The 57,671-nt window shown below is 40.4% G+C and carries 47 protein-coding genes, 1 rRNA gene and 2 pseudogenes (1 of these 50 cut by a window edge); 35 read left to right on the top strand and 15 right to left on the bottom strand.

Going from position 1 to position 57,671, the window contains the following annotated elements:
* Positions 1-284 precede the first annotated feature (284 nt).
* On the bottom strand, positions 285-2,171 hold the full coding sequence (locus tag COCH_RS03165; RefSeq protein ID WP_015781898.1) for an amidophosphoribosyltransferase: 1,887 nt from the start codon (positions 2,169-2,171) through the stop codon (positions 285-287).
* 46 nt (positions 2,172-2,217) lie between these two features.
* Positions 2,218-3,213, bottom strand: a complete 996-nt coding sequence (locus tag COCH_RS03160; protein ID WP_015781897.1) for a mevalonate kinase family protein — start codon at positions 3,211-3,213, stop codon at positions 2,218-2,220.
* Between the two features lie 1,142 nt (positions 3,214-4,355).
* Here COCH_RS03160 and COCH_RS03155 point away from each other — a divergent pair.
* Both COCH_RS03155 and COCH_RS03150 read left to right on the top strand, forming a co-directional pair.
* Entirely contained in the window at positions 4,356-6,497 is a 2,142-nt protein-coding gene (locus tag COCH_RS03155) for a TonB-dependent receptor (protein ID WP_015781896.1), read from the top strand.
* Positions 6,498-6,542: 45 nt separating this feature from the next.
* A complete protein-coding gene (locus COCH_RS03150; protein WP_015781895.1) occupies positions 6,543-7,883 on the top strand; it encodes a DUF4374 domain-containing protein in 1,341 nt (446 codons plus the stop codon).
* Between the two features lie 51 nt (positions 7,884-7,934).
* Here COCH_RS03150 and COCH_RS03145 read toward each other — a convergent pair whose 3' ends face one another.
* Positions 7,935-8,858 carry an alpha/beta hydrolase gene (locus tag COCH_RS03145; protein WP_015781894.1) on the bottom strand — a complete coding sequence of 308 codons (924 nt, stop codon included), beginning with the start codon at positions 8,856-8,858 and terminating at the stop codon, positions 7,935-7,937.
* Between the two features lie 265 nt (positions 8,859-9,123).
* On the opposite strand from COCH_RS03145, the gene COCH_RS03140 reads away from it, so the two are divergent.
* The 5 genes and pseudogenes from COCH_RS03140 to COCH_RS03120 all read left to right on the top strand — a co-directional run bounded on the left by COCH_RS03140 (position 9,124) and on the right by COCH_RS03120 (position 12,459).
* Complete coding sequence (locus COCH_RS03140; RefSeq protein ID WP_015781893.1) at positions 9,124-10,257, top strand: hypothetical protein; 1,134 nt, start codon at positions 9,124-9,126, stop codon at positions 10,255-10,257.
* A gap of 12 nt (positions 10,258-10,269) precedes the next feature.
* Entirely contained in the window at positions 10,270-10,713 is a 444-nt protein-coding gene (locus COCH_RS03135; protein WP_015781892.1) for a 6-pyruvoyl trahydropterin synthase family protein, read from the top strand.
* 161 nt (positions 10,714-10,874) lie between these two features.
* Positions 10,875-11,384, top strand: a complete 510-nt coding sequence (locus tag COCH_RS03130; protein WP_015781891.1) for a hypothetical protein — start codon at positions 10,875-10,877, stop codon at positions 11,382-11,384.
* A gap of 2 nt (positions 11,385-11,386) precedes the next feature.
* A pseudogene (locus COCH_RS03125) lies at positions 11,387-11,563 on the top strand (Fic/DOC family N-terminal domain-containing protein); the annotation flags it as partial.
* Between the two features lie 131 nt (positions 11,564-11,694).
* Positions 11,695-12,459, top strand: a complete 765-nt coding sequence (locus COCH_RS03120; protein ID WP_015781889.1) for a UDP-2,3-diacylglucosamine diphosphatase — start codon at positions 11,695-11,697, stop codon at positions 12,457-12,459.
* On the opposite strand, the gene COCH_RS03115 is transcribed toward COCH_RS03120, so the two are convergent.
* Positions 12,436-13,227 carry a porin family protein gene (locus tag COCH_RS03115; protein ID WP_009410949.1) on the bottom strand — a complete coding sequence of 264 codons (792 nt, stop codon included), beginning with the start codon at positions 13,225-13,227 and terminating at the stop codon, positions 12,436-12,438. The two genes, COCH_RS03120 and COCH_RS03115, sit on opposite strands and share 24 nt — an antisense overlap.
* 263 nt (positions 13,228-13,490) lie before the next feature.
* Here COCH_RS03115 and COCH_RS03110 point away from each other — a divergent pair, with 263 nt between their 5' ends.
* The 6 genes from COCH_RS03110 to COCH_RS03085 are packed head-to-tail and all read left to right on the top strand — an operon-like array spanning position 13,491 to position 17,552.
* Positions 13,491-13,781, top strand: coding sequence for a DUF721 domain-containing protein (locus tag COCH_RS03110; protein ID WP_015781888.1), 291 nt, complete (start codon positions 13,491-13,493; stop codon positions 13,779-13,781).
* Positions 13,781-14,323, top strand: a complete 543-nt coding sequence (locus COCH_RS03105) for a GNAT family N-acetyltransferase (protein ID WP_015781887.1) — start codon at positions 13,781-13,783, stop codon at positions 14,321-14,323. Before COCH_RS03110 ends, COCH_RS03105 begins: the two co-directional genes overlap by 1 nt.
* 5 nt (positions 14,324-14,328) lie before the next feature.
* Positions 14,329-15,666, top strand: coding sequence for a dihydroorotase (locus COCH_RS03100; protein ID WP_015781886.1), 1,338 nt, complete (start codon positions 14,329-14,331; stop codon positions 15,664-15,666).
* A gap of 4 nt (positions 15,667-15,670) precedes the next feature.
* Complete coding sequence (locus COCH_RS03095) at positions 15,671-16,051, top strand: DUF4296 domain-containing protein (protein WP_015781885.1); 381 nt, start codon at positions 15,671-15,673, stop codon at positions 16,049-16,051.
* Between the two features lie 13 nt (positions 16,052-16,064).
* Positions 16,065-16,769 (top strand): DUF4271 domain-containing protein, encoded by a 705-nt coding sequence (locus tag COCH_RS03090; RefSeq protein WP_015781884.1) that lies wholly within the window; start codon positions 16,065-16,067, stop codon positions 16,767-16,769.
* Between the two features lie 33 nt (positions 16,770-16,802).
* Positions 16,803-17,552: a uroporphyrinogen-III synthase gene (locus tag COCH_RS03085; RefSeq protein ID WP_009410955.1), complete on the top strand. Its 750-nt coding sequence runs from the start codon at positions 16,803-16,805 to the stop codon at positions 17,550-17,552.
* Between the two features lie 112 nt (positions 17,553-17,664).
* Here the strand turns inward: COCH_RS03085 and COCH_RS12160 are convergent, their stop codons facing one another.
* Complete coding sequence (locus COCH_RS12160) at positions 17,665-17,841, bottom strand: hypothetical protein (protein WP_167524721.1); 177 nt, start codon at positions 17,839-17,841, stop codon at positions 17,665-17,667.
* A gap of 1,040 nt (positions 17,842-18,881) precedes the next feature.
* On the opposite strand from COCH_RS12160, the gene COCH_RS03075 reads away from it, so the two are divergent.
* From COCH_RS03075 to COCH_RS03025, 11 genes are all read left to right on the top strand, one after another.
* Positions 18,882-20,999, top strand: coding sequence for a heparinase II/III domain-containing protein (locus tag COCH_RS03075; protein WP_015781883.1), 2,118 nt, complete (start codon positions 18,882-18,884; stop codon positions 20,997-20,999).
* 110 nt (positions 21,000-21,109) lie between these two features.
* Entirely contained in the window at positions 21,110-22,522 is a 1,413-nt protein-coding gene (locus tag COCH_RS03070) for a TolC family protein (RefSeq protein WP_015781882.1), read from the top strand.
* A gap of 241 nt (positions 22,523-22,763) precedes the next feature.
* Positions 22,764-23,744, top strand: a complete 981-nt coding sequence (locus COCH_RS03065; protein ID WP_002674037.1) for an HlyD family secretion protein — start codon at positions 22,764-22,766, stop codon at positions 23,742-23,744.
* Entirely contained in the window at positions 23,741-24,202 is a 462-nt protein-coding gene (locus COCH_RS03060; protein WP_015781881.1) for a GNAT family N-acetyltransferase, read from the top strand. The genes COCH_RS03065 and COCH_RS03060 overlap by 4 nt, the downstream gene beginning before the upstream one ends.
* A gap of 254 nt (positions 24,203-24,456) precedes the next feature.
* Positions 24,457-25,374, top strand: coding sequence for a hypothetical protein (locus tag COCH_RS03055; protein WP_015781880.1), 918 nt, complete (start codon positions 24,457-24,459; stop codon positions 25,372-25,374).
* A complete protein-coding gene (locus COCH_RS03050) occupies positions 25,371-25,724 on the top strand; it encodes an MmcQ/YjbR family DNA-binding protein (RefSeq protein ID WP_015781879.1) in 354 nt (117 codons plus the stop codon). The genes COCH_RS03055 and COCH_RS03050 overlap by 4 nt, the downstream gene beginning before the upstream one ends.
* Before the next feature lie 69 nt (positions 25,725-25,793).
* On the top strand, positions 25,794-26,303 hold the full coding sequence (locus COCH_RS03045) for a hypothetical protein (protein WP_015781878.1): 510 nt from the start codon (positions 25,794-25,796) through the stop codon (positions 26,301-26,303).
* Between the two features lie 61 nt (positions 26,304-26,364).
* Entirely contained in the window at positions 26,365-26,790 is a 426-nt protein-coding gene (locus COCH_RS03040) for a hypothetical protein (RefSeq protein WP_015781877.1), read from the top strand.
* Positions 26,787-27,269: a hypothetical protein gene (locus COCH_RS03035; protein ID WP_015781876.1), complete on the top strand. Its 483-nt coding sequence runs from the start codon at positions 26,787-26,789 to the stop codon at positions 27,267-27,269. Before COCH_RS03040 ends, COCH_RS03035 begins: the two co-directional genes overlap by 4 nt.
* Positions 27,270-27,295: 26 nt before the next feature.
* Positions 27,296-28,447, top strand: a complete 1,152-nt coding sequence (locus COCH_RS03030; RefSeq protein ID WP_015781875.1) for an ABC transporter permease — start codon at positions 27,296-27,298, stop codon at positions 28,445-28,447.
* A complete protein-coding gene (locus COCH_RS03025) occupies positions 28,434-29,621 on the top strand; it encodes an ABC transporter permease (RefSeq protein ID WP_015781874.1) in 1,188 nt (395 codons plus the stop codon). The genes COCH_RS03030 and COCH_RS03025 overlap by 14 nt, the downstream gene beginning before the upstream one ends.
* Before the next feature lie 171 nt (positions 29,622-29,792).
* Here the strand turns inward: COCH_RS03025 and nrdG are convergent, their stop codons facing one another.
* From nrdG to COCH_RS12690, 10 genes and pseudogenes are all read right to left on the bottom strand, one after another.
* The gene (gene nrdG, locus COCH_RS03020; protein WP_009418616.1) at positions 29,793-30,278 is read right to left on the bottom strand and encodes an anaerobic ribonucleoside-triphosphate reductase activating protein; all 486 of its coding nucleotides are present in this window, start codon (positions 30,276-30,278) and stop codon (positions 29,793-29,795) included.
* Positions 30,259-32,049 (bottom strand): anaerobic ribonucleoside-triphosphate reductase, encoded by a 1,791-nt coding sequence (nrdD, locus tag COCH_RS03015; RefSeq protein WP_015781873.1) that lies wholly within the window; start codon positions 32,047-32,049, stop codon positions 30,259-30,261. The genes nrdG and nrdD overlap by 20 nt, the downstream gene beginning before the upstream one ends.
* A 1,024-nt stretch (positions 32,050-33,073) precedes the next feature.
* The gene (gene ileS / locus COCH_RS03010) at positions 33,074-36,481 is read right to left on the bottom strand and encodes an isoleucine--tRNA ligase (protein ID WP_015781871.1); all 3,408 of its coding nucleotides are present in this window, start codon (positions 36,479-36,481) and stop codon (positions 33,074-33,076) included.
* 85 nt (positions 36,482-36,566) lie between these two features.
* Complete coding sequence (locus tag COCH_RS03005) at positions 36,567-37,214, bottom strand: GNAT family N-acetyltransferase (protein WP_015781870.1); 648 nt, start codon at positions 37,212-37,214, stop codon at positions 36,567-36,569.
* 152 nt (positions 37,215-37,366) lie between these two features.
* A complete protein-coding gene (locus COCH_RS03000) occupies positions 37,367-39,841 on the bottom strand; it encodes a DUF4982 domain-containing protein (RefSeq protein WP_015781869.1) in 2,475 nt (824 codons plus the stop codon).
* Complete coding sequence (locus COCH_RS02995; protein ID WP_015781868.1) at positions 39,834-40,604, bottom strand: HincII family type II restriction endonuclease; 771 nt, start codon at positions 40,602-40,604, stop codon at positions 39,834-39,836. Before COCH_RS02995 ends, COCH_RS03000 begins: the two co-directional genes overlap by 8 nt.
* 2 nt (positions 40,605-40,606) lie before the next feature.
* Positions 40,607-42,190 carry an Eco57I restriction-modification methylase domain-containing protein gene (locus COCH_RS02990; RefSeq protein ID WP_015781867.1) on the bottom strand — a complete coding sequence of 528 codons (1,584 nt, stop codon included), beginning with the start codon at positions 42,188-42,190 and terminating at the stop codon, positions 40,607-40,609.
* A 13-nt stretch (positions 42,191-42,203) separates the two neighbouring features.
* The gene (locus COCH_RS02985) at positions 42,204-42,656 is read right to left on the bottom strand and encodes a hypothetical protein (RefSeq protein ID WP_009421240.1); all 453 of its coding nucleotides are present in this window, start codon (positions 42,654-42,656) and stop codon (positions 42,204-42,206) included.
* Positions 42,657-42,697: 41 nt separating this feature from the next.
* Positions 42,698-43,699 (bottom strand): BtrH N-terminal domain-containing protein, encoded by a 1,002-nt coding sequence (locus tag COCH_RS02980; protein WP_015781866.1) that lies wholly within the window; start codon positions 43,697-43,699, stop codon positions 42,698-42,700.
* A gap of 194 nt (positions 43,700-43,893) precedes the next feature.
* A pseudogene (locus COCH_RS12690) lies at positions 43,894-43,980 on the bottom strand (phosphinothricin acetyltransferase); the annotation flags it as partial.
* A 589-nt stretch (positions 43,981-44,569) separates the two neighbouring features.
* On the opposite strand from COCH_RS12690, the gene COCH_RS02975 reads away from it, so the two are divergent.
* The 11 genes from COCH_RS02975 to COCH_RS02925 form a co-directional block, all read left to right on the top strand.
* The gene (locus COCH_RS02975) at positions 44,570-45,403 is read left to right on the top strand and encodes a glycoside hydrolase family 16 protein (protein ID WP_015781864.1); all 834 of its coding nucleotides are present in this window, start codon (positions 44,570-44,572) and stop codon (positions 45,401-45,403) included.
* Positions 45,404-45,496: 93 nt separating this feature from the next.
* Positions 45,497-45,880, top strand: coding sequence for a TraR/DksA family transcriptional regulator (locus tag COCH_RS02970; protein ID WP_002673934.1), 384 nt, complete (start codon positions 45,497-45,499; stop codon positions 45,878-45,880).
* 13 nt (positions 45,881-45,893) lie between these two features.
* Positions 45,894-46,478, top strand: coding sequence for a Crp/Fnr family transcriptional regulator (locus COCH_RS02965; protein WP_009421406.1), 585 nt, complete (start codon positions 45,894-45,896; stop codon positions 46,476-46,478).
* Between the two features lie 66 nt (positions 46,479-46,544).
* Positions 46,545-46,931: an START-like domain-containing protein gene (locus COCH_RS02960; protein WP_009410275.1), complete on the top strand. Its 387-nt coding sequence runs from the start codon at positions 46,545-46,547 to the stop codon at positions 46,929-46,931.
* A gap of 2 nt (positions 46,932-46,933) precedes the next feature.
* On the top strand, positions 46,934-47,788 hold the full coding sequence (locus tag COCH_RS02955) for an aminotransferase class IV (RefSeq protein WP_015781863.1): 855 nt from the start codon (positions 46,934-46,936) through the stop codon (positions 47,786-47,788).
* 40 nt (positions 47,789-47,828) lie between these two features.
* Complete coding sequence (gene tilS, locus COCH_RS02950) at positions 47,829-49,124, top strand: tRNA lysidine(34) synthetase TilS (RefSeq protein WP_015781862.1); 1,296 nt, start codon at positions 47,829-47,831, stop codon at positions 49,122-49,124.
* Positions 49,125-49,332: 208 nt separating this feature from the next.
* A complete protein-coding gene (locus tag COCH_RS02945) occupies positions 49,333-52,044 on the top strand; it encodes a TonB-dependent receptor (protein ID WP_015781861.1) in 2,712 nt (903 codons plus the stop codon).
* Positions 52,045-52,154: 110 nt separating this feature from the next.
* Positions 52,155-52,844 (top strand): hypothetical protein, encoded by a 690-nt coding sequence (locus COCH_RS02940; protein ID WP_015781860.1) that lies wholly within the window; start codon positions 52,155-52,157, stop codon positions 52,842-52,844.
* A 50-nt stretch (positions 52,845-52,894) separates the two neighbouring features.
* Positions 52,895-54,724 carry a DUF5689 domain-containing protein gene (locus COCH_RS02935; protein WP_015781859.1) on the top strand — a complete coding sequence of 610 codons (1,830 nt, stop codon included), beginning with the start codon at positions 52,895-52,897 and terminating at the stop codon, positions 54,722-54,724.
* Between the two features lie 162 nt (positions 54,725-54,886).
* The gene (locus COCH_RS02930) at positions 54,887-56,491 is read left to right on the top strand and encodes an L-lactate permease (RefSeq protein WP_015781858.1); all 1,605 of its coding nucleotides are present in this window, start codon (positions 54,887-54,889) and stop codon (positions 56,489-56,491) included.
* 440 nt (positions 56,492-56,931) lie between these two features.
* Positions 56,932-57,671: ribosomal RNA gene (locus COCH_RS02925) — 16S ribosomal RNA — on the top strand (it continues 776 nt past the right edge of the window).

Genomic DNA, 57,671 nt, shown 5'->3' with positions numbered 1-57,671 from the left:
CCACTGTAGAGCCACTGTAGAGCCACTGTAGACCCACTGTAGAGCCACTGTAGAGCCACTGTAGACCCACTCATCGTTCGCCCTACCTTTATCTTACCTCCGCTCCACCTCCGAGCAACCCTTGTCTTTCACCCTAATACCCGCCACTACTTTTTACTCACACCTAATTTATTTAATTTCTCAATCGATTTTTCTCTAATTCTCTAATTTCCTCATTTTCTAATTTTCTCATTTCCTCATTACCCTCATATCTTTTACCTTTTACCTTTTATCTTTTACCTAAATCAGTACGCCCTCTCTTTATTCCCTTCATAAAAGTTAATAAACGCCCTATTCACTACCCTATTGCCACCATTGGTAGGGTAATCACCCGTGAAATACCAATCGCCCAAATTCTTAGGGCAAGCCTTATGCAGGTTGTCTACCGTTTGGAAGATTACTGCTACTTCTGAGCCGAAGTTCTTTGGCAAAAGCAAATCTCTTATCTTGTCCGAAATCTCTTCATCGCTGAAAGGAGCATACACTTCTTTTACGTAATTCACTACCTTGTCATCACTTAGCGCTACTTGGGTAAGACATTTTTCGTACACTTCTTTTATGATGTGGTAAGTCCCTCTTTCGTGGTGTAAAGCCAAAGCAGCTTGAAACGCAACAAGGTCTTCTAAACGCGCCATATCTATCCCATAACAATCGGGATAGCGTATTTGAGGTGCCGAAGAGACGATCACTATCTTTTTGGGCTCTAACCTTCCTAATATGCTCAAAATACTTTTTTTAAGGGTCGTACCCCGCACAATACTATCGTCTATAATTACCAAAGTGTCGCCTTTTTGTACCGAACCATAGGTAATGTCGTACACGTGCGCCACAAGGTCGTCTCTGCTACTGTCTTCGGTGATAAAGGTGCGTAACTTCACATCTTTAATCGCTACCTTTTCAGTGCGTACTTTTTCAGAGAGAATCCTAAGAATTTCACTTTGAGTCGCGGTTGCTAATTGTTTTGCTTTCTGTTCGTTGAGGTATTGTTCGGCTGCTTCTATAAGTCCCAAATACGATGTTTCAGCCGTGTTAGGAATATAAGCAAAAACCGTATCTTTCAAGTTGTGGTCTATCGCTTGGGCAATGCGAGGAAAGAGCAACTTGCCCAACATCTTGCGTTCGCGGTAAATATCTTGGTCGCTACCACGAGAGAAGTAAATGCGCTCAAACGAACAGGCTTTGCGTACCCTTGGGGTAAGTATCTCTTTTACTGCTACCTCTCCACTCTTCTTGATGATAATCGCATTCCCAGGCGGTAACTCGTGTACATTCTCGTATTTTACATTGAAGACCGTTTGTATAGCCGGACGTTCCGACGCTACCACTACCACTTCTTCATCTCGATAGTAAAACGCCGGACGAATACCCGCAGGGTCGCGGAGTACAAAAGCATCGCCGTTACCTATCATTCCTTCCATTGCATAACCACCGTCCCAATACTTAGCTGCGCGCTTCAAAATACGCTCTATATTCAGCCGTTCGGCAATAAAAGGCGACGCTTCCTGTTTGGTATAGCCCTCTTCTTTCAGTTGGAGATAGAGTTTTTCTACCTCATCGTCTAAGAAATGACCGATACCTTCCATTACAATCACAGTGTCGGTTTTGTCTTTGGGGTGTTGTCCAAGGTGTACGAGGTTTTCGAAGAGCTCGTTTACATTGGTCATATTGAAGTTTCCCGCCATAATGAGGTTGCGGTATATCCAGTTGTTTTCGCGCAAGAAAGGGTGCACATTCTCGATGCTGTTCTTGCCAAAGGTACCGTAGCGTACGTGCCCCATTATCACTTCGCCTATGTAGGGGAGTTCTCTTTTCTGCAAAGCCACATTGTCTTTCAGTGCACGATTCGCCTTAAACCCCTCGTTGATACGCTGGTTGATGCGTGTAAAGATATCCTGCACCGGTTGCGCTTCGTTGGAACGAATCCTACTGATATAGCGTTCTCCGGGTTGCATATTCAGCTTGATGCTCGCCACTCCTGCACCATCTTGCCCACGGTTGTGTTGCTTTTCCAGCATCAAGTACATTTTATTGATGCCATAGAAGGCAGAGCCGTATTTTTCTTTGTAATATTCCAAAGGTTTGAGCAAGCGGATAAGAGCAATCCCGCACTCGTGTTTGATAGTGTCACTCATTTACAAATAAGAAAAGGCGTTGCATAGGCACGCCTTTATATAGGTTTTAAAATTGATATACTACTTCTAATTTATGGTTGCTAAGAGCTCGCTTGGCTTTCTCTAAGTCCTCAGTAAAGCCCAAAATATAGCCTCCTCCCCCCGAACCACATAGTTTTAAGAAATAATCGCCCGAGTCGATTCCCTGCTTCCAGAGCGTGTGAAACTCCTTCGGAATCATCGGTTTGAAGTGGTTCAGCACAATACCCGATAGACTCTTGATATTCCCAAACAGCGATTTAAATCGCCCCTTCAAAAAGTCATCTATACAAGCATCGGTATATTTGATAAACTCATCTTTGAGCATCTTCTGGAAAGCCTCGTTCTTCATATTCTCCATAAAGATACGTACCATAGGAGCAGTTTCGCCTATCACACCACTGTCGAGCAAAAACACCGCGCCTTTTCCGTTAGGCGTTTGCGAGGGAATGCCCGTAGGTTCTATATGGTCCTGTGAATTGATAAGTATCGGCAAACTCAGGTAACTGTTCAGTGGGTCTAAGCCCGAAGAAGTGCCGTGGAAGAACGATTCCATCTTGCCAAAAATCGCTTTGAGTTGCAATAGCTTTTCGCGGGTAAGGTTTTCCATTGCACTGATAGGCTCAATAGCATATTCGCTGTAAATAGCAGCTACCAAGGCGCCACTACTGCCCACGCCATAGCCTTGTGGAATACTGCTATCGAAGTACATACCCTCTGCTATATCAGCATTGAGCTTTTCAAGATTGAAGCGCACAATCGGGTTTTCTTCCTCCATAAGGTTTTGTAAGTAAGTAGCGAACTCCCGCAAAGCCTCATTCGATTTGCGAGCCTCTTCTTCTTTTTGCAGGTGTGACTCACACTGTCCGTGCGACTCGCACTGCGGGTGTGGCTTACACTGTTTGTGCGACTCGCACTTCTTCAGTGTCCCCTTATAAAAGTTATAGGGGATTGCCAAGCCTTTGGAGTTCTTGATAATGCCATACTCGCCAAAGAGGAGTATTTTAGAATAGAAAAGTTTCATTTTTTAGGTAAAGTCTGCGTTAGCAGGGTAGTATATGAGTAATAACAGATTGCAAAGGTACACATTTTTCGAATATCTCAAATATTTTTCTGAGAGAAATATTTTGTTAATTAGCGTCAGTTCTATATATATCAATACTGATTCACACTTGTGTTTACATTGTAATCTGTGAAATCCAGCAACGCAGTTGCCAATTTGTACCCATCACATTTATCAATTGAAAGACTATCCGTTTAATCTGTGCCAGACATTTAGGCAACTTGTTGCCTATTTGTTTGATTTGTAAATATTTGTAAGATTTCTGTAGCGTAAGCTACACTTCCTTTACGTCCAACTCAATTCGTCCCTCGTCATTCGTCATTTGTTCCCTTTTCCGTCATACTTCCCCCTATTGCCTATTCCCTAAGACCCCACACCACCCCATTTTCTCATTTCCAAAATTCCTAATTTAACTGCCCGTGCGACTCGCACCACCCCATTTTCTCATTTCCAAAATTCCTAATTTAACTGTCCGTGCGGCTCGCACCACTCCATTTTCTCATTTCCAAATTTGCTAATTCCCTAATTATCCCATCTCCTTTCCGTCCCTACATTCCCCCTTTGAAGGGGGGTAGGGGGGATGTTATCCCCTAGTGCCTATGGCCTAAGGCCTAGTACCTCTTCCTCTTTCTTTCGCCTCGAAACCCCATTTTTGGCATTTTTGGCATTGTTGTATTAAGCTATTAATCAATTATTTATATACCCTTTCTATACCAATCGTCCAAGATTCGTATAAGCTTCCTATAAGCTCTCTATAAGCTCTCTATAAGCTAACCCCACCCTCCTTACACCCTTTTTTCACCAAAAATCACTTTAACCTTATTTCGAACTTCTCCGTTTTCTTCCGAACCTCCTTAGCTCTCTGCTCTCTTCCAAACTTTCCTCCGAAAACCCCTAGTCCCTGCGAGATTTTCCTAAAAATCTGAAAACTCCTAATGTATTACTTTTAACAATACACACTTTGCCAAAGTTTGAAACTTTGTAAAGGTTGATTATTAGCACTTCTGAGATTATTAACATTAAATATTTTCTATTTTTTTAGAATCATTCCATTTTATTTACTATCTTTGCACCCTCTTTTTTTCTCATCAGAAATAATATTAATGCCTTTATCACCTAAAAATATAATCCTTTTACTCACTTCTTTTTGTGCAACTCAACTCTTCTCTCAACCTGTAGATGAAGAAGTTACGCAACTCAGTGAGGTTGTGCTCACAGGGCAATCACCTATCAAGCAAGTCCAAAAAGCAGCTTACAACGTGGTTGCTATCGAAGCTCAACAGCTCCGCAATCTCAACAGCAATGCTGCCGATATGCTTGCTCGTGTATCGGGGGTGAAGATGCGCGAAACTGGTGGAGTTGGGGCAGAGACAGCAATCAATCTTAATGGCTTTACCGGTCGTCACGTGCGTATCTTTATCGATGGGGTACCTATGAACGAAGCTAATGCCTCTTTTCGCATTAATAATATTCCCGCTGAACTTATCGAACGTATTGAAATTTACAAAGGTGTGGTGCCTGTTACTTTTGGTGCCGATGCTCTTGGGGGCGCTATCAATGTAGTAACGCGCAAAAGCCGATACAACTACGGCAATCTATCCTATACTTTTGGTTCTTTCAATACCCATAAAAGTACCTTAAACCTCGGGCAATTCCTCACCGATAACATCAGTGTAGAACTCAATGCTTACCAAAATTACTCCGATAACAGCTATAAAGTATTTACCGAATATCTCGACCTCCAAACAGGCTCTTACTCTAAAGAAAAACGTTGGTTCAAACGCTTTCACGACCGTTATCACAACGAGGCTATCATAGGTCGTGTGAATATCTTCGATGAAAAATGGGCTGATAAACTTTCTTTTGCGCTCAATTATAGTCAAGAGGATAAACAACTCCAAAACGCCAACCTAATGCAAAAAGTCTTCGGAGGTAAGTACCGCAAATCTCATAACTATTCATCTTCAGTAGAATATGAGAAAAAGAATATCCTCAACGGTCTCTCTTTCTTCCTTACAGGGCGTTATGATTTTACCACCACTCAGAATGTAGATGAAGAAGCCCGCCGTTATAGCTGGACGGGTGAGTATGAACCAATGGTTACTCGTGGTGAATCGCAACTTCAGAATACCATTTTTGAAGGTAAAACGGGCTATATTACTTCACACTTAGACTATCAACTCAATGAAAAACACTCCTTTCAACTCACACACACCTTCAGTAATTACACTCGGCGTAACAAAAATATGCTCATTACCAACTATACCCTCGATTCCGATTTTATGAGGCGTGTCAATGAGAAAAATATTTCTGGATTATCATATAAGTTCACCCCCTCCGAGCGTTGGAATATATTAGCTTTCGGTAAATATTACAATACAGCTGTAACAGGTCCAGTGATTGTTAGTGGATATGGAAGTCGCGCGGTATATGAAGAAGAAACTCATCACACTCAGGCTTGGGGGTATGGTGGGGCGACTACTTATCAGCTCTTAAAGCCTCTACAAGCTAAACTTTCTTACGAAAAAAGCTTCCGCCTACCTACTGATACCGAACTTTTTGGCGATGGCGATTTAGAGATTGGCAACTATAAGCTCAAACCCGAAAATAGCGATAACCTGAATGTAAATCTCTCTTATCAACCTGCGTTCAAAGTGCATTCATTCTTAGTAGAAGTGGGTTTTGCCTATCGTTATATCAAAGATTATATCATCAGAAGTATTATCAGTGCAGGAGCTAATGAAGGCTCTGCAGGAAGCCGAAATCACGGTAAGGTACTCAATATGGGAGTCGATGCTACCCTGCGCTATTTCTTCTATAAAGATGCATTTTCAGTAGGTGGCAACTTGTCTTATATGAACTTGCGCAACAAAGAAGAATTTACTGAAACAGGTCGCCCTTCTGCTATCTATAACGACCGTTTGCCCAATATGCCTTATCTATTTGGCAACGCCGATGCTACTTGTAATATAGAAAGCCTCATTGCTAAACGCGACAGACTATCACTAAACTATAATCTCTTTTTCACCGAAGAGTTTTTTACCTCGTGGCAAAGCGAAGGAACAAAAATTAAAGTCCCTCGCCAACTTTCTCACGACGTGAGTCTTACCTACTACACCCCTAACAAACGGTTAAGTCTTTCCGTAGAAGCCAAAAATATCACCGATGAATTGTTGTACGATAACTACAGCCTCCAAAAAGCTGGTCGCGCTTTCTATGCCAAACTCTCCTACCGATTCTACTAACCCCTAAAACCTAATCCCTGACCCCTGAAACCTAAAAATAAATATATGTATATCAATTTTCAAACATTCAAAAAAACGCTACTTGTAGGCTCATTAGTTAGCTTCGTAGCCCTTACGTCTTGCAAAAAAGACGATAATACTCCAGTTCCTCCTCCTTCTGCAGAGGGAGCTAACTTCTTCATCGATGCTGGAGGTGATCAAAATAAAACTCGTTATCTATTGGTCGCTAAAAACGTAGAAAATGGGGAACTCCCTCTTTCTGCTAACCAAGAACAATTCAAAGAAGCTAATGGCTATTTCTGGCAGTTCAACAAGAACACAGCAGTAGGTCTATCCTATGGCTTTAAAGGAGCTGGTATCGGTATTTCTTACGAAAAAACAGCTCAAGGTGTAAAACACCTTACTGATTTTGACGTAGCCGAACGTGCCACCACTTTCGGTTTCTTCAGTGATTATTGGATAACTGTAGTAGGCGGACAAGAATACGAAGGCAAAAAGGACGGTGCAACCTTCAACTTCCGCAATGCCAACAATTATACCAAAGCTTTTACCAAAACTATCCATACAGCAAATCTCCTTCCTGAGATGAACACCTCCTCTTCTACTCAAGAAATCGTGTCGTTTGCTGGTATCTTAGACAATGGTAACGGTGAGTTCTTCAGCGGTATGATAGTTTCTGATTACAAAGATGTGCAAGTAGCTCAAGGTTCAAGTACCGGTAAAATCCACAATCCCGATGTAGTATATGTAGGGGTACTCGATAAAGATTTGAACCTCAAACGTAGCTATAAAAGCGATAAGCTCAGCTATAGCGCAGGTCGTTTCAAATCTCAATATTTGTTAGAAATGGGTAAAGCCGATAATGGCGATGTATATGTGTTCTCAGGAGCAATTGCTAAGAATCCTCCTAAAGTAAAAGCTCCTCAAACCTCCGATGTTGCTTCAACAAAACCTGCAGGTGCTTTGCGTATCAAACAAGGAGCTACCGACTTTGATAGCTCTTACTTCTTTGATATCTCAACAGTATCCGGTAACGGAATCTTCCGTCGTGTATGGCATATCACTGGTAATAAGTTCTTGCTTGAGTTCTTTAATGATGCTTCAAAAGCTGCCCTCAATGGAGTAGATGTAAACCGCTTTGCTATTGTAGATATGGAAGCTAAATCTTTCAACTGGGTAACCGGACTGCCAGCTCTCTCTGATTTTGCCAATATGACGTCAAACCCCGTAGAGCTTGCTGTCTACAATGGTAAAATCTATCTACCAGTAAATGTAAAAAACAGTGATCCTGCTATCTATGTAATTGATCCTGCTACCAATCTAGCCACCAAAGGTCTCACTGTAAAAGGCGCTTCTTTCATCAACGCTATCGGTCACTTCAAATAATAAAACAAAAAGGTGCTTAGAAGACAATCTCTCTAAGCACCTTTCCTATTTTTACTTTTCATATTTTACTTTCTTCAGCCATTTCTCGGTATTTCTCAAATACTTCTCACTCGGCACAAACTTATAATGTAACCTTTTAGAAAGCGCCTCATACCGCTGTTGGATAACTGCTGGATTCTCCTCAATATCGTTGCGGTCGATGAACATCTCTGCAAAAAGCCTCCGCATCAAATCCATATTTCCTACCACTTGTATTGTGCCGTGATTCTCGTTAGGGTATTCAACAAAATAAGTCTCCAAATTCTTAAAAGCTCCCTTTGCAGCCATTGTCTGCACCGCCTCTATCGCCTCCCGATGCCTACTGCGTCCATTGTTGCGCACCTTCTTCCCCGAATACGATAAATAAAAAATCCGATGTTTAAAATCCTTTCCTTTATTCGCTTCGAACAACCGCTCTCCATCGTTTTCTCCCCACCACAAACTCGGGTCGTGTGCAATATAAGCATTAAATAGCTCTGTATGTTTGTTAAGAGCTGAAACCACCGCCAATCCACTCAATGAGTGACCTACTAAAATGCGAAAATCACTACATCTGTATTGCTTTTTAACCAAAGGAATAAGCTCATCAGCCATAAACTGCCAAAAACGGTCACTATCGCTCCCAAAATCCCTTTCGCGCTGTGTGTTTTCAATTCCAATGACAATCATTTCAGGTACATTAGGGATTCCCTGAGCCAATTTCTCCATCAAAGTAGTAAAATAGTTGAAGTTTGTTTCTGCATCAAGCAGATACATCACAGGATAGTTTGTCTTTTTTAAAGTAGAGTCGTAATACGAATCAGGCAAATACACACTTATAGTACGCGTTTCACCTAACACTTTAGAAGAAACCGATAATTGTTCACCTATACAAATGGAAGTCTGCCCTTGAACAAAAGAGGAAGCTAATAGCCAAAACAAAAATACCCTTCTCATTACTTATTGACATTTAATAAATGTGATTTTAATAGGTGCAAAAATACTGATAATTTCTCAAATTACCAATTTCTCAAAGCCTTTATTCCCTATTTTACCAAAGTTGTTAACCACATATCTCACCATTATCTCTTTTATTTTTCCTCTCTTCAGAACTCCCTCCGTTGGTGCTTTTCTTGTAGCCAGTACCCCATTCTCTCATTTCCAAATTTTCTAATTTCCTAATTATTTCATACCTTTGCACTTTAATACAAAAAACTATACAATGAAAAACATTTTTAAAACAATTTTATTATTTGCTTCACTCGCTCTGATAAGCTGTGGAAATAAAGATGATGAACCTAAAAAGGATAAACCCAAAGAAGAAATACAAGTGCCAAAACCTTCTGAGGTCCGTTTTTCCTATGTCGATTTTGACCTTAGCAATAACTATAATGACTATAGTGAAGGTGAAGATTTTTTGAACGATACTCAGTTAGGTACATATTTCTTTACAGCGAAAGAAATTGTGGTATCTTATCAGTATGATACCCAAGGAAGGCTTATAACACTAAAAACAAATGATATTACCGAAGGAACAGCTACTACTGTTACAGCAGCATATAGTGCAAACAAAATTACTTTATCGAATTTTGATGACGAACAAGGAGTAAAAGAACTATCACTAAACAATGACGGAAATATCACAGACTTCGATATTCGTTATAATGAAAAGCAACAATTGCTTCAAGCAGGTAAAAATCAATACTCTTGGAAAGATGATAACTGTACCAAAATAAACCTTAAAATTTATGACGCTCTTACAGAATGTACCCTATCTTATACGCAAAATCTTAATAAAAACAATTTTTTCTTAGGTCTTTTGGAAATACACGATGTAACCGGATATAAAGATTATTTTCTTAAACAAATATTCATTCCGAGGGGAAAAGGTACTAAAAATCTCCTTCAACAAACTACTTATCAGCAAAATGGGTTGCCTTCAGATTTTATAAGTAAATATAGCTATGAGTTTAATGCTGATAGTACAGTCAAAACTATAAAAGAAGAAGCTATTACAAACGGACGTATTGAAGGTGAATCAAGAATATCTGGAGAATATGCTACTCAGAAATGGAACTCTTTACAAGCGCTTATCAGTCGTATACAAAACGGGACAGAAAAGAGATATACCTTTCGAGAACTCCTAAAAAACAACGAAAAATATGTAGTGAGAATTAGTAGCCAAACAATCGTACAAAAAGATAAAAACAACAAACCTATTCATCTACCAGTAGACAAAGTGATTGATTATTATATTAATTATAAACAGCAAGGTGGTGAAAAGAAAATCTCAGAGATTAAAATAATACGAACCTATAACATACATCAAAACACTACTTATCAACTGAAATATTAATTATTCATTGTTATGATTCGCATTACTAAAAAATTCGATTTTGAAGCAGGACACGCGCTCTACGGCTACGATGGCAAATGCAAAAACCTACACGGACACAGCTATAAGCTCTACGTAACTGTCATAGGCGAACCTATTACCGACCCCCATAACGTGAAAAACGGTATGGTAATAGACTTCGGCGACCTCAAACGCATCGTGCAGGAGCAAATCATCGAAGCGTTCGACCACGCTATGGTCTTCAACGAACATTCACCTCACAAGGCATTAGCCGAAGAATTGCGCACCAAAGGTCATCGCATCATCACCGTGCCCTATCAGCCCACCAGCGAGAACCTCGTAACCGACTTTGCTCGACGCATCGCCTACCAACTACCCGCCGGAGTCGAGCTCTTTTCAGTACGCCTATGCGAAACTGAAAGCTCCTATGCCGAATGGTTCGCCTCAGATAATTAAGAGGAATGTAAGGCGTTATACATTTTGCCAAAGTTTTTGCCTGTGCGGCTCGCACCTTTGGATAATTTGATTATATCGACAATCAGTTGCTTTTACGTTCTGTTGTAGGGGCTAATGGCAATTAACCCTTTAAAAAAATTCATAACACAAATATGTAAACTATGGCACTTGTACTAATAATTATATTAAGCATTATCTTTTGGTTTTACAAAACAAACGTCAAGAAACGTTTGCGCAATTCGTTTACTCAAAAGACCTTAAACAGGAATACACCAAACTATATTCGTAAACACTGGCGAGAAAAGCGTATTGATGCTGACCATTGCGATGTGATGAATGAAAATACTACCTTCGATTTGCAAGCCGTAGAAGACAATCGTATGAAAAGTGATTTCGAGGAAACAATGCTTCTCACTGAGACAATGTTATTCAGTAAATTGCGATTAGGAGAAGAAAAATTGAAGCTTAGTTATATAAGGTGTTACGACAAAACTACTACTCCTGTAAAAGTATATCAAACTACTGTTGCCGATATAGACGCCAGTGTAGCGCAAGTAAAACTCAATGTACAAGGCTATATCAATGTGTATTACAACCCTCAAGACCCTAAAGAAGTGTATATCGATACCGAGTTTTTACAAAAAGACCTCACTGAACTGATGAATGTTTGATAATGAAAACAGATTTTACATTACCCTTATTACCACCTCCACCAGAGATTGAGACCCGTGAGATACTCAAACAGCTCACGCTATCACATAGGCATTTAGCTGAACTGAAAGGGGTAGTAAAAACGATACCCAATGAGCAAATTCTCATCAATACCCTTTCCTTACAAGAAGCGAAAAGTATAACGTAGCAAAAAAACGTCTTTTTTTGCCACGTATGGTATAACGTGGAAAAAAAACGCCATTTTTTTCCATATCATATTGCTCATTGATATGAAAAGACATTTTTGTGTAAATGATAACTTAAAAAATAATGTTATCCATAGAATTAGCTGAAAATAAAAAGATATACTTTGCTTCCGATAATCATCTCGGAGCACCCACTGCTGTCGAAAGCAAACCTCGCGAAGCAAAGTTTGTGCAATGGCTTGATACTATCAAAGCTGATGCAGGGGCAATATTCCTTTTAGGCGACCTTTTCGACTTTTGGTTTGAGTACAAAATGGTCGTCCCCAAAGGCTTTGTACGCACTCTTGGAAAGCTCGCTGAACTGCGAGATAGTGGTATCCCTATCTACTTTTTCGTAGGCAACCACGATTTGTGGATGGACGATTATTTCCAGACCGAATTGAACATTCCCGTATACCGTCGCCCGCTGGAAGTAGAATGTAATGGTAAACGCTTCTTGATAGGACACGGCGACGGTTTAGGTCCCGGTGATAAAGGCTACAAGCGGATGAAGAAAGTCTTTACTAATCCGTTTTGTAAGTGGCTCTTCCGATGGTTACACCCCGATATAGGTGTGCGATTGGCGCAATACCTCTCAGTGAAAAACAAACTCATCTCAGGGGCTGAAGATGTGCGTTTCTTAGGCGAAGATAACGAATGGTTGGTACAGTATTGCAAACGCAAACTTGAGACGCAACATTACGACTATTTCCTTTTTGGTCACCGCCACCTGCCAATGACTATCAAAGTAGGGGAGGGAAGCACTTATATCAACACCGGCGACTGGATACACTACTTTACCTATGCCGTTTTCGATGGTGAGGAATTAAAACTTATATCCTACACCTAATTGTAAGACGCGGTTTTTAAACTTAACTTGCGTAACGCTATCAGCATCGCTCAAGTTTGAAAGTCCTATAATATAGTTTATATCAAAGAAGAAACCAGAAGGCACATTATATTCCATTCCAAAGCCCATTCCAAAGTCAAAACTGTTATCTAAATCCTCTGACATTGCCATAGAGAGATTGTTTTGTGAAATTTTGCTTGCGATACTTGCAACATAACCAAAATTTAAACCTACTTTAGGGCGAAAATATGAAATATCATATTTTAACCATAAAGGAATATTTATTTGATGAAGAATAAAAGAAGCTTCTTTAACGTCTCCAGATATGCTATAAGGCAATTGTATTCCATTAATAGTTGGAGGTGTCCCAATAAAAGTCATAGTTATTTTCTTCCACTTGGCTCCTTGTTTAGAGTAAGCAATTCCTCCTTCTAAAAATAGTTTATCACTTACTTTATATTCTGCCAAAACTCCTATATGAAACCCTGCTTTGCTACCCATTCCTAGATCCGCATTATAGCGAGAAAAAGTATTTTGATCATTCTTTATAGCGCCATACACTTCTGAAAAAGAAAGGGTCGATACATTTAAGCCTCCTCTAAAACCAAAAAAGAGGCGTTTAGAGAGAGGATTTTTTTCTTGTACTACAATAGGTTCTTGTGTACTGCTGGCGGTCATCTCTTCTGTTGTTTCTGTCACTACTTCTTGTGCGTAAGTAGTAGATATCACTGCTAAAGTGATAGCAAAAATTATTATTATTTTTTTCATTTTTGTTGGTGTTTTTATAATTTCAATGCATAATTACAAAGAATAATGTTACTGAGCAAATTTCAGTGAAGTTTTTTTTCTTTTAGAAATATAATTTATTGTTTTTTAATGTAATATAATTTTAAACATCAGAGAGGTATTTTAATATTTACAAGAAAGGAGAATTTGAAAAAGTTAGAACATTAAATGTCCTATCAGAAGAGAAAAATAAAAAATCGCCATTTGTAACTCGTCATTCGCAATTATTTTGTACCTTTGCATTTATGGACGGAAATACAAATACTCTTTCAGAGGTCATTCAGCAAATTGTCAAACAAAATCATTTAACGTACGGACTACAGAAAGCCTCGTTACCGGAACTGTGGAATGAGCTGATGGGCAAAGCAATCGCTAAGTATACCTCCTCAGTAGAGCTAAAAGGCAGTACATTATACGTCCACCTTACCTCGCCTGCACTTAGTAACGAACTGAGTTATGGCAAGAGTAAGATTATTGATAACCTCAACGAACGTTTAGGGGAACCTCTCATTCAAAAACTGATATTTTTAAACTGATGATACGACCCGCAACCCCTACCGATGCCTCTGCCGTTGCCCCACTAATGTTTCAGGCAATGGAAGAAATCGTCTATAAGATGATTGGCAAAGAACATAGAGAAGATGCCATTGCACTACTCCAAAATCTCTTTAAGCAGGAAGGCAATCAGTATTCCTACCAGAATGCTTGGGTATATGAGGAAAACAATACTGTAATAGGGTCGGTTATTGCCTATGATGGTGCTCACTTGCACACCTTGCGTGCCCCTGTGCTAGCACTCATTCGCAGTAGCTATGGTATTGATATTGTTTTAGAGGACGAGACCGCCGAAGGTGAACTTTATATAGACACCCTTAGCGTATTGCCCACTGCTCAAGGCAAGGGCATAGGCTCACAATTGGTAGCCCACCTCAAAAAGGTCACTACTCAGCCCATAGGCTTACTCGTAGATGTACAAAACCCCGCTGCCGAACGCCTTTACACCCGTTTAGGATTTACGTATGTAAACCACCAAGCCCTCGCTGGCGGAACGTATAAACACCTTGTGTACAATGAATAATTGAAATGAAAACCCTCATCAAAAACGCAATCATCGTAAACGAAAATACCCTCTTTCAAGGCGACCTCCTGATTGAGGGAGAGCGCATTGCCCAAATAGGTACTCACATCACTCCCAAAGGGAATTATGAGGTGGTGGAAGCCGAAGGCAAATACCTCCTTCCTGGGGTGATTGACGATCAAGTGCATTTCCGCGAACCTGGGCTTACTCACAAAGCTACTATCGCTACCGAAAGCCGTGCTGCGTTAGCAGGGGGCGTAACTACCTTTTTTGAGCAACCTAACACCGTACCTCAAACCATAACAATTCCGCTTTTGGAAGAGAAATTTGCGATTGCCAAACAATCATCATTTGCAAACTATTCTTTCTTCTTAGGGGGTACAAACGACAACCTCGAAGAACTGAAACGCTTAGATAAAAATGCTTGTGCAGGGGTGAAACTTTTCTTAGGCTCTTCTACGGGGAATATGCTCGTAGACAACGAGAAAACCATAGAAGCTATTTTCAATAATGTCGATTTAGTAATTGCTGCCCATTGCGAAGATGAAGCGACTATTCGCAAGAACTTAGCCCACTATCAAGAATTGTACGGCGAGGATATCCCTATTGCGATGCACCCTCATATTCGCAGTGCTGAGGCTTGCTATCTGTCCTCTTCACGTGCTATTGCTTTAGCTGAAAAAACGGGCGCACGCCTCCACGTGTTCCACCTTTCTACGGCTAAAGAAACCGAACTCTTCCGCAATGATATTCCGCTAAAGGACAAGAAAATCACCGCTGAGGTATGTGTGCATCACTTGTGGTTTACTGATGAAGACTATACTACTCGTGGAGCTTTCATCAAATGGAATCCTGCGGTAAAAACTGCCGATGACCGTACTGCGCTGTGGCAAGCCCTTTTAGACGACCGTCTCGATGTGATTGCTACCGATCACGCTCCTCATACCCTCGAAGAAAAACAGCGCAAGGGCTATCTGAATATCCCTTCGGGGGCGCCTTTAGTGCAACACTCGCTCGTGACAATGCTCGAAAAAGCTTACAAAGGCACCATTTCTATCAAAAAGATAGTAGAGAAAATGTGTCATAATCCCGCAATCCTTTTTCAGGTAAAAGACCGCGGTTTCTTACGCGAAGGGTATTACGCCGACCTTGTTTTGGTGGATATGGATACACAGTGGACGGTACAAAAAAACAACCTGCTCTACAAGTGTGGATGGAGTCCGCTCGAAGGGCAACAATTTCACTCGGCTGTAGTGAGTACCTTCGTAAATGGCAAAGAGGTGTACCACAATGGCAAGGTAATTGCAGAGCCTCAGGGGCAACGCATCACTTTTAACAGATAAGACTATGAGAAAAATCATTTATATATTCGCTTTGCTATTCATTGTAGTAGCCTGCAAAAAGAACATCGTACCCAAACCCGATAAGTTTTTAGACGAAAAGCAAATGGAAAGTTTGCTCTACGATTTGGCTGTTTTAGAATCTATGAAGGTTTCACAAGCCCAAATGCTAGATTCTTTACAGTTCAATCCACAACAGTTCATCTATAAGAAATATCAGCTCGATAGCCTTTCGCTCGCACAAAATATGGTTTATTACGCCTCCCTACCTAAAGACTATGACCGTATAGTGAAAAAGGTGGAAGAAAAACTCAAAAAACAACGCGATAGCATTGGAAAGCTACCCTTAGAGACCCTAAAAGAGAACCCAGCAACAGTCGAACCATAATAAAATACAGTATTTGGAAGCCTTAGAACTACATCAGTCTTATCTTTCGTGGATATTTCCTGCCTTCCTACTCATCTTTGGGTTGGTGGCTTTCCTGCGTATATTCTACCCTAAACACTTTGCCGATTATCAAAACTTACTGTTTAACAATAAATATATTGTTATTTACGGCAAAAAGGAACGCCGATTGCACCTCTTTATGACAGTGCTTTTTCTCTTGCAATGTGTGTGTTTAGCTCTTCTTTTCTATGTTATGCTAAAGAATTTTGGCATCACAGAACTTTACAACTCTCAGTTTATGTTTCTGGAATTGGTGCTTATAGTCTTCTCACTGTTAATCACAAAACTCCTCTTACAACAATGGATTAGTAGCTTGTTCGACCTTTATGATTTCGCAAGAGATTACATCTTCACCAGGGTTTCTTATTCATCTTATGCTGCAATTGTAATGGTTATACTCCTCTTTTTGGGGGTTTATATCCCTTTCACCAATAAAAAACAGCTATTTTTATTACTTTTCGTGTTAGTATCCATATTGTTAGCAATCAATGTATTAGGATGGTTTAAAATCATAAAAAACAATCAAAAAGAAATAAAACCCTATTTATTCTATTTTATTTTGTATCTTTGCACCCTCGAAATCGCACCCTATATCTTTCTCATCTATGGAACAAAATACTTAATTGAAGTACAGAAAATGGCTCAATTTGTTTCATAATAGGGCGTTAGGAGGTGTAAAGAAATAACATTTATGAAGGTAAAATCGATATTAGTTTCGCAACCAGAACCGAAAGCCGAAAGCTCACCTTATGCACAAATTATTGAAAACCACAAAGTAAAAGTGGATTTTGTGCCCTTTATTAAGGTCGAAGGAATGACCGCTAAGGACGTAAGAATGCAGAAGATTGACCTTACTAATTTTACAGCCGTTATCCTCACTAGCCGTAAATCGGTAGACCACTATTTTCGTATTGCTGAAGAAATGCGCTTTAAGGTGCCTACAACTATGAAATATTTCTGTCAGTCCGAAGCTATCGCTTATTATTTGCAGAAGTATATCACCTATCGCAAACGCAAAATATACGTAGGTAAAAAAGAGTTTGCTGACCTTTTGCCTATCCTCAAAAAATACAAAGAAGAGAAATTCCTCTTCCCAGGTTCCGATGCCCCTAAACCAGAGGCGACCGCAGCTTTAAACGATATCAAGATAAAATGGGAACGCGTAGTGTTCTATCGCACTGTATATTGCGATATTTCAGCTATTAAAGAAAATAAGTACGACATTCTTACTTTCTTTTCGCCCGCAGGAATAGAGGCACTGTTTAAAAGTTTCCCCGATTTCTCACAGAAGAAAACCAAAATAGCCGTCTATGGCGATGCGACCCTAAAAGCCGCCGAAGAAGCCGGTCTTATCATTGATATTAAAGCTCCCTCACCTGAGAGCCCCTCAATGACCGTAGCACTCGACCATTATTTAGGCAAGCAAAATAGCAAAAAATAGAATCTAAAATCCGTTTTCTATAAGCACCAAAGGTAAGGAAGAACTATCCTCCCTTACCTTTAGTGCTTTTTTACTTCCTTTTATAAAGAAAATCTCTAACTATCAGGGAACACTATCTGCTTCTCCTACTTCTTGCTAAAAGTGAGCATAAAGCTATAATTTCCAGTATAAAACCTAATGCTATAAATAAAGAACCGCTAACAGGCACTTCCCAATGCAATATCTTAGCAAGAGCTCCTAAAACAATAAGCACAACACCTGCTATAAATAAAATAATACTTGTCTTCATATCTCTATTTCAATTTGTTTACACTTATAATATTATACATAATCACAAAATACGTTGAAGCAATACCATATATTAGCTGCTTTTTTTCTTCCTTTGTGTCTCTCATTCTGATAATGTCTCAAACTTTACCCAAATTCTAATCTGCAAGCGAAGTCTTAAAAAGCCATTTCATAATTCGTAGCCTTGATTTCCGATGATTAGCCTCTCACCTCCCCAGCTATTTTATGTCTAACCGACGTCAATATAACTTTTATTATCAATCTTTTTTGAGAGCATAGCGGAAGAGGACTCTCAAGAATGCTCAGAACCTCTTTTTTGAAACCAAAAGAACACAAACATCCCCACAAAAGGGAAGATTAGCACAGAAAATGTTTTCGACATCGCCTCATAGCTAAAATAAGGAACTTTTATAGCATAAAAGAAATTTACATAGAAAAACAACGCAATGCAAATTAAGATAAAGATTATAATATTTCTTGCTTTCATATCTTAAGTCTTTAAAAAATACAAAGTATAACCTTAATAAGGTACAAAGATATAAAAATAATAAACACCAGTCAATATTGATTTTAAAAAAAGTTTTTTGTACTTTTATATTTTTCCGCCCCAACCTTTACTTCACTATATCCCTTTTCTCAAATAGAGGGCAGGTGAGAGCTTTATTACTTTCTCTTCCTTTCGCCTCGAAACCCCGATTTTAACATTTTTAACCTTGTCGTATTGCAGTATGAATCAACTACTTATATACCCTTTCTATACCAATCGTCCAAGATTCGTATAAGCTTCCTATAAGCTCTCTATAAGCTAACCCCACCCTCCTTACACCCTTTTTTCATCAAAATTCCCTTCAACCTCCTTCTGAAAATCTCCGTTTTCTTCCGAACTTCTCAACCCTCCCCATTTGCTAATTCTCTCATTTTCTAATTTGCTAATTTGCTAATTTCCCCTTCCGTACTACAGTTGCTTATCTCATTTTTTCATCGTAACTTTGCATCGTTGAAACAAATCACATTCCATTTTACTAAAAACATTCTTTACTTATGAAAAAAGCAGTATTTATGATGCTATGGACTCTGTTAATAGCGATGCTATCGTGTCGTAAAGATACAGACCCTAATGAGCAAGAGATAACAGGCGTTGTTCGCACCGAACACCCACGCCTTTTTATTACTAAAGAAGATATTCCGAATATCAAAAACGTTACCCAAAGTTCGGCTCTGGATACGTATACCGAAACTAAAAGAGATGTGGATAAGCTCTTAAATGAACCTATCTCTTTTGAAAATCCTACCGCGGTGAATGGTACTGATAACGGTTTGAAAATCTCCAAAGTATCGCAAGTCGCCATATTATATTTGATAACAGGTGAAGCAAAATATCTCGACTATACCAAAAAATTCTTACAAAAAATCACTGAATATTACCGCCTTAGGGTAAGTCACAACTTGAATGCTGATTGGTATGTGTTTCCTCAAATCAATGCATTATGCGCTTATGATTGGATTTACAACTACTTAACCCCCAAAGAACGCGAGCAAATAGGCAAACCTCTTTATCAGGTAATGATGGATATTGCTTGGCACGGAAAAGGACTACGCCCAGAGCGCAATCGGGAGAATACAGGGGGATACAATACAGGATTTTATGGCACAGACGCCCTACCGTGGTATATAGGTATCACCTTTCACAACGACGGTATTGATAACGCACGCTGTGAAGATATGTTTCAAAAAGGATTTGCCCTAAATATGAAAATGGCAGAATATCGTCGTGATATTATCGGTATGAGCGGAGGGGCTGTCACAGGGTGTGTAGGCTATTCGTTAGGTGCTTATCCTATCGCCGATTTCAATTTCATTCGCAGTCATCGCGTAGCCACAGGCGTAGACCTCTCTCAAAGGCTCAACTACGTATTTAAATATTTGGACTATATCGATTGGAATCGCTTACCAAACAATCGCGAGTTTGGCTTTGGCGACAGTTATCACTACGATTGCTTGCTCCCCGAAAGAGACATCAATTATCACCTAAGAGAGATAGCCTCTCTTTATGGAAGTTCTACCAATATACAACGCCTGTTAGGCTTATTCAATAAGAAACATTATACAGAACGACTACCCTTTATGCCGTTCTTACAAAAATATCCTCAAGGAACTCAGGGAGCGACACCTTCGGGTAAAGGTGCCGTGTATTTCGAGGGTACGGGAGAAGTCATTATGCGTTCAGGAACGGGCGAAAACGACACTTATGCTCTTTTTGTGAGCGGAGGCAAAACCTCTTACCACAAGCACTTCGATAATAATCATTTCACTATCTACAAAAAAGGTTACCGTGCGTTAGATACAGGCACACGCCCCGAACCTGGCTGGCATCTGTCGCATTACTACGCCCGTACAGTAGCCCATAACTGCGTAACCATCAGAATGCCCAATGAAAAAATGCCCGAATACTGGGGCGGAGGGGCTTCTACCGAAAACAAGTTCGAACCTATCCCCAACGATGGCGGACAAAACAACATATTAGGCTCTGTGCTGAAAGAGAAGCGTATCACTGACGATTATGTATATCTCGCCTCCGATGCTACTAAAAGCTACAACAGCCAAAAAGCCTCGTTAGTCGTGCGTGAATTTATATATTTCTACCCCGACCTTTTTATAGTATTCGATAGGGTGACGGCTACCGACAAAAATTTTCCCAAAACGTGGCTGATACACACCATCAACGAACCTGTGATGAAAGGTAGCAGAGAGTTCTCGGAAACCTCCGACGGAGGCAAGATGATTTGCCGTACTTTATTCCCTGCCAATGCTACACTTACTAAAATAGGAGGAAGTGGGAAGGATTTCTGGTCTGATGGACGCAACTGGCCTCTACCCAAACTCACTCCACAAGATTATGGGTATAATATGAACCTCCCTCCTGCCAATCACCCACAATTGGGACACTGGCGTATAGAAGTGAGCCCACAAACGGCTTCTAAAGAAGACTTGTTTATGCATATTATCCAAGTAGGCGATACAGCTCTTTCCGATTTACCCCGCACTGAAACCTTTGAAAATACAGCTCAAATAGGGGTAAGATTCACCTACCAAGGAAAACGATATATTTTAACCTTTGATAAAACAAAGTCATACGGCTGTCAAATAGAGAAGAAATAAATTAAGAGGCTTTATTTTTTAATCTATCTTAAAAACTTTGCAAACAAACGAGTCGTTCATCTGGAAAAATCGCCGTAATTTTGCCCCGTAGAAATAAAAAGTTTTCTTTTATGAAAAAATATACTTTACTTTGCCTCTTCGTTATAGGGATAACAGCTTCATTACGAGCGCAATCGCTCTCATTCGACGAAGCACTTAGCCAAATGCGTTCAGGCAACCAAAAACTCAAAGGCATCGAAAAACAAACTGAAGCAGCCGATTATAATCGCAAGTCATTCCGTGGGCTTTATCTGCCCCAACTGAGCCTTAACGCTAGCTATATGCACCTCGCCGACCCGCTTTCGTTGAGCTTTAACGAGTATAAGGCGCCTTTACAAAGTGGCTTACAGGGATTTGCAACCCAAGTGCCAGCCCCTATGCGTCCGCTACTTACCCCCCTACTTGGCAGAATACAACCACTTTTTGCCCAAGACTGGCGCTATGAGTTCCAAAAACAAGACATTTGGAAAGTAAGCGCCGATGCCAAATGGGTGCTTTTTGCTGGTGGAAAGGTGCGTGTAGGGAATCGTGTGAGTGCACTCAACACCGAAATAGCCACCGTAGAGAGCAAAAAAACCGAAAATGCCCTCATCAGTGAGTTGGCGGAACGTTATTTTCAAGTACAGTTAGCCCAAAAAGCGTTGGAAGTGAGAAAACAGTCGTTTGAAACAGCGCAACATCACTATGAGAATGCCCAAAAGCTCGAAAAGAACGGAATGATAGCTTCCGTAGAAACAATGCAAGCCAAAAAAGCCGTTACCGATGCCCAGCGTGAGGTGATGGCTGCTGAAAAGGATATACAATTAGCGCAAACAGCTCTCTATGGCGTAATGGGCACTACCGAGCAACCGCTCACAGCCCTCACCACCGAACTCTTTGAAGTAGCCCCTCTCCAATCGCTTGAGTACTACCAACAGCAAGCCAAAGAACACTACCCTATGATTGTGCAAGCCAAACTGAAAGCCCAAATGGCTACCCAAAGCGTAAAAGCGCAACAAGCCGCTTATTTGCCCGATGTAGCCGTAGTAGGCAAAAAGTATTTGTGGAGCGAAAATCTACCTTTAACCGAACCCGATAACTGGGTAGTAGGTGTAGGGTTACAGTGGAATCTCTTCAACGGTTTACAGGACAAAAACAAGATAGCCCAAGCCAAAGCGATGCGCGAGAGTGTGGAGCTCATCACTGCACAAGCCGAAAAAGATGTACAAACCTTAGTGAAAAAACAGTACACCGAGATTGAAAAGCAACGTGAACAATACCTCAGCTTAGAAGAGAGTTTGCGTTTTGCCGAAGAGCTCGTACGTGCCCGCGACAAAGCTTTTGCCGAAGGTCTCTCCACCTCCACCGATGTAGCCGATGCCAACCTTTATTTGGCTTCTATTAAAATCAAACGCTACCAAGCCCTTTTTGAAATGGACAAAACTCTCGCTCAGCTGTTAGAAACCTGCGGAATGAGTGATAAATTCAGCGAACAAGTAAGGTAGAGCGACACAAATGCTCTTACCTCTTATATCGCTATACTTTGCCAAAGTTTTAGACTTTGGAAAAGTTGACTACCCTGATAATCATACTCTGGCGCGAGCTTGTAGCTCGTGCCTCGAAGGAAGCCGAAGCCGCAAGCAGAATTAATACATTACAAAAATAATAACCATAATAATACCCTCATTTTTATCCTATTTATGGATTGTCCCCCTTCGGGGGAACGGGGGCTAAACTAAATAAACAATGAAAAAGAAAAACATCACCGGTCTTATTGTAACAATCACTGTATTTGCAGTAGTTCTTATTCTTTCTATCTACTTTTTTAGTAACCGCGAACCTGTATATTTGCAAGGACAAGTAGAAGCCAAACAAATCAACGTTGCCCCCAAAGTACCTGGTAGGGTGAAAGCTATCTACAAGCAGGAAGGCGACCAAGTGCACAAAGGCGACCTCCTTTTAGAACTCGAAAGCACTGAACTCGATGCCAAACTCTCTCAAGCCGAAGCGGCACGTTTGGCAGCACAAGCTCAATCCGATAAAGCACAACGCGGTGCCCGCAGCGAACAAATTCAAGGGGCTTACAATGTATGGCAACAAGCCGAAGCGGCTGCCCAGCTCGCTGAAAAAACCTATCAGCGTGTGAGCAACCTTTATAACGATAAGGTATTGCCTGCTCAAAAGAAAGATGAGGCTTATACCCAAATGGTTGCCTTACAAAAACAAGCGGAAGCAGCCAAATCACAATACGAAATGGCGAAAAACGGAGCTCGTGTAGAGGATAAAACCGCTGCCCGAGCCCTTGTAGCCCAAGCGCAAGGGGTCATTACTGAGGTAAATGCCTATAAAGATGGTGCTAAAGTGTTTGCCCCTGCCGATGCCGAGATACAAACCATTATCCCCAACGAAGGCGAAATCGTGAATGCGGGTTACCCTGTGATGAACCTCATCGATACCCAAGACGAGTGGGTGGTGTTCAACATACGCGAAGATAAAATGGCAGACTTCAAGATAGGCACTAAATTCAAAGGCATCGTACCCGCCCTTGGCAATCAGGAGATAGAGTTGGAAGTAAAACACATAGCCGTACAAGCTGATTTCGCCACTTGGACAGCTACCAAGAGCAAAGGCGACTTCGACAAGAAAACTTTCGCTATCAAAGCCTACCCTACCCAAAAAGTAAAGGATTTAAGACCCGGAATGTCAGTATTAGTAAGTGAAAAATGAGAATAACTGAAGGATTATCAACTAAAGATAAGCAAGCTATTATACGCTGGACAAATAGCAAAGATGCTAATTTCTTGCAACAATGGGCGGGAGATGCTTTGCCTTATCCTCTTACCATAGAAGCACTCAATGCTTTGCCTCACTGTTTTCGTATTGAGGTAGAGGGTAGTTTTATAGGGATGATTCAGCAAATAAGAGTAGAAGGGAGCAACGTACATATTGGTAGATTTCTTATCAATCCTTCGCTTACAGGAAAAGGATTAGGCACCTCAGCAATGCAGTTATTTATCGCAATGCTTTTTGAGGATAAAAGAGTTCATTCTATTAGCCTAAATGTATTTGATGACAACCTCATAGCTAAAGGTCTTTATACAAAACTTGGTTTTAAAGTGGTAGCAACTGTAGAGGGAAAAAGGAAGAAATACAAAATGGTGAAGAGTAATTTGGCAATTAGCTAATTTGTCAATTGGCTCATTAATAGATTTATCCCCTACTGGTGCGATTCTCCTAGTTCGTGTTTAATACTAAGCAAACATCAATAGAAGAAATCTGTTTAAGCTTTTAGCGAAAGATAATCAGAATAAAATAATAATTCACATTTTATAAAAGCAAGCATTTGTAGATAAGAAAAACTATTTCTAATACTGAAAAATAGAATAAACTAATAAATCATCAAGATTTTCGAGTAACATAAATAAAATACATTACAATAATGAGATTCCTTCATTTAAAAACAGCGATTTTATTAGCACAACTATGCTTATGTATCAGTTGCGGTTATGGAGTACCAGAAAAAGATAAGTACCCTGAAATGCCAGAATACAATGGTTTTGACCCCAATCTTTTTGTGGTAGATACTTTGCTTACAGATATCGACAAACACGCGGTTATTTATGACAGAACAGACGGTTTTATATATTGCCACAGACCTATGAAAGAAGAGTTCTTCCTACTTGATAAAAGTTTAAAAATCAAAGAAAAGCTAAATGTAAAAGGAACGTTTGTAGGGAATAAAACGTTTTATGAAGTTGAAGGTGATATATTTAATCCTGTTGTTTATAAGTATGTTTATCCTTGGAAAAAGAGAATTAAAGTAAATGAATTGAAAAAAATGGAATACGATAGCGTTGTAAAAAATTACGACATTCCAAAAGATAAAAGAGGAAAATACGATGTATATGTTATCAGAGATGTAAATAGGCGATATATGGATAGTTTGTTAGGAGGATTAAAAGAAACTATTAATCTAAGAGATTACATCATTTGTTTAGGGAACAAAGAAGAATATTTTCTAAGAGCTAGCGATTACAAATGGTACTATGGCGAGGAACGTCCTAAAAAAACTGATTTCTTTGACTATATTCTAAAAGAACAAATCAATAAAAATTTAATAGAGTTTGATAGGGTAACCTTAGGAAATGACGGAGGGGGTAATCATTTTTTCTTTTGGTATATCCCTTATGGGTATGACTATTATACTTTTAAAATTGGTAATGATTCAATCCAATTTAAATGGAATGATAAAGGGTTGAGAACCATTGTTCAGGTAAAAGACCTCTGGGGCGATAGAATCTTGATTTATAGAGATGGTGAAAATCGTGGTGAATTATATAACATTCGAAAGAAATGAACATAGAAACCTTTAGAGGTTTTTGCTTAACTTTACCTCACACTACTGAGGATATGCCTTTCGGGGAGGACTTTTTGGTCTTCCGTATAGCAAATCGTATCTTTGCACTGATAAACCTAAACCGCGTGCCTATGAGTGTTAGCCTCAAATGCGAACCTGAGCGTGCGATAGAACTCCGCGAGCAATACCCCGATAAGATTGTAGCAGGCTATCACCTCAACAAAAAACATTGGAATACTGTGTTTTTAGAGAGTCTGCCTGAAGCCCTTATTAAAGAAATGGTACAGCACTCTTATGAACAAGTACTCGCCAAAGTGCCAAAGAAGGAAAGAGAAGCATTAGGGGTGTAAACTCCGTAATCTTTCTTAGGATTGGGAATATCCGTGATAATTTAGTAAAACAACAAAAATTAATTAGAAATGAAAAAGAAAAAACTTTGGATATTTTTTATCATTACCACTTCGCTATATGCCTACTTGATGTTGGTAACCGTACCAGCTCTTAAAGCAATGGCTGGAGGAATGGATATTTTAGATGTGCCTCCGTTTTATGATGCTACTTACATTCAAGAGCTATTTAGGCGTTTAGGTGAAGAAGGTCGCCATTTCTATTTATACCGACAAATTCCTGTGGATATGATATATCCCGGTCTGTTTGCTATTACCTACTATCAACTGATACGTTTCTTTTTAGAAAAACTCAACCAAAGAAAGCTCCTTTTCTTATCATATTTCCCAATAATAGGAGGTATTTCTGATTATTCAGAAAATTTTAGTACCATTACAATGCTCACACACTATCCTGAAAACTTATGGATAGAGACCTTAGCGCCCTATTTTTCTCTTATGAAATGTATCTTTGTGGTACTTTCTTTGGTATTATTTTTTGTATTAGGAATTACAACATTCATAAAAACAAGAAAACAATAACAAAATCACCCTCAGAATAGCCTCAATTTTGTTCATTATATCTGAATAAACCTAAAAGCCTATGTGGAATGCTCTTGTGAATTACAATATACTTGCCCCTCTATTAATAGCTGTTTTGGCTTGGGCGTTTATACTCATTTGGTTTTCCAAGAAAAACAAACAAGAAAGGAAGAAAAGACAACAACTTTTAGCCCAGATAAAAGAACAACTCCCTATTCCTACATTCAAAGAGTTGTTACAAGCTTTAGAAGCCTTGAACTATAAGCCTGCTCAGTGTTATTTTAAAACAAATACTTTTGAGCAAGGAAATGTAGCTGTGGATAACGCTTGTCTTCTGGAACGAGAAAACCAATGGGTGGTATGCCTTGCCGATACTCGTTGCTTCTGTGATGAACAGTCTTTTGATAGCGAACAAGAAGCCTGCGAAAACTTTGTATATAAATACTTTCTCCTTAGTAAAGAAGAAATTAATTGGTTAAAGCAATGAACATATCTAATTATACCACCAAGTTTGGCACTCTTACTTTCTCACAAAAAGTGGGAGACGACTATTTTTGGGAGGCTTCATATCAGTGGAAAAGTGATTTCTACAAAGAAACTTTACAGCTGCCTTTTTCTGTGTTTAGCAAAAGTAAAACCATCACAGCAGATACTATTGCTTTTATTGAACAAATCCTTGACAGCGCAGATAAGTTGGTTGCCAAAGCTCTTTCTTATTTTCAAGAACAACTGCTGATATGCTCAGATGGCTTTCATCTTTCAGAAGAAGAAAAACAATTGCTAAGCGTTCCCTTGCAGGAAGTCCCTTTTGAAAGTCCGCAATTCCTGTTCTATGACAACAAAGAATGGATATTGCATTTTGCCGGAGGTAGTTTCAGCTTTTGCGAGCCTTATGGAGTTTCTTTTCATTTTAAAGACAAAGAACCTATTTTAATAGAAAACTTAGAAGATGCTGAAGAAATCTAACTAATTAGCTAATTGACAAATTAATTATGTATTTATTTAAAAAAGAATGCAAGAACCTATTCCTATCGCCCAAACGGCTGTTTTACGTTTTGGTGTTCCCCTTGGTTATCTTTGGGTTCTTTGCGGCTATTTTCTACAAAGGGGTACCCCGCGACCTGCCTATGGCGTATATCAATTACGACCAAAGTCAGCTGTCCGAAAACCTTTTGCGTATGCTCGATGCTACGCCCAATATAGACCTAAAAATCAAACTCACCGATGAACAAGAAGCCCAACGCCTTATCCAGCAACAACAGATTATGGGCTTTATCGTCATTCCTACCGACTTTCAGCAGAAACTATTCAAAGGTGAAAACCAATCGGTGATTTGCTATACCAATAGTCAGTTTATGCTGGGGGCAAGTCTTATCCAAAAGGATTTCCAAACTACCGTAGGGATGTTCTCAGCAGGCTTGGTGATGAAGAAGAAAATGCAAAAAGGGCAACAAACTGAGAAGGTACGCGCCGAAGCCCAACCCATAAGGGTAGACGACCACGCCTTGTACAATCCTTATTCTAACTATGCCTATTACCTACTCACAGCACTCTTGCCGATGATGCTCCAAATGATTGTAATGATGGTAACGGTGTATGTATTAGGAGTAGAATTCCGCTACCATCGAGGGAAACAGTGGCTCAAGCAAGCAGGTGGAAGTCCGCTGAAAGCCCTTGTGGGGAAACTCTTGCCTTATACCTTAGTGCTCCTTTTTGTAGCGTGGTGGATGAATTACCTCCTCTTTGAGCTTATCGGGGCTCCTTTGCATATCCCAATGCTGAATGTGGTGCTTATTACTTTTGCCCTAGTAGTAATCTATCAGATTATAGGTATTGCACTCGTTTCTATATTGCCTAATTTTAGGTCGGCACTTACCATAGGCAGTGGTTTTACAGCGATTGCCTTCTCATTTGCGGCTTATACTTTTCCTATGGAAGGGCTTCCTAAGAGTATGCAGTATTTAGCGCAAATCTTTCCGTATGCTCATTTTATGAAATACTATGTAAATCGCGCCATTAAGGGCATTCCTGTAGAGATGACGTGGCAACCGCTTCTGGCATTATTGCTCTTTGGACTGTTGCTTATAGTGGCTTATCCTATGTTTGTGAAAAAGATAAAATCAGGAGGTTATGAAACAGTTTAGAAGTTACATATATCAAAGTTCAGCCGACTTCACTCGTGCAATGCTTTGGGAAGCCAAATATATATTCCGCGACAAGGCGGTGTTCTTTTCGTTTGTAATTGTAGCGATTGCCGTGTCGTTCATCTATACTTATCTCTATTCCGAAGAGACCTTACAAGAGCTTCCTATTGGAGTAGTAGATGAGGATAATACTGCCCAAAGCCGTCAGTTGTTGCGTATGATTGATGCCACGAGTCAGACCGCTATTTACAGCAGTTACCTCAACCTCACCGAAGCTGAAAAGGCCTTTCAGCAGGAGAAAATACGGGGGATAGTAGCCATTCCCAACGGTTTTGCACGTGACCTACAACGCGGAGAACAACCCACTATATCGGTCTATGCCGATGCTTCTTATATGCTTTATTACAAGCAAATACTTACCGCCGTTAAAGTGTCGGCTACTTACCTGAATGCAGGGGTTGAGGTGAAACGCACTTCGGCACAAGGCAAACTCCCTACCCAAGCGCGCGATGAGGCAATGCCCGTGAGCGCTCAAGTAGTGAGCTTATACAATCCCTCTTTGGGTTATGCCACTTTCCTTATTCCCATAGTGCTTGTGATTATCTTTCAAACTACCATACTCACTGCCGTAGGTATGTTAGGAGGAACGATGCGAGAGGGCAACAAACTAAAAAAAATATATCCTAACTCCGATAGTTTTTGGGGAGCTTTGCCTATTGTAATGGGGAAAGCTACTACTTATTTAGCCTTTTCAATGGTGATATTACTCATTATTTTAGGAATTATAATGCCATTGTTTGGCATTCCTGTACGTAGCACGATACTAAGCACTATGGTTTTTATGATACCATTTATCCTGTCGATTGTATTTATGGGACTTTGCTTGCTGAACTTTTTACATCGACGTGAAGACGCCATTATGCTCATTATGTATACCTCTTTGCCTGCGGTGATGCTTACTGGCTTTTCGTGGCCTACCGTAGCGATGCCTGAATGGCTGAGTGTTTTTTCATATATTGTACCTACTACTTTAGGGAGCAAGGGTTTTATATCTATTACCCAGATGGGAGCTCATATCACTACCATTATGCCATATTGGCTGGGAATGTGGGCACTGTGTTTGGTATATTTAGTATTAGCCACCCTTACCCTGAGGAGAGTGTTAAACAAGTAATAAAAAAAGAACGACTTAATCAAGTCGTTCTTTTTTTATTACTTCCCGTTTGTCTTTCGTATGTTTGTAGTCTATCACTCCCATCACACAAGCAACAATAAAAGAGGAGATAGCTGTACGTGTGAAATCTTGGTATTATTTTCTTATTCACACACCTAGCTACGTCTGCAGTCAGGCTTTTCCTTTTACCTTTAAAAACACTTTATTCATCACCTCTCCGGTTTGCAGGTTTAAAAACTCTTGATTGGTGGTGGGGCTGTCTAAGCCACCGAGTTTAGGTAACCACTTGCCGGTTTTGATGTAGTCTAAACACCCTAACAGCTCAGGGTATTTGCGCTGTACTTGCTTGAGGTTAAGCCCTGTATAGAGTGCCGTTTTCAGCCGTTTGCACTTCACTTGAAAGATAAGCGAGAGCAGGGTTTCTACCTGCCACTCGCCTCCCATAAACAGCACACAGCTTATCATATCTTCATACTTGCTAAGCAGTTGTTCTAAACCTTCATTAGTAAGCGCACAGCCTTTGCTACCGTCCCAAATATATTCGGAATGGCAACCCTCGCAGCCTAACGGACACCCTGTGATGGTAAAACACAGGGATATCTCGTTGGGTACTTCTTGGAGGACTATATCGTAACTGCTATACCGTAGCGTTCCCATAGTAACGTATTTTAGCTTCTTTTTGTCGGTCTTTAGAGAAATTAGTAATGCGTTTGAGATAGCCTATCACCCGTGTCGCGTGGTCGATATTTTCAGAACCACAATGGGTGCAGTGGTCGTGCGTGTGTTTATCGATATAGCCACAATCGTTGCACACGGTTACGCATATATTAAAGCAGAAGTAGTTACAACCCGTTTTAGCGGCTACATTTAGCAACTTATAAAAACCTTCGGCAGTGGTGTATTCTTCGAGATTGCAGTGGTAAGCCGAACCGCCGTCTAAGTACTGTATATAGTCGTTTCCGTGTAAATAGAACTTATCGATAAGGTTTTGAGAGCTGTCTTCCACAATATAGAAATATGAATTGTAGCAATCACGTGGCACTTGCAAGCCGTCGGCTTTGTCCCACGCCGCATTCTTTACGCCTAAATTCTCGGCAGGTACAAACTCGGTATTGAACATAAAGCCGTATTTGGCTTTAGCTTCCTTGTTCTTGTCGTAAATTAGTTTGAGGTTTTTGTTGATGAACGCCTTATAGTCGGGATTATCCGAAATGCGAATACCTAAATACTCGGCAGCTTCCACCATTCCGTTAATACCAACGGTGAGGAATTGTTTATCAAGTGAGATAAAGCCCGCATCGTACACTGGTAACATACCCGCATCTTTGTACTCTTGCACAATGGCACGGTAAGCTACTTGGTATTTATGGATATTATCTAAGGTGCGTTCCAACGATAAGTGTTTTTGGTATAGGCGATTCATATTAATGGTTATCACATTAATACTACCGGTAGAAACACCTCCCGCACCGAGTGAATAACTAAAAGTGTTATCAGAAATTTCATTGCGTAAGCGACAGCAACTTGCTAATGAATCGGCATTATCTGATTGATAGATGAAGAATGCATTGCCCTCACTGAGTTCTTTAGCACAGAAGCGCGCAAAATGCTCGTCGTACACGTGTTTGTCCTTAGTGAGCATTGCTGCGGTTACCACAGGGAAGGTGAGTATCGCTTTCGTGCGCTCAATATTGAACCAATGCATAAAGAACTGTTGGAGCTTGTCTAAAGACTCATAAGAAGGTTTGCTACCATCGGGGTAAACGAATGTACCGAACATCGAGTCGAAATACGGGCGGTCATATAGCGATATGTTCCAGAATACTGATTGATAGCCACGTGCTGCTGCTGGCTGATTGATAGCGTATACTACGTGTTGCAGTTCGTTTTCTATCACTTCACGATGGGTATTGAGGTAATCGTCGCCATAGTCTTTACGAGCAAAATGGTCGAAGTACATTAGAAACTCTACCGTTGCTACCGCTCCTGCAAACTGAGAGGAAACGGAAAAGAGGAAGTTCACGAACGACCCGCAATAGCTTGCTAAGTGTTGTGGAGCTTTGCTTTCACCGCCGAGTTTTACGAGCCCGTCCAAGAGCAAAGGATACATCGAAACGCTCACACAATAAGGTTTGAGGCTCGTTTCGTCGTGCACGTAGATTTCGTGTTCCTCAATCTGACGGATATACTCATCGGCTAATTCTTTGCCAAAGAGCTGTTCGATTTTGTGAGACACGAGCGAACGGTTCACTTGAATATTGATATCTTTATTGAGTTCTGCCTCCATCGTAGCGATGTTTTTATGTGCCACATTGGCATTGGCATCGAAGAGAGACCCAGTAGCGGCATTGTGAGATTGTAGGTAATTTTCGATGAAATTACGCTTTGTTTGAAGCTGTTCAGCTGTAAGCTTAGTGAATTTAGACATAATTTTTTATTTTATTATTATTTCAGATATAAATTTTAATTTCTCGAGCATTAAGCTTCCAAGTTGTAATGATAATAATCACTAATTTCTCTATTTTATTAACAATTTTCAAGTATGTGATGTATTAGGAATGTTTATATAATACAAGCATAGCCTAATGAGTTTATTTTTAACTCTCTTCTTTTAGTTAGAGAGAAAGAAAGTGCTGAGTGATTTATATAAATCACTCATTTATAACGCATTGAATAATGTTGCTTTTATAAGTTCCCTAAAAAGGGGAAGTGTTTTTTCCTTAGTTGCTGGGGCAAAGATACGGAATAAAGTGATAAGTTTTCAACAAAAATAAAATAGTTATCAACACAGTTATTAACAATTTTAGTGAACATTTTGATAGTTATAAAGTTAGGACAAATACATTTTTATAAGTTATAAATGCTCTAAAAATTTCTGCCGTTGAACCTCACTTTTTTATCTTTCTGATTCTAAAAATTAAAGTTTTCAGTACCTAAACACTTTTTGAAATATACTTTTAATTAGAAAATGAGGAAGTGAGAAAATTAGGGAATGAGAAAATGGGGTAAAAGCTAATAATGCCAGAAATACCAGAAATGCCAATAATACCACCAAGAGAAATGGGCGAGGCGGACTTTTCAGACGAGTCGGACAGTTTAGAGGATGGGTTGGAGGATTCGGAAGGAAACGGAAAAGAACGGAAGGACGTGTTGAGGTGAAAGGTAAAAAATGAGCTGTAAGATGGGTGTGGTTAGCTTATAGAGAGCTTATAGGAAGCTTATACGAATCTTGGACGATTGGTATAGAAAGGGTGTATAAGCAGTTGATTCATAAAGTAATACAACACCGCTAAAAATGTTAAAAACGGGGTTTCGAGACGAAAGAAAAGAGAAGAAAGATTGGTAAATTAGTCAATAAAAAAGCGCGATGTTTATCATTTTAAACATCGCGCTTTTCTTATCACTTTGTCAAAATCTAGGGATATTGGCAAAGTGTGTGACAGCTTGTTGTATTACGACCGGCTAACAACTATTCTTGTCGTTACTTCATCGAATGCTATTTCTTCACCCTCTGGCAGGCTATCTACAAAAGAGATGCTGTTAGTAAGGGTTTCGTTCTTGATGTAAGCTTCGTTGGCAGTTACTGCCTCTTGTAGGGCAGTGTGCGCTTGGAGGCGTATTTGTATGCGGTCGGTGATGTCGTAATCATTGTCCTTGCGGATATTCTGAATGCGGTTCACCAACTCGCGAGCGATACCTTCTTGGCGCAGTTCGGGGGTGATGTGAATATCTAATGCTACCAATAGACTACCAGCGGTGGCAACCAACCAGCCTTCTATATCTTGGGTGCTGATTTCTACATCGTCCAAACTCAAAGTAACCGTTTTGTCAGGCAGTTGCAAGCTGTACGTTTGTGCTTTTTCAAACTGTGCTATTTCCTGCTGACCAAATTCTTGTACCGCTGTGGCAATGGCTTTCATATCTTTACCAAACTTAGGTCCTAAGGTCTTGAAGTTCGGTTTGATTTGTTTTACCAATATACCTGAGGCATCTTCCAAAAGCTCTATTTCCTTCACATTCACCTCGTGCTTGATAAGATTTGCTACGGCTTCTATTTCAGCACGCTCAGTGGCGTTGGCTATCGGTATCATTATCTTTTGCAGTGGCTGACGCACCTTGATGCTTTCTTTCTTGCGCAATGATAGTACTAAGGACGAGATGGTCTGTGCTTTCTGCATCTTGCTTTCCAATGACTTATCGATGTAACTTTCGTTAGCCACAGGGAAATCAGTGAGGTGTACACTTTCTTTATTTTCTTTACCGGTAACGCTCACCAAGTCTTTGTACAATCTATCGGCATAGAAAGGCGCTACAGGAGCCATCAGTTTAGCGATGGTTATGAGGCAGGTGTAAAGGGTTTGGTAAGCGGCTATCTTGTCGGCTTCATACTCTCCTTTCCAGAAACGGCGACGTGACAAGCGCACATACCAGTTGCTGAGGTTTTCTTGTACAAAATCGGAAATAGCACGCGTAGCACGGGTAGGCTCATAATCGGCATAGAGGGCATCTACTTCTTTGATGAGGGTGTTGAGTTCCGAAAGTATCCAGCGATCTATTTCAGGGCGTTCAGCCAGTGGTATATCCGCTTCAGCGTAAGTGAAGCTGTCGGTATTGGCATAAAGCGCAAAGAATGAATAGGTGTTGTAGAGCGTACCGAAGAATTTGCGGCGCACCTCAGCTACCCCTTCCAAATCGAATTTGAGGTTATCCCAAGGGTTTGCGTTCGAAATCATATACCAGCGAGTGGCATCGGCGCCATACTCGGCTATAGTAGTGAATGGGTCTACCGCATTGCCCAAGCGTTTCGACATCTTTTGTCCGTTCTTGTCGAGCACCAATCCGTTAGACACTACGTTTTTGTACGCCACACTGTCAAAAACCGAAGTAGCAATTGCGTGAAGTGTATAGAACCAACCACGTGTTTGGTCTACCCCTTCGGCTATAAAGTCGGCTGGATAAGCAGTGTGGTTATCGATAAATTCCTTGTTTTCAAAAGGATAGTGCCATTGTGCATACGGCATAGAGCCCGAGTCAAACCATACGTCGATAAGGTCAGTTTCGCGGTGCATTGGCTTGCCCGATGGTGATACAAGCACTATGTTATCTACTATATTTTTGTGTAAATCTACCTTGTTGTAATTGCTTTCGGAGTTGTCGCCTACCACAAAATCTTTATAAGGGTCGGCTGTCATCACTCCTGCTGCGATAGCTTTTTGTATTTCGGCTTTTAGTTCTTCTACCGAACCTATGCAGAATTCCTCTTGCTTATCGTCTGTACGCCAAATAGGTAGCGGGATACCCCAATAGCGCGAACGCGAAAGGTTCCAGTCATTCGCATTTTTGAGCCAGTTGCCAAAACGCCCTTCACCGGTAGCTTTAGGTTTCCAGTTGATGGTTTCATTGAGGTCAAACATACGCTCTTTGAAATCGGTTACACGTACAAACCACGAGTCGAGCGGGTAGTACAACACGGGTTTATCAGTACGCCAGCAGTGCGGATAGCTGTGTACGTATTTCTCTACTTTGAAAGCCTTGTTTTCTTCTTTGAGGAGGATAGCCAAGCTCACATCCCACGATTTTTCAGGCGCTTGCCCTGCATCGTAATACTCATTTTTGATGTATTTACCGGCAAAAGCCTCAGGAATATTGTGTCCTGTGATGAATTTTCCTTGCAAATCTACTAACGGAATCAAATTGCCGTGCGCGTCTTTCACAAGCATTGGGGGCACGCCGTATTCTTTGGCTACACGGGCGTCATCAGCACCAAAAGTAGGCGCAATATGCACGATACCGGTACCGTCATCAGTGGTAACAAAGTCGCCTGCAATCACACGGAAAGCCTCAGTAGGATTTTCGGCAGGAGTGCACCAAGGAATGAGTTGCTCATAAGTAGTACCCACAAGGTCAGCACCTTTGCATTCCCCTATAATTTGATAAGGGATAGTTTTGCTTTCGGGTGTGTAAGCCGCCAAAGCAGTTGCATCACCCTCTACGAACTTTTTGCCGAATTGTTTTGCCAAAAGCGGTTTGCCAATGATGATTGTAATCGGCTCAAAAGTATATTGATTGAATGTTTTTACGAGTACATAGTCAATCTCTTTGCCCACAGCAAGCGCGGTGTTAGAAGGCAACGTCCAAGGGGTGGTTGTCCAAGCGAGGATATGAATAGGTTCGGTAGGGTTACCCAATGTTTTACTTGCCGCTGCTACTAATGTTTTTACTTTAAACTGCGCCACAACCGTAGTATCACTCACATCGCGGTAGCAGCCAGGTTGGTTGAGCTCGTGTGATGACAAGCCTGTTCCTGCCTTAGGCGAATAAGGCTGAATGGTGTAGCCTTTGTATAGCAACTGCTTGTTGTACAGTTGTTTCAAAAGCCACCACACGCTTTCCATATACTTAGGTTTGTAGGTGATATAAGGGTCGTCCATATCCACCCAGTAGCCTATTTTCTCGGTAAGGTCGTTCCAGATATCGGTATAGCGCATCACGGCTTCCTTACAAGCCTTGTTATAGTCCTCAACGCTTATTTTCTTGCCTATATCTTCTTTGGTAATGCCGAGTTCTTTCTCTACCCCGAGTTCTACTGGCAAGCCGTGGGTATCCCATCCTGCTTTGCGTTTTACTTGAAATCCTTTCTGAGTTTTATAACGGCAGAAAATATCCTTAATAGAGCGCGCCATCACGTGGTGAATACCAGGCACGCCATTGGCAGATGGTGGTCCTTCAAAAAACACGAACGGAATAGCGCCCTCACGTGAGGCGATACTCTGCTCAAAGATGTTAGTGGCTTTCCAGAAAGCCAATATTTCTTCTGCTATCTTAGTAAGGTCTAAGTGTTTGTACTCGTTGAATTTCATATAAAACAATAATTAATGATGAATGGTGAATGGTTAATGTTGGCGCAAAAGTAGAAAAAAAGTTTCAAAGTACCAAGTTACTCTTCTAATCAGGGTTGTCAGGTGCTTTATAGCAACTCTTCACTTCCATTAGCATCGTCCAAACATCTACGCCTCCTATTTTGGTTTGGTGGATTTGCTCAAAACCGTGTTTTTGGTAGAAAGATATATTTGTTTCGGTATTGGTAACCAAGCTGAGTTGGTTACCTCCTTCTCGCGCTACTAAAGGCAAAACGGCTTCGTCTAAAAATCTACCTCCTATGTGTTTACCTTGCCACGCGGGACTCACTACAAAACTCTCTAAATACCACTTGTTTTCAGAAGTTTGTTTTTTAGCGTGCTCGCTACTCTTGTCTAAGAAAGGCAAAAAACATTGAGTAGGTTTGGCATAACGCCAAAGCGCAAAAGCACCCGAGCGCAGGTAGTCCCAAAGGGTAATACGAGTGTATCGCAACGATTGCATCACTGCGACGGCTATAATATCGTTGTTTTCTTCGGCTATCAGGCAATAACCCTTACGGATATTACTCATCACTTGTACATAATGCAATTTGTTCAGATAGTCTATATACTTGCTATCGGTAGTAAAAAAAGAGTTGAGCACTTCGCGATACATATTGTAGTTAGCAAAAGCATCGGTGAGTATAGTGGCTACTTTGCGGGCATCGGCGGGAGAGGTAAGACGGTAGTTCATAAGTGGACAATTTGTAGATGAAAGCACAAAGATATAATATTTTTGTTAATACACCAATTGTTCTCAGCTCTACCTCTACTATAAAAAACTTTGCCAAAGGCTCTTGTCCTTTGGCAAAGCATATAAAAATAACAGCATCTAATTTCTATGTACTATTTTCTAACTTCTACTGAAATCTTTCCTTTTAGCGTTTTACTTTTTGCCTCAATAGTAATTTCGCCTGCTTTTTCACCTGCTTGTACCATCATCACTAATTTTCCGTTGAAGAGGTGCATTTTAGGCAAGTGAAATGGGTCGGTGCAAGTAGCATCGCCATTGGCAGCCGCTTTATAAAAGCCAGCTCCTTTCACACTGAACTGCACAAGGTCATTGACTGTTGGACATAGATTGCCGTCCTTATCTACCGCTTCTACGGTGATGAAAGCGAGGTCTTTGCTATTAGGGGTAAGCACTGTTTTGTGTTCATTGCTGAGGCGCAATGCATAAGGCTTGCCAGCAGTACGGATTTCTTTTTCGGCTACTGCCTTACCATTGGCATCGTAAGCTACTACTTTCACTGTGCCAGGTTCGTACTTAGTATCCATCCACATTAGGCGGTAACGCTTTTGGCGGTTGAGGTCTGACGGATTGCCGTCTTTTTCTTCCTCTTCTAATTTTATAGAGAGGTCTTTACTGCGTTTTCCTTGACTTTTGCCATTGATAAACAATTCGGCAGAAGGATAATTAGTATAAACGAAGATAGGAGTTGTTTGCCCCTCGCGCCCTTCCCAATTCCAATGAGGGAGGATATGTAAGGTTTCGGCTTCCTTATTCCAATGTGAGCGGTAGAGATAGAAACGGTCTTTGGGTAGTCCTGCCAAATCTACTGCCCCAAAATAGGAACTGTGTGATGGCCATTCCACATAGTAAGGAGTAGGTTCGCCCAGATAGTCGAAACCTGTCCAGATAAACTCTCCTACGGTATAAGGCAAATCCTCTTGATGTATCCAGTCGTCTTCGGGCAAGTTCGACCAACCGCAGTGTTCTACGTCATAAGACGACGATTGCATATCGGGGTATTTAGCCATTGATTTGCGCTCTACGGGGAACTTATACACCCCACGCGAACTCACTGTTGAGGCGGTTTCACTACCCAAAATAAGCTGTTGTGGCAACTTGCGGTAAGCCTCTTTGTACTTAAACGGACGGTAATTAAAACCCATTAACTGCATCGTTGCTGCCATATTGTTTTTGAGCACATCGTGGGGTCTATCCATACCATTGCTCACGGGGCGGGTAGTATCGTATTTTTTGATGATATCTTGCAAATAGCGCGCTACTTGCGAGCCACTTTCTACACTCTGTTCTTCCACCTCATTCCCGATGAACCACATCAGCACGCTAGGGTTGTTGCGGTAGTGTTTTACAAGGTTCGTAAGGTCTTTTTCTACCCATTCTTTGAAGTACAAGTGATAACCGTTTTCTACTTTTGGGATAGCCCATTCGTCGAAACTCTCTACGGCGAGTAGCATACCCATTTCATCGGCAGCGCGCACATATTCAGGCGCGGGCATATTGTGCGAAGTGCGGATAGCATTCACACCCATATCCTGCATAATGCGTATTTGTCGACGTATAGCACTCTCATTTACTGCCCCGCCCAGCGGACCTAAATCGTGGTGCATACACACCCCTTGTATTTTGATTTTGCGCCCGTTGAGGTACAGACCATCGTTAGGCTTGAGTTCGATAGAGCGAATCCCGAAGGTAGTGGTTACCTCATCTTTTACAGTATCACCTTCATAGAGCTTGGTAACGGCTTTATAGAGGTACGGCTTGCCGATGTCCCACAAACGAGGATTATCAATATACAGCTCTGCTGAAATTTTATCGGTAGTGTAAGGAGTCGCTTTGGTATTGGTATACGCTACTTTTTCACCTTGATTATTGAAAATAACAGTTTCTGCGGTAACTGAAGTCTTCTTATCAGCTACAAACTCAGTATTTACTACTACTTTGGCGAAGTTGTTTGTTATTTCGGGGGTGGTAATCTGTACACCCCAAATAGGGATATGCGTCTTGTTTTTAGTAATAATATGCACATTGCGGTACAAGCCTGCCCCTGGATACCAACGCGACATCTGGGTAAGGTTGTTGAGGCGCACTGCCAAAGTGTTGTTATTGGCTTTTACGTAAGGAGTGATATCCAAAAAGAAAGTGTTATAGCCGTTGTGCCATTCACCAGCTTTTTGTCCGTTTACAAATACTTCGGGGTTACTCATCGCCCCGTCAAACTGTACAAACACTTGCTTATCGGACGTAAGTTCAGGCACGTTGAACTGCGTGCGGTACCAACCTACGCCTACAAAAGGTAACCCTCCCGTACGCCCTGTGTGTTCAATAGCTGCTTTTTGTCCGTCCTGCTTGATAGCCGTGCGCTGGATATCGTTTTCCATATCAAAAGGACCATAGATAGCCCAATCGTGAGGCACGGTTACGCGTTGCCATTTCGCATCGTTATAATTGGTTTGCGAGAACACCGGTTTGTCCTCACGAGTAAATTTCCACCCTTTTTCAAGAGTTTGCTGTTGTTGCGACCAGCTCGAAGTAGTAAGGGCAAGTGTTAAGAGAAGGTTGATTTTATTCATTAATATATTTTTCAAAAGGTTTTACAAATCGAATGATCATATCATCAGCACGTTTTTGAGCTTGAGTCACAAAATGCTTTAGATAGCGTTGAGCCCATTGTTTTTTATTTCCTTTAAACAATTGGTCTAAATCACTTACGTGAAACTGTATTTGCATAGCAGCAGCCCAATTGATATACAATTCTTCAGGATTTTCCTTAAATAGACAACCAAAATGAGTGTCTTTACATATTAATTTATCGTTCTCTAATAGCCAATCTACTTCAAAGTAATTAATAGTAAAATTGTCAAACTCTTCATTGTCTAACATTTTGGCACAAAGTTGTGCTAATTTATAGGCTGATATAATATTGGGAGCTTGTGCTTTTTTGGCTATATTTCTTGTTTTTACATCTACAAGCTCATAAAATTCATCTTTCACTACCAAAATATCAGCTGTATCATTCTGTTTTTCTTCAAAAGGATTGTTAAGACTCCATTTGTCAGTAGCGTTTTTGCCTCTACTCAATAAAAATAATACTGTAGGTGAATTAAAAAGAGCCTCTCTTGATTTAAAACCAATCACACTAGGATTGTTGCTGTACAAATCATTCAGATATTCGTACTGTCTAAAAGTATTTTTAGGACATTGTTTCTTGATTTCAGTATACACGTGCTTATCAAAAGGTTCTCCAACAGCATGTCCTGACAACGTACCAGAAAGAGGCTTAGGGACAGTTGTTCCTTTCAAACTTTTGGCTAACATATCATAATCTATATTCATCTTTAGATATTTAAGAGTTGGTTAAACAATGTTTTAATGTGGGTAAGTTGTAAGCTGTTTTTAGTTTTTAGATATTGTTTAGTAACATCGGTGATGATATGATGTTGTTGTACTTCTTTTTCATTATTCCAGTCAATTTTCCTAAACGGAATACTTGCAATAGGTTTTTCTGAAAACTCTACAATACTACCTTTTACTACCCCATTACTCTTGAGCCAATCAAATATAATAGGCTGATTGAGATAAGCTAAAATATATTCTATACTTTCTTGTGTGTGTTGTTTTTTAAAAATAGCCGTTACATCTTGAGTGGGATAGATGTCTTGTGCTACTAAGGCAAAACGAAAATAATTCTTATTAGAAATTCTTTCTTTACAAGGCACAAAAATTCGACTTTCAGGTTTACTAAACAAATGAAAGTTCCTAAGAAAAACCCATTCCCAATAGTTAATTTTGCGATTGTATTGGTAACGTTGCTGTAAGTTCACTTTATAGGGTTGAAAATGTAAATAGTAACTGGGATAAAGTTCTTTAAAACGCTCTTCCGTAAGCCCTTCCTCAATATAGATGTATCTTGTAATAACTTCAGCTAAGAAAGGTGTTATATCTTTAGCTTTTACTACTTTGATAGTTGCTGATTGCTCTGCTTTGTTTAGAGAGTGACCATTTACTTGAAAAGCCTTATCCAACCCACTCACTAACCCGTTGCCAATATCACAGTATTCACCTAAAGTGTGATATTGAGTTTTCTCATTAAACAATAAGTCAGCAAATTCTTTTTCACAGGCTAATTCTAAAGTTCGTAACTCTGCTTGTACCTCTTTACTTTCTAAAAGCCAACGTTCATTGAGATCAAATTGAGGCACTTTTATATATTCAGCATTTTCAAAAGGAATTTGATATTGTAAATTAAAAAGTTTCTCAGTTGTTAATTTTTGTTTGCTGTGATATTTAGATACTTTTATAACATTTTTTCTATGTTTGCTCTTTATGTATTTAAAAATAATAACAGAAACTGTTACACCTTCAAAGATAGGTGTTTCGTTGAAGTGATACAATTCTTCAAAATAGCCGTGGTTCATCATCTCATTACGCAAAGATAGGGAGTGAGTGGTATTCAACCAATACTCTGGACAAATAAAGATAAGCTGTCCTCCTTCGTTAAGTAACTCTATTGATTTGAGAATAAAGATATAAAGATAGTCACAGAGTGAATTGCAGTATTTATTCCAAAGAGAGCTTTGTGATAATTCTATTTTTAGTTCTTCTTCCAAGTTTTTCCAACGGATATAAGGAGGATTTCCTATTATCAAATCATACTTTTCAGTAAGATGAGCTGACACAAAACTTTCATGACGTACAAAATGGAATGAGTGAGCTAATGCTGTATCTATCTCAAAAGCTGTAATATTTTTTATACCTTTTTCTTGTAAAAGCGATAAAAATACACCTTCACCACAAGCAGGCTCCAACACTTTGGTATTAGGGGAAATGTTAGCTAAGCCCACCATAAAGTCAGCCACTACTTTAGGAGTAAAGTACTGACCATATTTATTCTTACTATTTTTCTTCTGAGAGGGGGTCATCTTTTGACTTAATCTAATTCACTTCAATTTTTAAAATAGTTAAAGAGTTTGCTTTCATTTGTTTCCCATTCAGGAGGGCGATTGAAAATTGAATTTCACATTCTTTCCCATTCCAATAATTGCCAAATTCCCCACCTTGTCCTTGGACGCCATTTCTCCAAGCAAGTAAAACCTCTCCATCGGTAGTTCTCGCTTGCACATAAACTTTTCCTTTTGGTTTTGAGTTGAAATCCGGTTTTGTCAGTTTTACAGTTACATACAATACTGTATTATTAAATCGCCATTCTTCTTTATCTATTTTCGCTGTAATCCCGTTTTGGGTGAGTTCTCTAGTTCCTTCTGGGGCTTCTGCACCTCCTGGAAGTTCAGTTTTACCCCCTTTATCATCATCTTTTCCACAAGAGACTAAAGTAACTGCTGAGCAGAGTAGTAATAATGCAAATGTTACGTTAATTAGTTTTTTCATTTTATGATGTTTTTAATTATTAATTCTGCAAATATAAGGATTTATTTTTTACTTACCGCTTTCAGTTTCTTAAAAAACGTTTCTTCCCGCTCGGCTATGGTGTACAACTGCTGTGAGAGAGCGTTATAGACATCAGCTTGGGTACTACGGTTTTTGTATACGCGGGCTATGGCTACCGCAAAATCGCGCCACGCATCGCCTATATCGGTAATTTCTTTAGAGAGTTCTAATAAAGCATCGTTTTTCAGGAGTTTACCTGCTTCTTGCAAAAAAGCACCGTAGATAAACCTAAATCCCGCACCCCCAGTACCTATCTCTTCCTGCATACGTATCAGCTGGGCGAGGTAGTGATTGGTAGTCTTTGCACCTTTCTTGCGGTGCCATTTCAGTATATCCTTGCTGAGTTTCTTAATTCCTGCTACACCCACTATGGGCACAGGAGCGAGCATCGTACTGCACGTCTGCTTGATACCCTTCCATATTGCCTTTTCCAACTGAAGCTCTTTGGGTAAATGAGTAGGGTAGTAGAGGTGTCCTTTGGGTGCCAATACCCCATTGGCAAAACGCACTTTGCTGAGTTCCTCAGGCGTAAGGGTCGTAGTATAAGGAATCACAGGGTCGCTAATAAGGTACTTGCCGTCTTCTTTGCCATAAACCACTAAGTTATGTGCGTTGAAATGAAAGCGGTACTCATCGGGGAAATAAGGTAGGTTGAACACCCCCACTTGCAAGCCGGTAGGGATACCCTTGGCAAGATTGTCATCAAGGGCTTGTTGTGCCTTTTCAGCAGAAGAGAATTTTTGGCGTTTCACCTTAAATCCTAAGCGTTTGGCTACTTTGCTAAAAATGTGTCCCGGCATCGTGCGGTAACTAATAGCAGGGGCTTCGTTCACTCTTATCCAAGGAAAGTAGAAGAACAACAGTCCCGACCCAATCCCAAAGACCATCGGTTCACTCAGTTCCACTCCATTGAAGTGCAACAAATTAGATGCCACTCCATTTTCACAGTGCGCCGACTGTTTATGTTCAAAATCTATTGTCATATTCAGTAATAAAGCGCAAAGGTAGCGTATAATTAGCAAATGAGCAAATTTCACAATTTGCGAAAGCGCACAAATGTAAGAAAATTATCAGTGTGAATCAAAATTTTGAGAAATGATTGTCTCTGATTTACAACCTTATAGTCGTTTTCCCGTCCTTACATTCCCCCTCTTTGAGGTACTCAGCGACAGCTGGGTATGTGTAAAGGAGGATGTTTGTCACCTTTTCCAGCTTCTCCCCCTTCGGGGGTTCGGGGGCTTACCGAACAAATGACTCGCCACATTCCCCTCTTTGGACGGAAGTCCGCGAGAGTGGAGTATGTGAGGGGTGAGGTTTGTCACCTTCTCCAGCTTGTCCCCCTTCGGGGGTTCGGGGGCTTATTGAATAAATGACTCGCCACATTCCCCTTTTCCGTCGCTACACTCCCCCTCTCCTTGGGAGAGGGACGGGGTGAGGATTCCTCTTTCTTTCGCCTCGAAACCCCGTTTTTAACATTTTTAGTCTTGTTGTATCATATTATGAACCAACCGCTTATACACCCTTTCTATACCAATCGTCCAAGATTCGTATAAGCTTCCTATAAGCTCTCTATAAGCTAACCCCACCCTCCTTACACCCTTTTTTTACCAAATTTTCTCTCAGCCATCTTCCGATTTCTTCTGTTTCCTTCCGCTCTCTCTAACCTATCCAATTTGTCCGACAAGTCTGACCTGTCAAAAAATGATTTTTATCACTATTCATTTTCTCATTTCCCTACCCGTGCGGCTCGCACCTCATTTCCCTGCCCGTGCGGCTCGCACCTTCTTTTTGCTAATAAAAAATTATTTTGTACCTTTGCCCTTATATTTACATTTAATTAAAACAGTATTAAAATGAAAAACATATTTATTATTTTATGTGTGATGAGCATTAGCATAGCCTGCTCTCAGCAAGAAAAGGAAGACCCTTCAATAAAAGAAAATAACGATTATTTAAAAAAAGGAGGGTGGAAATTAGTTTGGGAAGACGATTTCAACCGCGACAATATCTTTGCTACCGGTATATGGTCAAAAATAGGGGCTTGCCCAAAATCAGATGCCGATTGGTGCAAAACAATGAGTCAAGACCCTAGTTTGTTCGAGATAAAGAATGGCAATCTTATCCTCTTAGGCAAGCCCAGTACAGACCCTGCCAAAGACAAGTCTAAATATATCACTGGGGGTGTTTCTACCAAGGATAAAAAATACTTCCAAAAAGGACGCTTAGAAATTCGTTGTAAGCTCGAAGCCACTCAAGGAGCCTGGCCTGCTATCTGGATGACACCCGATGCTACTTGGCCTACGGGTGGTGAGATAGACATCGTCGAGCGACTCAATTACGAGCCTTTTGTACACCATACGGTACACTCCACTTACACCCAAGCGGGCAAAAAAGACCCTACCAAGCGCACCCCTAAAAGCACCGCTACAGCTCCTATCAACCCCGATGATTATAACATCTATGCCGTAGAGCTCGACACCGATGAATTGCGCTTTTATGTAAATGGCAAACAAACTTTTAGTTATGCACGTGTGCCCGAGAAAGAAAGTGAAGGGCAATTCCCCTTTGCTCGCCCCTATATGTTGCGCATCGATATGCAATTAGGCGGTAGCTGGGTAGGCGAAGTAAAACCTTTTACCAAACCGGTAAGAATGTACGTAGATTGGGTGCGTTTTTATCAGAAATGATAATCCCAAATAAAAAAAATAACATTTTTATTTTGGTAATTCTGAAAATAATACTAATTTTACGCCCCAATTTAAATAAGTACTATAATTTTTATGGAAGAAGGAAACATCAGAGTGCGCTATTCCGATAAGGAATTAGAAGAATTTAAAGCGCTTATAGAAGAAAAAATCAAAAAAGCACAAACCGATTTAGAGCTTATCAAGAGTTCATATATGAACAGTGCCACTAATGGTACCGACGATACATCTCCCACTTTCAAAGCCTTTGAAGAAGGCTCTAAGGTAACCAGCAAAGAGGAAAATACCGCATTGGCTATTCGCCAAGAAAAGTTCATACGCGACCTCAAGAATGCACTTATCCGTATCGAAAACAAAACCTATGGCATCTGTCGTGTAACAGGTAAACTTATCGATAAACGTCGCCTTATGGCAGTACCTCACGCTACTCTTAGCATCGAGGCTAAAAATATGCAATAGCCATACCCCAAAAATGACGCTCACCGAGTACCTACACCAAGAAACTCAAATCAACACCGAGACACTTGCTTTTATCAATAGCCTATTTGAGCAACAAGAGTACAAAAAGTACCACTTGTTGCTCAAAGAAGGCTCCCATTCCAAACAGTTGTTTTATGTTGAAAAGGGACTCCTGCGCCTGTTTTATAACAAAGAAGATAAAGACATTACCCACACCTTCCTTTTGGAACAAATGTTTTATTTTCCCGTAGAAAATATCTATTTTTCCCAGCCTTCACTCTTCTCTTTAGAAACGCTGGAAGACAGTGTAGTATGGGTAGCCTCTTTCCCCGAAGTAGAACGCGTAGTAAACGAACACCAAGAACTCGAACGCCTAATGCGATTCCTATTAGTGTCAGCCATCAAATCGCTTACAGAGCGTCTACATACTATAAAATTCCAAACCGCCCAAGAGCGGTATGACCTCCTCTTGCACACTTATCCTCAAATACTTCTGCGTGCCCCCTTAGGGCACATAGCTTCTCTATTAGGTATTACTCAACAAACCCTCAGCGTTATTCGTGGAGCAACTCGCACAGGTGATAAAGGGGTAAAATAATTTGCTATTTCAAAAAAAAGTTGTATATTGCGCCCATCAAACAGTGTAATAATACCCTATTTGTCTATGCAAACAAAAGAAAAATATCAATTAGAAGTTACCGTAAACGCCTCTCCGCAATTGCTCTATCAATACATCTCCACCCCAGCAGGTCTCGCTTCGTGGTACGCCGACGATGTGCGCGCTAATGAAGAAATCTACACTTTTGTATGGAATGGAGTAGAAGAAGCAGCTCAGATATTGCGCAAAAAGTTGGACGACCATATTCGTTTCCATTGGGAAGACGATAACGACGCTTCTACTTATTTCGAAATCAAAATCAATGTGAATGATATGACTCAAGAAGTCTCCCTTATCATTACTGATTTTGCCCTCCCTAATGAAATAGAAGAAGCCAAACAGCTTTGGGAGCTCCAAATAAACGACCTTAAAGCTAAAATAGGAGCAAACTGAATATGAAACTCAATTATAACGGTAACCTCATTACCGATAGCGATACTGTCTTAACTATTAAAAACCGTGCTTTCCTCTACGGCGATGGTGTGTTCGACACTTGCAAATACAGCTACCAAAAACTAATCTTTTGGGAAGAACACTACCTGCGCCTAATGGCAGGTATGCGTATCTTGCGTATGGATATCCCTATGGTATTCTCTATGGAGTACCTCGAAGAGGAAATCCTTACACTTATTAAAGCCAATAGCCTTGAAAATAATCCGGTACGAGTGCGTATTACTATTTTCCGTAAAGATGGGGGTAAGTATACACCTATTACCAATGAAGTAGATTATATCATAGAAACCGAAGTGATGAACAATCCTTTCTATGTACTCAACGAAGAACCCTACGAGGTAGAACTCTTTAAAGACTTTTTTGTACAACCCGACCTCTTAGCAAATGTAAAGCACATTAATCGCACGGTGAACGTGTTAGGCAGTATCTTTGCCGAAGAAAACGACTATCAGAATTGCATCTTGCTCAACAGCAACAAGAGTATTGCAGGAATGCTCAACGGCAACCTGTTTGTAGTGCAAGGCAATGCCTTAAAAACGCCCCCACTAACCGATGGAGCACTGAATGGTATTACCCGCAAGATGCTTATCAAAACCCTTAATAAAACCGAAGACTACGAGGTGATAGAGACCTCTATTTCACCTTTTGAACTTCAAAAAGCCGACGAGCTGTTCTTTACCAATAGTCTTGTAGGGATTCAGCCCATCAGTCAGTATCGCAAAAAAGCATATCCTTGTACTACTGCCAAAAGCCTTATCGGTAAACTGAATACTAGTGCCCGATTTGGAGTGGTATAAATGGGAGTCACATAGGCAATTAAAAAGAGGTGAATAAATTATGAATGTTGAGATTAAAAAACTTAAGGAGAAAAAAATATTGGTTGCCATTAGTGGCGGTATCGATAGCGTAGTACTCACACATTTACTGTACACTCACGGTATAGAACTGCTTTTAGCACACTGCAACTTTCAATTGCGCGGAAGAGAAAGTGACGACGATGAGGCTTTTGTACGCACTTTTGCTGCGGAACTTAGCGTTCCTTTAGAAGTAAAGCGTTTTGATACACATCAATATGCGAGTTCTCATCAGTTGAATACTCAGTTGGCTGCTCGCGAATTGCGCTATCAGTGGTTCGATGAGTTGGCAAGCACCCATTTCTGCGATGCTATCGCTACGGCTCATCACGCCAATGATAACCTCGAAACCTTCTTTATTAACCTTTCCAGAGGTAGTGGTTTAGAGGGGCTTTTAGGCATTCCAGAAGAAAAAGATACTATCATACGTCCGTTATTACAATTCTCTCGTCAGCAGATATACGAATATGCGCAAGCAAAACGCCTTAAATGGCGTGAAGACAGCAGTAATGAAACAAATAAATACGTGCGCAATGTAATTCGGCACGATATAATACCGAAATTAGCATTAGTACACCCTAATTACTTAGAGAATTTTAATCAAACGCAGGAATACTTACACCAATCAGCGCGATTTATAGACTTTTATATAGGAAAACTCAAAGAAACTTGTTTTGAAGGACATAATCCTATACAAATAGACATAGAAAAACTACAAGCTGTTCCTGAATTGGACTTTGTTTTACATAAACTCTTCTACCCTTATGGATTTGGCAATGTAAAAGACCTCAAAAACCTATTGCTGAATGCCGAAGCGGGTAAACAAGTACTTTCGCCTACCCATATCCTCATAAAAGACAACACTTGTCTTTGGTTAAAGCCCAATGAAGCAAAACGCAGTTTAAGTTTGCTGATTTCGGAAGATATGGCTGAGGTATACGACCCCGTTCATCTTCGTTTTGAATTTATAGAGGGCAAGGTGAAAGTGAAAAATCCAATCCCTACTGAAATATATGTAGATGCCGACAAATTGCAATACCCACTTATGTTGCGCTATAAGAAAGAAGGCGATGTATTTTATCCTTTTGGAATGAACAGCGAGAAGAAGCTCAGCAAGTTCTTTACCGATGAGAAATACACCCAAATAGAGCGCGAAGAGCAAGTGCTTTTATGTAGTGGTGAGGATATTGTGTGGGTGGTAGGCAAGCGCTTAGACGACCGTTTTAAAATTACCAAAGATACCAAAAGAGCAGTAAAAATTAGCAAATTAGAGAATTAGTAAATTAAAAAATGGTGACGGAAAGTCGAAGGTAATGTGGTGGAAACTATTCTTTCGGGTGGGGTTTTCTTAAAGAAAATATAAAGCTATGACAGCTATAATACTCTATTTGACCTCTTTTAAAATAATTTTATTTCGTTTATTTTGCTATTTCATTTTTTTGTTGTACCTTTGGCACATATTTTAAAGAAATCAACCTCATAGTATTATGTTAAGGAAATTATATCTTTATGTGCTATTGTTCGTATCGGTTTCGGCGTTTTCGCAAGTGAAAGTGGAAGGAACAGTGATAGATGAACTAAGTAGCAAGCCTTTGCAAGGGGTAAAAGTGCGTGTGAGCACTTCTCCGCGCGAAGCAGTTACCAATAGTAAAGGTAAGTATACGCTTCAATTGCCAGAAGGGGAACACTTGCTACTCTTCTCCCTTAGTGGTTATAGCAGTGCTGAGCAACTCATTTCATTAGGAGACACTCATCCTTACACCGTGCCTACGGTTTCCCTCTCGGGTGACTATCAGCAGGAAGCTGAGCAATTGGCAGTGATTACTGAAAGCGAACTAGAAGACGACGAAAGTGGTGCTGATGCGATGTCGGGACTTTTGCAAAGTTCACAAGACGTGTTTATGCGTAGGGCGGCTTTTGATTTCAGTTCGGTGTTCTTCAAACCTCGTGGTTATGACTCCAAAGACGTAACGGTGCTCATTAACGGTATCCCGATGAACCGACTTGAAAACGGTCGTGCTCAATGGGCGAATTGGGGAGGGCTTAACGACATCACTCGCAACCAAGAAATGAGCAACGGATTGGTAAAATCCGACTATACTTTTGGTGGATTGATGGGCTCTAACTACATCAATATACGTCCGTCGCTTAACCGTGCAGGACTTCGCGTAACGACTTCAGCCAGCAACCGCAGTTATACTGGTAGACTGATGGCTACTTACAACTCGGGTGTACAGCGCAACGGATTGGCGTATATGGTTTCGGCTTCACGCAGGTTTGCGCCTCAGGGTAGTTGGGTAGACGGTACGCTCTACAACGCTTATGCTTTTGCAGCAGGAATAGAATATCAGCTTAATAATCATAGTAGCTTTAACCTTATAGGAATGTTTTCGCCGGTGAAGCGCGGTAAGACCTCGCCACTGACTCGTGAGGTACTCGATTTGATGGGCTACCAATACAATCCTTTTTGGGGTAAACAAAATGGCGACAAGCGCAATTCGCGTAACCGTATCGTTTCAGAGCCTATCTTCGTGTTCTCTTATAACTATTTGAAAAACGACACGCGCCTGAATGTGGACTTGGGCTATCAGTTTGGTGAAATAGGTAATACGCGTATTAGTTATTCGAATGCTCAAAATCCTGAGCCTAATTACTATAAACTTCTGCCAAGTTATTACTTAAACCAAAACCCTTCTGACGAAACGATGGCAGCCTTACAGAAAGACTATTTCTTAACGCATTCGCAACTGGACTGGGAAGAGCTTTATCGGGCGAACTACAACACTACCGATAAGCGCAGTGCTTTTATTGTGAGCAATGATATCAATCGCGAACGCACGTTCTCAGCCAATGTGAACTTTTCTACGCCTATTCACGAAAACATCAAATGGACATCGGGTGTAGTGTACCGCAATGTTTCTTCCGATAACTTTGCTGAAGTAGACGATTTGCTTGGCGGTGATTACTTTATGAACTACGATTACTTTGAAGGAAAGCCTTACAATGCCGATGAAACAGATATGAAGAAAAAGGAAGGCGACAAGTGGAATTACTTTTATGCGCTTAAAAGCAATGTAGCCGAAGTTTTCTCGCAGTTTGAATTTACGTTTAAAAACGTCGAGTTATTTGTAGCAGGACGTTACCATTATACTGATATCCAACGCGAAGGTAAGTTCAACTATCCTCTCTATGCTGATTCTTACGGAAAGGGTGCTATGCAAGTGCAAAACGGAATGAGTACCAAAGCTGGACTTACCTACGCACTTACCGGTCGCCATTTGTTACAAGCGAACGTGGGGTATTTTAATACACCACAATCGGTGCGCAATATCTATGCAAATGTGCGCAATTCTAATCGCTTGTTGCCTAATATCAAGAACGAATTGGCTTACACTGCCGATGCGAGTTATATTTTGCGTATGCCTTACCTAAAAGGACGCCTTACAGGGTTCTTTACCGAGATAGAGAATACCGCAGAGACAAACTTCTTCTATACTGAAACGGCTCTTACTGATGAAATAGACAGAGACTTTGTGGCTCAAACGGTAGAAGGCATCAAGAAGCGCCATTTTGGGTTGGAGTTTGGAGCGGAAGCACAACTTATACCTACTCTTAAACTTACGGCAGTAGCTTCGGTAGGACAATATACTTACATCAATAATCCGTCGCTTTACATTTCATCAGGAGAGGTGAACAAAGCTATTGATGAGGTAACGATGAAGAATTACCACGTGCCCAGCGGTCCGCAACAAGCCTATTCATTAGGTTTGGAATATCGCCACCCTAAGTATTGGTGGATAGGAGCAACGGCTAATTTCTTGGCACAAAACTACGTATCGTTATCGGCTTTGAACCGCACTTCGCAGTTTTTTATAGACCCGACCACAAAAGCGCCTTTTACTAATATTGATACTGACTTAGCTCGGAAGCTTCTCAAACAAGAACGTTTAGACGATGTATTCTTGGTAAATCTTGTGGGTGGTAAGTCGTGGAGACTCAACAAAACCTATGTAAGCCTAATGGTGAGTGTGAATAACTTGTTTGACACTCAATTCCTTTCAGGAGGTTTTGAGCAATCGCGTACTGCCAATTATGGCAAGATGGTACAGGATAACGCACAAGGCGTACCTTCGTTTGGCAATCGTTACTTTGTGGGTTACGGACGTACTTATATGGTGAACTTAGCGGTGAGCCTTTGAAAAGGTAAAAGATAAAAGGTAAAGTTTTAAAAGTAGCCTTGCCTACTTAGTGGGCAATTGTAGAGTAAGAACAAAACAAAACGTTGTTCATTTGAACATTAATAAATATAATGAATAAAAAATCTATTTTCAGAAGAGGAGCTTTAGCGTTCCTTGTAGTAACTACTGTATTAGTAAGTTGCTCTAAAGACAATAATTCGAACCCTGACCCCAACAATCCTAAAGGGACACCCTATATGATTTTTACCACTGATAAAAAGGTGGGGAGCGAAATAACGCTGACAATAAACGCCAAAGAAGCGGATAAAAAAGATGTATGGGTAGACTTAAACAACAATGGTGTGTACGACAGTGGTACTGATGTTCGCCTAAGTGCTACTACAGCAAAGTATAAGCTACAGGGCAATACAGTGAGAGTTTACGGTAAGGTAACGACTTTCTATTGTAATGATAATGAAGTGACTTCTTTAGATGTGACTCGCAATACCGTATTGGAGAGATTGGATATGAGTCATAATAAAATAAAAGAAGTAAACTTGCACAATAACACTGAGCTTGTTTATTTGAAAGTATCGGCTTTGCCTCTTGAAGACTTAAATCTTACCACTAATAAAAAGCTGAAAGAATTACGCTTTAACCTTACCTTTTCTGGTCAAAAACTCAAGAAAGTTGTGAGCACTATGCACGAAAATGGTGGAGGCACTGTTTATATGAACCCAAGAGTTAAAGACAATCCAGAAGAGCAAGCTACAATGCAAACGTTGAGAAACAAGAAATGGACTATAGGGCATTGCGAATAAGCAAACCTTAAAATAAAACAAAACACTGATAACTGTAAACTTATAGCCATATGAAACTAAACCTATTAAAACCAGTGGCGATAGCCCTACTTACGGCATTCGCTATTACATCGTGTGTAAAAGACGACGATTATGACATTCCCGATCCTAACGGGAAAAAGCCACTGCCTGACTATAGCGGTCAAGTAGTAAGTTTTGCTAACGTACTCACAAAAGTAACTGCCTCAGTGGCTACCTATACAGCTGATGAAGCTATTGAGGGGTATGTAATATCTAGCGATGAGGGAGGAAACTTCTACAAGAAAATTTATATACAGAACGCTGATAAGAATCAAGGACTTTCAGTAGCGATTGACAAAAGTGGTCTTTATACCGAGTTCCCCGTAGGAGCTAAAGTACAATTGCGCTTGAAAGACCTTACCACTCAACTTAACAACAGTGCTATAGAGGTAGGTCACGGCACTTATACTGCCAAAAGCGGAAGAGTGAGTGTAGGCACAATGGCTGAGGCGATTTATAAAAAACACTTGTTTGACACAGGTGAGCGCAAGACTGTTGCCGAATTAGCCAAAGTGAGTAACTCTATACAAGAAGTATCTACCGATGCGCACGTAGACCAGCTCATTACTCTTAAAGGGGTACATTTCCCTACTGATGCTGTAGGTAAAACACTTTACGACAAGAATAATGCCCTTGGGAATGCCACTAACTACAAGCTTACCGATGCTAATGGGAAGACCATTATCTTTAGAACAAGCAGTTATGCTAAGTTTAAAGACGAGAAAGTGCCTGCTGGTGAAGTGGAAGTAACAGGAGTGCTTACCAAATTCAACAAAGACTACCAATTTATGATAAGCAATTATGCTGATTTGGTAGTAAAAGGAGGTACTTCTACTAGTACACAAACTGGTACACAAACCTCTACGACTGTTGAGACCTTAGAAGCGAGCAATGCTACTGTAGCTGATTATGTAGTAGGCAAAACCGTAAAACTACACGGTACCACAGTAGTAAAAAGCGGAAGAACCTACATCGTTTTCAAAGATGGTACCGAAATACAAGTATTTTCAGCTAAGGGCGTAACTATTTCAGATGCAGCTAAAGAAAAATTGGCAACAGAAGGTTATGAAATAAACGTTACAGGAGTCTTTACTGATTATGCCCTTAAAAATGGTACTGTTGTAAAAGAAATACTGTACAGCAAAGAAAGTGATATAGAATTTATAAAAGCACCTGCTGCGATTACTTACGTAGATGTAGACGCTACAACCGCTACTCTTGCCAGCGATTACCAAGTGGGTAAGCACGTAAATTTAAAGAATGCCACTCTAAAAGTTGAAGGTGGAAAATCTTACGTTGTTTTCTCTGATGGTAATAAAATACAGTTGTACTCTCCTAATCTCAAATCTTTTAGTAAAGATGCTCAAACTAAATTGGGTACTGACGGACAAAAGCTCACTTCAATTAAAGGAAAATTTGAAGATTATAGTGTAAATGGAAATACCGTACATCAATTGGTTTATGCTGTGGAAGGTGATATTGTATTTGGTGATACCCCAGTAGTACAGCTTCCTGAGCTAAATGTAGCTACCGCTACTGTTGCTGATTTCAATAAATATAAAGACAAAAAAGTGAAATTAGAAGGTGTCATTACAATAAAAGACAGTAGTACTTTCTTTGAATTCAAAGATAAAACAGAAGTACAAGTGTATGCTACTAGTACTGTATTTAAAGCGTTATCCAAAAAAACTAAAGCCAAACTGAAAACAGCAGGTACCAAACTTATTGTTACAGGCACTCTAGGAGAACATACCAATAAGGATAATGTAATTATTAAGCAAATTAAATACGAAAAAGAAGCCGATTTAGACTTCCAGTAGAAAAGAAGTTTTTTTGATTTATTCAAAAAGAGTGAGCCTTTTCGGAGGCTCACTCTTTTTTTGTCTTTGCTATTTCGCTCGAAAACATATTTCTTTCGTAATATTTGCATATTAAATAAAAAGCACTATCTTTGCCCTCAAAAGAAAATAAAAAAGAAACTTATGGCTTTATTTCTTAGCGTACTTCCGATAGTACTACTCATCTATTTGATGGTTAAAAAGAACGCACTTCCCTCGTATATAGCACTCCCGCTTATTGCAGGATTGGTGTATGTGTTGCACCTAACTTATTTTGAAGGCTCTTTTGTAGCCGTAAATGCTAACTTTATTAAGGCTATCATATCGGTAGCTACGCCTATTACGGTAATATTTGGGGCGGTGCTCTTCAACCGAATGATGGAGATGACAGGGGCAATGAATGTGTTGCGCTGTTGGTTAGGCAACATCAGTCCGAATCCTGTGGCACAGCTGATGATTATAGGCTGGGCTTTTGCCTTTATGATTGAAGGAGCCAGTGGTTTTGGTACGCCTGCGGCTATTGCAGCACCTTTATTGGTAGGATTAGGCTTCAAGCCGTTGCAAGTTGCTATTCTCACACTTATTATGAACTCGGTACCCGTATCGTTTGGAGCGGTAGGCACCCCTACGTGGTTTGGTTTTGGTACGCTTATCGGTAATGGAGCTATTTCTGACACTGAGCTTTCCGACATAGGTAGGATTACGGCTATTGTGCATCTGTTTGCTGCTTTTGTAATTCCTGTGATGGCACTCAAAGTGATTGTATCTTGGCAACAGATACGCCGAAACATAGTTTTTATACTTATTAGTATTCTCTCGTGCACGGTGCCTTATGTGGTTATTGCGTGGTTCAATTACGAGTTCCCCGCTTTGGTAGGAGGGGCTATTGGGCTCTTTATCTCGGTGGGCATTGCAAGCAAAGGAATAGGACTATCTAAAACTGATAACCGTGAAGTACATCACGAGAAGGTAAAATCTTCAGAACTCATCAAAGCCCTTTTTCCTACGGCTTCACTCATTATCATTTTAGCACTTACCCGCATTAAACAACTTCCACTAAAAGCACTTTTGAACGATACAACTGAGAGGTTTACTATAAAATTGGGTTATCTGGGCGATTTTGAGGTTACTAAAGGACTCATTTTTTCACTGAATAATATTTTTGCTACGGGCGAAAATGAAAGCTACAAACTGCTCTACGTGCCTGCACTCATTCCGTTTGTAGTTACAGTACTCATTTCCATTCCGTTGTTCTCGCTGAAATGGAAGCAAACCAAAGAGCTTTTTTCGGCTAGTTTTGTGCAGATACAGAAGCCTTTCTTGGCTTTGGTAGGTGCGCTTATTATGGTAAATGTAATGCTGATGGGAGGTGAAAACTCTATAGTGCAAATTATCGGTCGTGGATTGGCACAAGCCACAGGCAGTCATTGGACGATCTTCTCATCGTATTTAGGAGCGGTAGGGTCTTTCTTTTCAGGCTCTAACACCGTATCGAACCTTACTTTTGGAGCCGTGCAATACTCGGTTGCTAATACCACAGGACTTTCGGTGCCTCTGATACTCGCTTTGCAATCAGTAGGCGGAGCGATGGGTAATATGGTGTGTATCAACAATATTATTGCGGTATGTTCGGTATTAGGCATTGATAAAGCTGAAGGGAAAATAATGAAAATTACCGTTGTGCCTATGATGGTATATGGAGTGATAGCTGCGCTGGTAGCATATCTTGTTATCCCGCTAATATTCTGATAGGTAAAGGGATATTGCTATAATTTATAACAAAGCTCTTTTGTTCTTAATTTTTTAGATGTGTATTTTTAGTAGTCTATCGCGCTACTACTTCATAGGTGAGTTTCTTGTAGCTCATATCTATCGTTTTTTCTTATCCGTGCGACTTGTGTCTCGGATATTTTTAGAGTTTTTCTATAATTTTTTAGGAACTAATATAAAAATACATATCTCATTATCAATCAACTAAAAATTTTCTTCAAAAAAAATGTATAAAAATTTTGGAGGTAAAGATAAAAGGTGTACCTTTGCACCCGCAAAAGAGGAGAGTAGTGCCTCTGGAGTGGAAAAACAACACGTACCTTGACATAATGTTGTACAGCACAAAGAAAGATTTAAAGGATTGAGTGAAACCTGAAGTCAATAACTTGAAGATCGGTTAGAAGATATAAAAGATTTTAACGATGAAGAGTTTGATCCTGGCTCAGGATGAACGCTAGCGGCAGGCCTAACACATGCAAGTCGAGGGGGAAGTTACTTTCGGGTAACTGAGACCGGCGTACGGGTGCGTAACGCGTATACAATCTGCCTTTCACTGGGGGATAGCCCGAAGAAATTTGGATTAATACCCCATAGTATAGTAGTGTGGCATCACACAACTATTAAAGCTTAGGTGGTGAAAGATGAGTATGCGTTCTATTAGCTAGTTGGAGAGGTAACGGCTCCCCAAGGCGATGATAGATAGGGGTTCTGAGAGGGATGTCCCCCACACTGGTACTGAGATACGGACCAGACTCCTACGGGAGGCAGCAGTGAGGAATATTGGACAATGGTCGGAAGACTGATCCAGCCATGCCGCGTGCAGGATGACGGCCTTATGGGTTGTAAACTGCTTTTGTAAGGGAAGAATAAGGACTACGTGTAGTTTGATGACGGTACCTTATGAATAAGCATCGGCTAACTCCGTGCCAGCAGCCGCGGTAATACGGAGGATGCGAGCGTTATCCGGAATCATTGGGTTTAAAGGGTCTGTAGGCGGGCTGGTAAGTCAGAGGTGAAAGCGCTCAGCTCAACTGAGCAACTGCCTTTGAAACTGTTGGTCTTGAATGGTTGTGAAGTAGTTGGAATGTGTAGTGTAGCGGTGAAATGCTTAGATATTACACAGAACACCGATAGCGAAGGCATATTACTAACAATTAAT

This window comes from Capnocytophaga ochracea DSM 7271, assembly GCF_000023285.1.
Classification (GTDB): domain Bacteria; phylum Bacteroidota; class Bacteroidia; order Flavobacteriales; family Flavobacteriaceae; genus Capnocytophaga; species Capnocytophaga ochracea.
This window is presented reverse-complemented; position numbering and strand designations above follow the sequence as displayed.

What these genes read in the sequence shown, in the direction of transcription:
- COCH_RS03165 (WP_015781898.1), bottom strand. Translation starts at nt 2,171, where the DNA reads ATGAGTGACACTATCAAACACGAGTGCGGGATTGCTCTTATCCGCTTG.
- COCH_RS03160 (WP_015781897.1), bottom strand. Translation starts at nt 3,213, where the DNA reads ATGAAACTTTTCTATTCTAAAATACTCCTCTTTGGCGAGTATGGCATT.
- COCH_RS03155 (WP_015781896.1), top strand. Translation starts at nt 4,356, where the DNA reads ATGCCTTTATCACCTAAAAATATAATCCTTTTACTCACTTCTTTTTGT.
- COCH_RS03150 (WP_015781895.1), top strand. Translation starts at nt 6,543, where the DNA reads ATGTATATCAATTTTCAAACATTCAAAAAAACGCTACTTGTAGGCTCA.
- COCH_RS03145 (WP_015781894.1), bottom strand. Translation starts at nt 8,858, where the DNA reads ATGAGAAGGGTATTTTTGTTTTGGCTATTAGCTTCCTCTTTTGTTCAA.
- COCH_RS03140 (WP_015781893.1), top strand. Translation starts at nt 9,124, where the DNA reads ATGAAAAACATTTTTAAAACAATTTTATTATTTGCTTCACTCGCTCTG.
- COCH_RS03135 (WP_015781892.1), top strand. Translation starts at nt 10,270, where the DNA reads ATGATTCGCATTACTAAAAAATTCGATTTTGAAGCAGGACACGCGCTC.
- COCH_RS03130 (WP_015781891.1), top strand. Translation starts at nt 10,875, where the DNA reads ATGGCACTTGTACTAATAATTATATTAAGCATTATCTTTTGGTTTTAC.
- COCH_RS03120 (WP_015781889.1), top strand. Translation starts at nt 11,695, where the DNA reads ATGTTATCCATAGAATTAGCTGAAAATAAAAAGATATACTTTGCTTCC.
- COCH_RS03115 (WP_009410949.1), bottom strand. Translation starts at nt 13,227, where the DNA reads ATGAAAAAAATAATAATAATTTTTGCTATCACTTTAGCAGTGATATCT.
- COCH_RS03110 (WP_015781888.1), top strand. Translation starts at nt 13,491, where the DNA reads ATGGACGGAAATACAAATACTCTTTCAGAGGTCATTCAGCAAATTGTC.
- COCH_RS03105 (WP_015781887.1), top strand. Translation starts at nt 13,781, where the DNA reads ATGATACGACCCGCAACCCCTACCGATGCCTCTGCCGTTGCCCCACTA.
- COCH_RS03100 (WP_015781886.1), top strand. Translation starts at nt 14,329, where the DNA reads ATGAAAACCCTCATCAAAAACGCAATCATCGTAAACGAAAATACCCTC.
- COCH_RS03095 (WP_015781885.1), top strand. Translation starts at nt 15,671, where the DNA reads ATGAGAAAAATCATTTATATATTCGCTTTGCTATTCATTGTAGTAGCC.
- COCH_RS03085 (WP_009410955.1), top strand. Translation starts at nt 16,803, where the DNA reads ATGAAGGTAAAATCGATATTAGTTTCGCAACCAGAACCGAAAGCCGAA.
- COCH_RS12160 (WP_167524721.1), bottom strand. Translation starts at nt 17,841, where the DNA reads ATGAAGACAAGTATTATTTTATTTATAGCAGGTGTTGTGCTTATTGTT.
- COCH_RS03075 (WP_015781883.1), top strand. Translation starts at nt 18,882, where the DNA reads ATGAAAAAAGCAGTATTTATGATGCTATGGACTCTGTTAATAGCGATG.
- COCH_RS03070 (WP_015781882.1), top strand. Translation starts at nt 21,110, where the DNA reads ATGAAAAAATATACTTTACTTTGCCTCTTCGTTATAGGGATAACAGCT.
- COCH_RS03065 (WP_002674037.1), top strand. Translation starts at nt 22,764, where the DNA reads ATGAAAAAGAAAAACATCACCGGTCTTATTGTAACAATCACTGTATTT.
- COCH_RS03060 (WP_015781881.1), top strand. Translation starts at nt 23,741, where the DNA reads ATGAGAATAACTGAAGGATTATCAACTAAAGATAAGCAAGCTATTATA.
- COCH_RS03055 (WP_015781880.1), top strand. Translation starts at nt 24,457, where the DNA reads ATGAGATTCCTTCATTTAAAAACAGCGATTTTATTAGCACAACTATGC.
- COCH_RS03050 (WP_015781879.1), top strand. Translation starts at nt 25,371, where the DNA reads ATGAACATAGAAACCTTTAGAGGTTTTTGCTTAACTTTACCTCACACT.
- COCH_RS03045 (WP_015781878.1), top strand. Translation starts at nt 25,794, where the DNA reads ATGAAAAAGAAAAAACTTTGGATATTTTTTATCATTACCACTTCGCTA.
- COCH_RS03040 (WP_015781877.1), top strand. Translation starts at nt 26,365, where the DNA reads ATGTGGAATGCTCTTGTGAATTACAATATACTTGCCCCTCTATTAATA.
- COCH_RS03035 (WP_015781876.1), top strand. Translation starts at nt 26,787, where the DNA reads ATGAACATATCTAATTATACCACCAAGTTTGGCACTCTTACTTTCTCA.
- COCH_RS03030 (WP_015781875.1), top strand. Translation starts at nt 27,296, where the DNA reads ATGTATTTATTTAAAAAAGAATGCAAGAACCTATTCCTATCGCCCAAA.
- COCH_RS03025 (WP_015781874.1), top strand. Translation starts at nt 28,434, where the DNA reads ATGAAACAGTTTAGAAGTTACATATATCAAAGTTCAGCCGACTTCACT.
- nrdG (WP_009418616.1), bottom strand. Translation starts at nt 30,278, where the DNA reads ATGGGAACGCTACGGTATAGCAGTTACGATATAGTCCTCCAAGAAGTA.
- nrdD (WP_015781873.1), bottom strand. Translation starts at nt 32,049, where the DNA reads ATGTCTAAATTCACTAAGCTTACAGCTGAACAGCTTCAAACAAAGCGT.
- ileS (WP_015781871.1), bottom strand. Translation starts at nt 36,481, where the DNA reads ATGAAATTCAACGAGTACAAACACTTAGACCTTACTAAGATAGCAGAA.
- COCH_RS03005 (WP_015781870.1), bottom strand. Translation starts at nt 37,214, where the DNA reads ATGAACTACCGTCTTACCTCTCCCGCCGATGCCCGCAAAGTAGCCACT.
- COCH_RS03000 (WP_015781869.1), bottom strand. Translation starts at nt 39,841, where the DNA reads ATGAATAAAATCAACCTTCTCTTAACACTTGCCCTTACTACTTCGAGC.
- COCH_RS02995 (WP_015781868.1), bottom strand. Translation starts at nt 40,604, where the DNA reads ATGAATATAGATTATGATATGTTAGCCAAAAGTTTGAAAGGAACAACT.
- COCH_RS02990 (WP_015781867.1), bottom strand. Translation starts at nt 42,190, where the DNA reads ATGACCCCCTCTCAGAAGAAAAATAGTAAGAATAAATATGGTCAGTAC.
- COCH_RS02985 (WP_009421240.1), bottom strand. Translation starts at nt 42,656, where the DNA reads ATGAAAAAACTAATTAACGTAACATTTGCATTATTACTACTCTGCTCA.
- COCH_RS02980 (WP_015781866.1), bottom strand. Translation starts at nt 43,699, where the DNA reads ATGACAATAGATTTTGAACATAAACAGTCGGCGCACTGTGAAAATGGA.
- COCH_RS02975 (WP_015781864.1), top strand. Translation starts at nt 44,570, where the DNA reads ATGAAAAACATATTTATTATTTTATGTGTGATGAGCATTAGCATAGCC.
- COCH_RS02970 (WP_002673934.1), top strand. Translation starts at nt 45,497, where the DNA reads ATGGAAGAAGGAAACATCAGAGTGCGCTATTCCGATAAGGAATTAGAA.
- COCH_RS02965 (WP_009421406.1), top strand. Translation starts at nt 45,894, where the DNA reads ATGACGCTCACCGAGTACCTACACCAAGAAACTCAAATCAACACCGAG.
- COCH_RS02960 (WP_009410275.1), top strand. Translation starts at nt 46,545, where the DNA reads ATGCAAACAAAAGAAAAATATCAATTAGAAGTTACCGTAAACGCCTCT.
- COCH_RS02955 (WP_015781863.1), top strand. Translation starts at nt 46,934, where the DNA reads ATGAAACTCAATTATAACGGTAACCTCATTACCGATAGCGATACTGTC.
- tilS (WP_015781862.1), top strand. Translation starts at nt 47,829, where the DNA reads ATGAATGTTGAGATTAAAAAACTTAAGGAGAAAAAAATATTGGTTGCC.
- COCH_RS02945 (WP_015781861.1), top strand. Translation starts at nt 49,333, where the DNA reads ATGTTAAGGAAATTATATCTTTATGTGCTATTGTTCGTATCGGTTTCG.
- COCH_RS02940 (WP_015781860.1), top strand. Translation starts at nt 52,155, where the DNA reads ATGAATAAAAAATCTATTTTCAGAAGAGGAGCTTTAGCGTTCCTTGTA.
- COCH_RS02935 (WP_015781859.1), top strand. Translation starts at nt 52,895, where the DNA reads ATGAAACTAAACCTATTAAAACCAGTGGCGATAGCCCTACTTACGGCA.
- COCH_RS02930 (WP_015781858.1), top strand. Translation starts at nt 54,887, where the DNA reads ATGGCTTTATTTCTTAGCGTACTTCCGATAGTACTACTCATCTATTTG.